General features: G+C 45.2%; 46 protein-coding genes and 1 CRISPR repeat array (2 of these 47 cut by a window edge). Of the genes, 30 read left to right on the forward strand and 16 right to left on the reverse strand.

Features of this window, described 5'->3' with window-relative positions; all coding sequences use genetic code 11:
* Both HF322_RS02705 and HF322_RS02710 read left to right on the forward strand, forming a co-directional pair.
* Nucleotides 1–25: the final stretch of a DUF3144 domain-containing protein gene (locus tag HF322_RS02705; RefSeq protein ID WP_375138518.1), read on the forward strand. Its footprint begins 317 nt before the window's first position; 25 of the gene's 342 nt are visible here — the last part of the coding sequence; the start codon falls outside the window, past its left edge; the stop codon is at nucleotides 23–25.
* Nucleotides 26–188: 163 nt separating this feature from the next.
* Complete coding sequence (locus HF322_RS02710; protein WP_169391829.1) at nucleotides 189–533, forward strand: hypothetical protein; 345 nt, start codon at nucleotides 189–191, stop codon at nucleotides 531–533.
* Between the two features lie 127 nt (nucleotides 534–660).
* On the opposite strand, the gene clpB is transcribed toward HF322_RS02710, so the two are convergent.
* Both clpB and HF322_RS02720 read right to left on the reverse strand, forming a co-directional pair.
* A complete protein-coding gene (clpB, locus tag HF322_RS02715; protein WP_169391830.1) occupies nucleotides 661–3,255 on the reverse strand; it encodes an ATP-dependent chaperone ClpB in 2,595 nt (864 codons plus the stop codon).
* 211 nt (nucleotides 3,256–3,466) lie between these two features.
* Nucleotides 3,467–4,555 carry a DNA topoisomerase IB gene (locus HF322_RS02720; RefSeq protein WP_169391831.1) on the reverse strand — a complete coding sequence of 363 codons (1,089 nt, stop codon included), beginning with the start codon at nucleotides 4,553–4,555 and terminating at the stop codon, nucleotides 3,467–3,469.
* A gap of 210 nt (nucleotides 4,556–4,765) precedes the next feature.
* On the opposite strand from HF322_RS02720, the gene HF322_RS02725 reads away from it, so the two are divergent.
* The 8 genes from HF322_RS02725 to infA all read left to right on the forward strand — a co-directional run bounded on the left by HF322_RS02725 (nucleotide 4,766) and on the right by infA (nucleotide 13,575).
* Nucleotides 4,766–5,245 (forward strand): GNAT family N-acetyltransferase, encoded by a 480-nt coding sequence (locus tag HF322_RS02725; RefSeq protein ID WP_169391832.1) that lies wholly within the window; start codon nucleotides 4,766–4,768, stop codon nucleotides 5,243–5,245.
* A gap of 479 nt (nucleotides 5,246–5,724) precedes the next feature.
* Nucleotides 5,725–6,846 (forward strand): DNA polymerase IV, encoded by a 1,122-nt coding sequence (gene dinB / locus HF322_RS02730; protein ID WP_169391833.1) that lies wholly within the window; start codon nucleotides 5,725–5,727, stop codon nucleotides 6,844–6,846.
* Between the two features lie 127 nt (nucleotides 6,847–6,973).
* Nucleotides 6,974–8,149, forward strand: coding sequence for a tRNA preQ1(34) S-adenosylmethionine ribosyltransferase-isomerase QueA (gene queA, locus HF322_RS02735; protein ID WP_169391834.1), 1,176 nt, complete (start codon nucleotides 6,974–6,976; stop codon nucleotides 8,147–8,149).
* Between the two features lie 176 nt (nucleotides 8,150–8,325).
* Entirely contained in the window at nucleotides 8,326–9,387 is a 1,062-nt protein-coding gene (locus tag HF322_RS02740) for a hypothetical protein (RefSeq protein WP_169391835.1), read from the forward strand.
* A gap of 113 nt (nucleotides 9,388–9,500) precedes the next feature.
* Nucleotides 9,501–11,144 (forward strand): FimV/HubP family polar landmark protein, encoded by a 1,644-nt coding sequence (locus HF322_RS02745; protein ID WP_169391836.1) that lies wholly within the window; start codon nucleotides 9,501–9,503, stop codon nucleotides 11,142–11,144.
* Nucleotides 11,145–11,249: 105 nt separating this feature from the next.
* Nucleotides 11,250–12,332, forward strand: a complete 1,083-nt coding sequence (locus HF322_RS02750; RefSeq protein ID WP_169391837.1) for an asparaginase — start codon at nucleotides 11,250–11,252, stop codon at nucleotides 12,330–12,332.
* 88 nt (nucleotides 12,333–12,420) lie between these two features.
* Complete coding sequence (gene truA / locus HF322_RS02755; protein ID WP_169391977.1) at nucleotides 12,421–13,242, forward strand: tRNA pseudouridine(38-40) synthase TruA; 822 nt, start codon at nucleotides 12,421–12,423, stop codon at nucleotides 13,240–13,242.
* Nucleotides 13,243–13,350: 108 nt separating this feature from the next.
* A complete protein-coding gene (infA, locus tag HF322_RS02760) occupies nucleotides 13,351–13,575 on the forward strand; it encodes a translation initiation factor IF-1 (protein ID WP_169391838.1) in 225 nt (74 codons plus the stop codon).
* Between the two features lie 112 nt (nucleotides 13,576–13,687).
* Here the strand turns inward: infA and HF322_RS02765 are convergent, their stop codons facing one another.
* The 5 genes from HF322_RS02765 to leuC all read right to left on the reverse strand — a co-directional run bounded on the left by HF322_RS02765 (nucleotide 13,688) and on the right by leuC (nucleotide 19,315).
* A complete protein-coding gene (locus tag HF322_RS02765) occupies nucleotides 13,688–14,938 on the reverse strand; it encodes a L,D-transpeptidase family protein (protein WP_169391839.1) in 1,251 nt (416 codons plus the stop codon).
* 288 nt (nucleotides 14,939–15,226) lie between these two features.
* Nucleotides 15,227–16,333, reverse strand: a complete 1,107-nt coding sequence (gene leuB, locus HF322_RS02770; protein ID WP_169391840.1) for a 3-isopropylmalate dehydrogenase — start codon at nucleotides 16,331–16,333, stop codon at nucleotides 15,227–15,229.
* Nucleotides 16,334–16,374: 41 nt separating this feature from the next.
* On the reverse strand, nucleotides 16,375–17,070 hold the full coding sequence (locus HF322_RS02775) for a hypothetical protein (RefSeq protein ID WP_169391841.1): 696 nt from the start codon (nucleotides 17,068–17,070) through the stop codon (nucleotides 16,375–16,377).
* Nucleotides 17,071–17,221: 151 nt separating this feature from the next.
* Nucleotides 17,222–17,872 carry a 3-isopropylmalate dehydratase small subunit gene (gene leuD, locus HF322_RS02780; RefSeq protein ID WP_169391842.1) on the reverse strand — a complete coding sequence of 217 codons (651 nt, stop codon included), beginning with the start codon at nucleotides 17,870–17,872 and terminating at the stop codon, nucleotides 17,222–17,224.
* Between the two features lie 24 nt (nucleotides 17,873–17,896).
* Complete coding sequence (gene leuC / locus HF322_RS02785; RefSeq protein WP_169391843.1) at nucleotides 17,897–19,315, reverse strand: 3-isopropylmalate dehydratase large subunit; 1,419 nt, start codon at nucleotides 19,313–19,315, stop codon at nucleotides 17,897–17,899.
* 311 nt (nucleotides 19,316–19,626) lie between these two features.
* Between leuC and HF322_RS02790 the strand changes: the two genes are divergently transcribed.
* Nucleotides 19,627–20,502 carry a LysR family transcriptional regulator gene (locus HF322_RS02790; RefSeq protein ID WP_169391844.1) on the forward strand — a complete coding sequence of 292 codons (876 nt, stop codon included), beginning with the start codon at nucleotides 19,627–19,629 and terminating at the stop codon, nucleotides 20,500–20,502.
* A gap of 334 nt (nucleotides 20,503–20,836) precedes the next feature.
* Nucleotides 20,837–22,336, forward strand: a complete 1,500-nt coding sequence (gene putP / locus HF322_RS02795; RefSeq protein WP_169391845.1) for a sodium/proline symporter PutP — start codon at nucleotides 20,837–20,839, stop codon at nucleotides 22,334–22,336.
* A 76-nt stretch (nucleotides 22,337–22,412) separates the two neighbouring features.
* On the opposite strand, the gene HF322_RS02800 is transcribed toward putP, so the two are convergent.
* Together HF322_RS02800 and HF322_RS02805 are read right to left on the reverse strand one after the other, a co-directional pair.
* Nucleotides 22,413–23,858, reverse strand: coding sequence for an outer membrane protein transport protein (locus HF322_RS02800; RefSeq protein ID WP_169391846.1), 1,446 nt, complete (start codon nucleotides 23,856–23,858; stop codon nucleotides 22,413–22,415).
* Nucleotides 23,859–24,133: 275 nt separating this feature from the next.
* A complete protein-coding gene (locus tag HF322_RS02805; RefSeq protein WP_169391847.1) occupies nucleotides 24,134–24,415 on the reverse strand; it encodes a SlyX family protein in 282 nt (93 codons plus the stop codon).
* Between the two features lie 157 nt (nucleotides 24,416–24,572).
* Here HF322_RS02805 and HF322_RS02810 point away from each other — a divergent pair, with 157 nt between their 5' ends.
* The 6 genes from HF322_RS02810 (at nucleotide 24,573) to HF322_RS02835 (ending at nucleotide 30,650) form a co-directional block, all read left to right on the forward strand.
* Nucleotides 24,573–26,516, forward strand: coding sequence for an ATP-binding cassette domain-containing protein (locus HF322_RS02810; protein WP_169391848.1), 1,944 nt, complete (start codon nucleotides 24,573–24,575; stop codon nucleotides 26,514–26,516).
* A 393-nt stretch (nucleotides 26,517–26,909) separates the two neighbouring features.
* Nucleotides 26,910–27,494: a ubiquinol-cytochrome c reductase iron-sulfur subunit gene (petA, locus tag HF322_RS02815; RefSeq protein WP_169391849.1), complete on the forward strand. Its 585-nt coding sequence runs from the start codon at nucleotides 26,910–26,912 to the stop codon at nucleotides 27,492–27,494.
* 7 nt (nucleotides 27,495–27,501) lie between these two features.
* On the forward strand, nucleotides 27,502–28,722 hold the full coding sequence (locus tag HF322_RS02820; RefSeq protein WP_258192779.1) for a cytochrome bc complex cytochrome b subunit: 1,221 nt from the start codon (nucleotides 27,502–27,504) through the stop codon (nucleotides 28,720–28,722).
* Nucleotides 28,722–29,435 carry a cytochrome c1 gene (locus HF322_RS02825; RefSeq protein ID WP_169391851.1) on the forward strand — a complete coding sequence of 238 codons (714 nt, stop codon included), beginning with the start codon at nucleotides 28,722–28,724 and terminating at the stop codon, nucleotides 29,433–29,435. The genes HF322_RS02820 and HF322_RS02825 overlap by 1 nt, the downstream gene beginning before the upstream one ends.
* Nucleotides 29,436–29,582: 147 nt before the next feature.
* Nucleotides 29,583–30,197 carry a glutathione S-transferase N-terminal domain-containing protein gene (locus HF322_RS02830; protein WP_169391852.1) on the forward strand — a complete coding sequence of 205 codons (615 nt, stop codon included), beginning with the start codon at nucleotides 29,583–29,585 and terminating at the stop codon, nucleotides 30,195–30,197.
* Nucleotides 30,198–30,227: 30 nt separating this feature from the next.
* Nucleotides 30,228–30,650 carry a ClpXP protease specificity-enhancing factor gene (locus tag HF322_RS02835; protein ID WP_169391853.1) on the forward strand — a complete coding sequence of 141 codons (423 nt, stop codon included), beginning with the start codon at nucleotides 30,228–30,230 and terminating at the stop codon, nucleotides 30,648–30,650.
* A 62-nt stretch (nucleotides 30,651–30,712) separates the two neighbouring features.
* On the opposite strand, the gene dcd is transcribed toward HF322_RS02835, so the two are convergent.
* From dcd to HF322_RS02855, 4 genes are all read right to left on the reverse strand, one after another.
* A complete protein-coding gene (gene dcd / locus HF322_RS02840) occupies nucleotides 30,713–31,288 on the reverse strand; it encodes a dCTP deaminase (RefSeq protein WP_169391854.1) in 576 nt (191 codons plus the stop codon).
* Nucleotides 31,289–31,403: 115 nt separating this feature from the next.
* Complete coding sequence (gene apbC, locus HF322_RS02845) at nucleotides 31,404–32,561, reverse strand: iron-sulfur cluster carrier protein ApbC (protein WP_169391855.1); 1,158 nt, start codon at nucleotides 32,559–32,561, stop codon at nucleotides 31,404–31,406.
* Between the two features lie 124 nt (nucleotides 32,562–32,685).
* Nucleotides 32,686–34,026 carry a magnesium transporter gene (gene mgtE / locus HF322_RS02850; RefSeq protein WP_223193149.1) on the reverse strand — a complete coding sequence of 447 codons (1,341 nt, stop codon included), beginning with the start codon at nucleotides 34,024–34,026 and terminating at the stop codon, nucleotides 32,686–32,688.
* A gap of 210 nt (nucleotides 34,027–34,236) precedes the next feature.
* The gene (locus HF322_RS02855) at nucleotides 34,237–35,034 is read right to left on the reverse strand and encodes a 3-hydroxybutyrate dehydrogenase (RefSeq protein WP_169391857.1); all 798 of its coding nucleotides are present in this window, start codon (nucleotides 35,032–35,034) and stop codon (nucleotides 34,237–34,239) included.
* 635 nt (nucleotides 35,035–35,669) lie between these two features.
* On the opposite strand from HF322_RS02855, the gene metG reads away from it, so the two are divergent.
* The 5 genes from metG to HF322_RS02880 all read left to right on the forward strand — a co-directional run bounded on the left by metG (nucleotide 35,670) and on the right by HF322_RS02880 (nucleotide 42,054).
* Nucleotides 35,670–37,784 (forward strand): methionine--tRNA ligase, encoded by a 2,115-nt coding sequence (gene metG, locus HF322_RS02860; protein WP_169391858.1) that lies wholly within the window; start codon nucleotides 35,670–35,672, stop codon nucleotides 37,782–37,784.
* Between the two features lie 229 nt (nucleotides 37,785–38,013).
* Entirely contained in the window at nucleotides 38,014–39,102 is a 1,089-nt protein-coding gene (locus tag HF322_RS02865; RefSeq protein ID WP_169391859.1) for an ABC transporter substrate-binding protein, read from the forward strand.
* Nucleotides 39,103–39,152: 50 nt separating this feature from the next.
* Nucleotides 39,153–40,187: an ABC transporter substrate-binding protein gene (locus HF322_RS02870; protein ID WP_169391860.1), complete on the forward strand. Its 1,035-nt coding sequence runs from the start codon at nucleotides 39,153–39,155 to the stop codon at nucleotides 40,185–40,187.
* Between the two features lie 142 nt (nucleotides 40,188–40,329).
* Nucleotides 40,330–41,232: an ABC transporter permease gene (locus HF322_RS02875; RefSeq protein WP_169391861.1), complete on the forward strand. Its 903-nt coding sequence runs from the start codon at nucleotides 40,330–40,332 to the stop codon at nucleotides 41,230–41,232.
* 24 nt (nucleotides 41,233–41,256) lie between these two features.
* Complete coding sequence (locus tag HF322_RS02880; protein WP_169391862.1) at nucleotides 41,257–42,054, forward strand: ABC transporter ATP-binding protein; 798 nt, start codon at nucleotides 41,257–41,259, stop codon at nucleotides 42,052–42,054.
* Between the two features lie 28 nt (nucleotides 42,055–42,082).
* Here the strand turns inward: HF322_RS02880 and HF322_RS02885 are convergent, their stop codons facing one another.
* On the reverse strand, nucleotides 42,083–42,721 hold the full coding sequence (locus HF322_RS02885) for a response regulator transcription factor (RefSeq protein ID WP_169391863.1): 639 nt from the start codon (nucleotides 42,719–42,721) through the stop codon (nucleotides 42,083–42,085).
* Nucleotides 42,718–44,610, reverse strand: a complete 1,893-nt coding sequence (locus HF322_RS02890) for a PhnD/SsuA/transferrin family substrate-binding protein (protein WP_169391864.1) — start codon at nucleotides 44,608–44,610, stop codon at nucleotides 42,718–42,720. Before HF322_RS02890 ends, HF322_RS02885 begins: the two co-directional genes overlap by 4 nt.
* Before the next feature lie 249 nt (nucleotides 44,611–44,859).
* Here HF322_RS02890 and HF322_RS02895 point away from each other — a divergent pair, with 249 nt between their 5' ends.
* Nucleotides 44,860–46,254 (forward strand): cytochrome c, encoded by a 1,395-nt coding sequence (locus HF322_RS02895; protein ID WP_169391865.1) that lies wholly within the window; start codon nucleotides 44,860–44,862, stop codon nucleotides 46,252–46,254.
* Nucleotides 46,244–47,182, forward strand: coding sequence for a c-type cytochrome (locus HF322_RS02900; protein ID WP_169391866.1), 939 nt, complete (start codon nucleotides 46,244–46,246; stop codon nucleotides 47,180–47,182). The genes HF322_RS02895 and HF322_RS02900 overlap by 11 nt, the downstream gene beginning before the upstream one ends.
* A gap of 59 nt (nucleotides 47,183–47,241) precedes the next feature.
* Here the strand turns inward: HF322_RS02900 and cas3f are convergent, their stop codons facing one another.
* Entirely contained in the window at nucleotides 47,242–50,574 is a 3,333-nt protein-coding gene (gene cas3f / locus HF322_RS02905) for a type I-F CRISPR-associated helicase Cas3f (RefSeq protein ID WP_169391867.1), read from the reverse strand.
* 357 nt (nucleotides 50,575–50,931) lie between these two features.
* Between cas3f and HF322_RS02910 the strand changes: the two genes are divergently transcribed.
* From HF322_RS02910 to cas1f, 5 genes are all read left to right on the forward strand, one after another.
* A complete protein-coding gene (locus HF322_RS02910; RefSeq protein ID WP_169391868.1) occupies nucleotides 50,932–52,176 on the forward strand; it encodes a hypothetical protein in 1,245 nt (414 codons plus the stop codon).
* Nucleotides 52,176–53,108: a type I-F CRISPR-associated protein Csy2 gene (csy2, locus tag HF322_RS02915; protein WP_169391869.1), complete on the forward strand. Its 933-nt coding sequence runs from the start codon at nucleotides 52,176–52,178 to the stop codon at nucleotides 53,106–53,108. The genes HF322_RS02910 and csy2 overlap by 1 nt, the downstream gene beginning before the upstream one ends.
* Nucleotides 53,109–53,179: 71 nt before the next feature.
* Nucleotides 53,180–54,247: a type I-F CRISPR-associated protein Csy3 gene (gene csy3 / locus HF322_RS02920; protein WP_169391870.1), complete on the forward strand. Its 1,068-nt coding sequence runs from the start codon at nucleotides 53,180–53,182 to the stop codon at nucleotides 54,245–54,247.
* 1 nt (nucleotide 54,248) lies between these two features.
* A complete protein-coding gene (gene cas6f, locus HF322_RS02925) occupies nucleotides 54,249–54,869 on the forward strand; it encodes a type I-F CRISPR-associated endoribonuclease Cas6/Csy4 (RefSeq protein ID WP_169391871.1) in 621 nt (206 codons plus the stop codon).
* 162 nt (nucleotides 54,870–55,031) lie between these two features.
* Complete coding sequence (gene cas1f, locus HF322_RS02930) at nucleotides 55,032–55,997, forward strand: type I-F CRISPR-associated endonuclease Cas1f (RefSeq protein WP_169391872.1); 966 nt, start codon at nucleotides 55,032–55,034, stop codon at nucleotides 55,995–55,997.
* A gap of 97 nt (nucleotides 55,998–56,094) precedes the next feature.
* Nucleotides 56,095–57,671: direct repeats of the CRISPR family, unit length 28 nt; unit sequence GTTTGCCATCGCATAGATGGTTTAGAAA (it continues 2,052 nt past the right edge of the window).

The raw sequence follows: 57,671 nt of genomic DNA on the forward strand, positions 1-57,671 counted from the left end.
AAATCAAAGCGATAATGACAAATAACGCAAAAATCTGCTTAAGTCGTTAAAAAACAGCTCACTTAATCGTGGGCTATTTTTTTGCTTTGTCATCATAACTACTTATTAAAACTTTATAAAAAGGCACTATTTTTAGCGGCTTTTTCCGTTATGATCTTTTGATCATTGACCATCAAGGAGGAATTATCATGAGGTTTTATACAAAAACTTTTCGAGTAAAAAGTAAAGCAGCGCTACTATCCACTGCCCTATCTTTACCATTATTATTAGCAGGCTGTAATAACACGCAACCTGCAAAAACGATTGATAATACAACCATAAATACACCCATGCCTAAAACGTCAACTCCAGAAAATGCGTTTACTACTTGCCCGCCTTTTAATCCGGACAAAAATATTTGCACGATGCAATATGATCCCGTTTGTGTCCAAACCAAATCACAAGGGAAAATCAGCTACAAAACAGCAGGAAATGCCTGCTCCGCTTGTGGGACGCCTGAGGCAATTGGCTTTACAAAAGGCGAATGCTCATAACGTTTCGTGTCATTGCCAAAGTTAAAAAACTGTTAACCAAAAAAAAGCCCCGAAACCAAATGAGCTTCGGGGCTTTTTAAAAAGCTATACTTTAAAATTTAGAAATTCTAAGATTTAAACCAAACGATTAGCTGAGTCTTAATTTATCAAAAGTCAGCTTGCCATTATCACCAACATCGACTTTGATGATATCGCCTGCCACAAAGTCACCGGCAAGCAGTCGTAGCGATAGCGGATTTTCAATTTCCTGCTGAATGGCGCGTTTGAGTGGTCGCGCCCCATAAACCGGATCGTAACCAACCGAAACCAGTTGATTCATTGCCTCATCCGTTAGCGTAATGTCAAGCTCGCGATCTTGCAATCGGCGACGCAAACGCTCGATTTGAATGTCGGCGATTCCTGCCATTTGCGCTTGACCTAACGGATGGAAGACGACGATTTCATCAATCCGGTTTACAAATTCAGGTCGGAAATGCTCGCCAACCGCGTCCATGACTTCGGCTTTGATGTCCTCATAGCTTTTGCCTGCCATCTCTTGGATTTTGTGCGAGCCTAAGTTACTGGTCATGATAATCACGGTATTTTTGAAATCAACCACACGACCTTGCGAGTCGGTCAAGCGACCATCATCAAGCACTTGTAACAAAATGTTAAAGACATCCGGATGCGCTTTTTCAACCTCATCAAACAGCACCACGCTATAAGGTTTTCGGCGAACCGCTTCGGTTAACACGCCACCTTCTTCATATCCCACATACCCAGGAGGCGCGCCCACCAAGCGGCTGACGCTATGTTTTTCCATAAATTCGCTCATATCGATGCGAACCATAGCGTCCTCGCTATCAAATAAAAAGTTAGCAAGCGATTTGGTCAGCTCCGTTTTGCCAACCCCTGTAGGTCCTAAGAATAAAAATGAGCCAGAAGGACGATTGGGATCAGAAAGTCCTGCTCGGCTTCGGCGAACAGCATTGGCAACCGCTTCGACCGCTTCATCTTGACCAATGACGCGCTCATGCAGTTTTTCTTCCATCGCCAGCATTTTATCGCGCTCGCCTTGCATCATTTTAGCAACTGGAATTCCGGTGGCTGCGCTGACGACTTCGGCAATCTCATTATCCGTAACTTTGTTACGCAATAGCTTGATGTTTGGGGCATCTGATTGCTCTTTTTGCTCCGCCAAATCGGTATCACGAATGCGTTTTTCAAGCTCAGGGATGACGCCATATTGCAGCCGTGACATTTCGGCATAGTCGCCATCACGCGTGGCTTTCTCAAGCTGAATCCGTGCTTTGTCCAAGTCTTCTTTATACTGCTGACTGCCTTGCATCAGCGCTTTTTCAGCTTGCCAAACTTCGTTTAAATCCGCGTATTCTTTTTCAAGCTCGTCAATTTGCTCATTTAACGATTTGGTTTCGGCTTGCGCGCCGGCATCTTCTTCGTTTTTAAGCACTTCGCGCTGCATTTTTAGCTGAATCAAGCGGCTATCAAGCTTATCAAGCGCTTCCGGTTTGCTGTCCATTTCCATGCGCAGGCGGCTTGCCGCTTCATCAACTAAGTCAATGGCTTTATCAGGCAACATTCGGTCGGTAATGTAGCGGTGGCTCATTCGCGCGGCGGCAATGATTGCGCTGTCTTGAATGTCCACGCCATGATGCAGCTCATAGCGCTCTTTTAGACCGCGTAAAATCGCAATGGTGTCCTCAACGCTTGGCTCATCGACCAAGACTTTTTGGAAGCGGCGCTCAAGGGCGGCGTCTTTTTCGATGTACTGGCGGTACTCATCAAGTGTCGTTGCGCCAACGCAGTGCAGCTCGCCGCGAGCTAAGGCCGGCTTGAGCATGTTTCCGGCATCCATCGCGCCGTCTGCTTTTCCTGCGCCGACCATGGTATGCAGCTCGTCAATGAATAAAATGACGTTGCCTTCTTGTTTTGCCAAGTCGTTAAGCACCGCTTTTAGACGCTCTTCAAACTCACCGCGAAATTTTGCACCGGCAATCAGCGCGCCCAAATCAAGTGATAACACCTCTTTTCGGCGTAGCCCTTCAGGAACGTCGCCATTAACGATTTTTTGCGCAAGGCCTTCAACAATCGCGGTTTTACCAACACCCGGCTCACCAATGAGAACGGGGTTATTTTTGGTTCGGCGCGAAAGTACTTGAATCGTCCGGCGGATTTCTTCATCGCGACCAATCACAGGGTCAAGCTTACCTTGCTCGGCGCGCTCAGTTAAGTTCACGGTGTATTTGTTCAGCGCATCGCGTTGGTCTTCGGCGTTCTGGTTAGTCACGGTGTCATCCCCACGAAGTTGTTCGATGACGGCTTTTAATTTTGCCGCACTGGTTCCGGCAGCCTCAAAGATTTTTTTGGTATTGCCTTGTTCTGCAAGCGTGAGCAGCACCCATTCGGTGGCAATAAAATCGTCGCCGGCTTTTTGCGCTTGACGGTCGGCAAGGTTTAAAATCTTGACCGAATCGGGGTTTAAATTAACCTCACCGGTTGGATTGGCAATGGTTGCTTGGCTCTCAAGCGCTTTTGCCACGCCATTTTTTAATGCCGGAATCGACGCGCCTGCCTGCTGACAAATGGCAAGGTTGGCTTCATCTTGCAAAAGGACGGCAAGCAAATGTACCGGATCAACTCCTGTATTGTCGCGACCGATGGCAAGACTTTGCGCTTCAGAAATTGCTAATTGCAGCTTTTGGGTAAATTTTTCAAATCTCATGTTTTATCCTTTTAATAAGAGTGCTTTGGCGACATTATTTGCTTTTATTATTGCCAACTTGCACCAAGTTTGATTGACGTTTTGTCCACTTTCTTCTATATAAGGTAGCTTATGTCTTTTTCAAGCATAAATTTTAAAAAGTCAAGATGTTTTTTGGGTGGATTTTCATGCTAAAAGGCGCGGATTTTTTGTTGTTTTTATCACATAAAATTTATTTAGACAAAAACGCAATCAGCGCCTTTTCCTCAATACTTTGATGGGTACGCGTTCGACCGCGGCGGGCATTTTTATACTCCTGAAAAAACGTTCCCGCTAAAAAACGTTCAATAATTTCAGGATGAATATAGGATGCTCGGCAAACGGTTGGCGTATTGCCAAGCTCGGCGGCGACGTTTTTTACCATCTCAGTGACCAATTTTTGCCGCGCTTTGCTATTAGGTACGCTGTCTAAAATAACTCTCTGTTCGCCTGATAATTCATCATAAAGATAACTTGCTGCTAACACACTTGCCATCCACGTTCGAAAGTCTTTAGCGCTAAAGTCGTCGCAATTCCCGCAGTGCTTTCGCAAATAGGCGTTAATCGTGCCGCTATCGACGACTTGTTTAGTACCATTTTCATCCAGATATTTAAAAATTTGGTAGCCCGGAAGCTCCGAACACGCTTGGATAATCGCAATTAAGCGTTCATCTTGAAGTTCAATATGGTGCGATTTGGCACTTTTGCCAACAAAATCAAAGGCTAAGCCGTCGTCAGTTTCGGTCACATGGCGACTTCGAAGCGTAGTTAAACCAAAGCTTTTATTGAGCTTGGCATAGCGGCTATTACCAACGCGAATTAAAGTAGTTTCAAGTAACTTAATCACTGCTGCTAACACGTTTTCACGGGACAATTCAGGGGCAGCTAAATCCTTTTCCACTTGAGCGCGAAGCTTTGGTAGCGCACTTGCAAAGTCAATCATGGCGACAAATTTGGCATGGTCGCGGACGTTGTCCCATTTTGAGTGATACAGATACTGCTTGCGACCTTTGTCATCGCGACCGGTCGCTTGCAAATGCCCCGTGTCGTCGCGGCAAATCCAAACCTCCGACCACATCGGCGGGATAACTAGCGCCTCAAAACGCGCTCGAAGGGTTTTGCAGGTGACTGTTTTGCCCGCGCCGTCTTGATAGGTAAAGCCGCGACCGCGCCGCTTTCGGGTAAATCCTGACTCAATATCGCTGACATAGCGTAAATTGGCAAGTTCCGCTAGACGCTCGTAATCGTGGCGCTCGGAAATAGTGGCGGCGGTTTCGGTCATAAGTTGGCGTGTCTCATAGCTAAAGGCAGTTAACAAAGATAATTTCAAAAAGAATAACTTTAGAATAATTAAGACCACCGTTTTTTACTGTGAGCATTGACAAGATAATGTGTAAGGCTATGTAAATTAGAGCGCTTTAAAAATTAGAAAAGGGTTATTAAATGTTGAGTTTTCGGGCATAATTTATTATTAACTTTTCGTAGAAAAATCATGAATAAATTAAATTTTAATAATTCTATTCGCATTGCTGCCCTTACCGAGCAAGACTTTGACGCTTGGCTTGATTTATGGCAAGGCTATTTGACGTTTTATGAAACCAGTTTGCCCACACAAATCACCAACGCTACTTGGCAAAAGCTCATGAACAGTAACACGCCTGTTTTTGGTTTTGGCGCGTTTCAAGATGATAGCTTAGGTAATAACAGACTAGTCGGAATCGTTCACACGGTTATCCATCCGAACACTTGGAATGCGACCGATTGCTGCTATCTTGAAGATTTATTTGTTAGTGAGTCAGTTCGCGGTCAAGGCGTCGGTCGCGCGCTTATCGAGCATATTTATCAGTTTGCAAGCGAGCAAAACTGCAACCGCGTTTATTGGACGACGCAGGACAGTAATAAAACAGCGCGACGGCTTTATGACACGCTTGCCACTCAAACGGACATGATTCAATACCGTAAATATTTATGAACTATCCGTTTTATAAAATATTTTTCAAAACAAAAAAAACGCTAAGATTGCGCTTAGCGTTTTTTAGGGCGTTTTGAATATTCATAATGTCAGCAAAAGATAAGTACAAGCGAGCGCGACCATATTTTCATAATTCTGCTTGAGCTTATCAAACCCTATAGCAATTGCCCCATGGCTTTAATTCTAAGTGGATCTTCGTTGCTCGACCGGCAACGCGTTTGCCAAAATACTTAGGCAAATTATATCAAGGACAGCTAACGCGCAAGCGGTAAAACACGCCTTAATAACAGTAAACTAAGCAGTAAATTATGTTTATAAGGTTAGCATTAATTGAAATTACCCTTATAAAACTCCTGATTAATGCTGAAGTATTTATAGCTAAGTTGTCATATCACTGTTTGAAAAATTCTTTTTTGTAAAAGATTTTTATCGCAAAATTTCCCTCTAATATCTTGTAAAACTAAGCTAAAATAGCGGTCATGACTGCTTTTATTCCTTTGCAAAATGCCCAAGATAGCATCACGACTGCCCCGCGAAAAATCATTCATTTAGACATGGATGCCTTTTATGCAAGCGTTGAACAGCGCGACTTTCCGGAGCTTCGCGGTAAGCCGTTAGTCGTTGGTGGTGACCCAAACGGTCGCGGTGTGGTCGCGGCAGCAAGCTATGAGATTCGTAAGTTTGGCGTTCGCTCGGCGATGTCATGCTTTGAGGCAAAAAAACGCTGCCCTGAGGCGATTTTCGTGCGACCCCGATTTGAGGTTTATCGCAAAGTCAGCCTTGAAATCCGCGCGATCATGCTCAGTCTTACCCCCATCGTTGAGCCGCTATCGCTTGATGAAGCCTACCTTGATGTGACGGGTCTTGACTGTCATCAAGGTTCGGCAACGCGGATGGCAAATTGGCTACGGGCGCAAATTTTGCAAGAAATGGGACTGACCGCCTCGGCAGGGGTATCATTTAACAAAATGCTTGCCAAAATCGCCTCGGATTTAAATAAGCCCAACGGCACAGCGGTCATTACGCCTGCGCAATCCGAGGCGTTTATCAGTCAGCTTGCCATTGAGCGCTTTCATGGGATTGGTCGGGCAACGGCAAAGCGATTGCATGAGCTTGGCGTCAGTAATGGCGCAGAGTTACGCCGCATTCCGGTGGCAACTTTGATTCAGGAGTTTGGCAAACGTGGTCAGTTTTATCATGACATTGCGAATGGTTACGACCATCGTCCAGTCAAAGCCAAACGGCAGCACAAATCGGTCGGTTCGGAAACGACCTTTAGCGACAACTTAGGAAATAACCCACAAGATAACGCTGCGTTAAAAGCCCATATTTATGAACAAAATGCCGATGCCTTTTATCAGCTTCAACAAAAAAACCTGATCGCCTTTACCATCACGTTAAAGGTTAAATTTGCCGACTTTACCCAATTAACACGTGCTCATACGTTATCATCGCCTTTTGATTCGGCGCAGTCCGCGCATTATTGGCTAGATAAGCTATTTTTGGAGGTTCCGCGCGATAAAGCTATTCGCTTGGTGGGCGTGACTTATTCCTCTTTAGTTCCTGCTGATTATCAGCCACCGCAGTTAGACTTATTTTAGCGTTTAATGTCTATAACACTTAGGCTATTTTTGATTTAAAAAAGCTTTAAATGACCAAAACGTCCGCTTTACTTTGCCAATTTCTGCTAAACTAACGGCAAAATTATTAACGAACGATTTACCTGTTATGACCACCCACCCAAACGAAACCCTTCAATCAAAACCTTTGCCAACAACGCCTGAGCCTTATTTAAGCGTTGACGATTACGATTATGACTTGCCCGAATCGCTGATTGCACGCTATCCGCTTGAGTCGCGCTCAGCATCCAAATTGCTTTACGTTGCCTCAACTGGCGCAAAGGCAGGATTGCCACAAGATTTTAGCTTTCAGCAATTGCCAAGTTTGCTCAATCGCGGCGATTTAATCGTCTTTAATGACACCAAAGTTATGAAAGCACGCTTGTTTGGGCAAAAAAACACCGGCGGCAAAATCGAAGTTTTGGTTGAACGCATTGTTGAGGAGGCAAGCCAACTTGCCAGCGCAAATATCTCAATGTCAAACGAGTTTCCATTTTTAGCGCTTTGCCATGTCAAAGCCAGTAAAGCGCCAAAGCTTGGTCAACAACTTGAGCTTGCCGGTGGCGAAATGCAAGCGGTGATGGTCGGTCGCCAAGACAATTTATTTATTTTGGCGTTTCGAAAGCCAATTTTGCCGGATTTAGAACGCTTTGGCGAGTTGCCGATTCCGCCTTACTTTGAGCGCCACGCCGATGCGGTGGACAATGAGCGCTATCAAACGGTCTTTCACGACCCATCCAAATTGGCAAGTGTTGCTGCGCCCACCGCAAGCCTGCATTTTGATGAAAGCATCTTGCAAGCGCTTAAAGATAAAGGCATTCAGACCGCTTTTGTGACCTTGCATGTGGGCGCAGGAACGTTTGCGCCCGTCAAAACGGACAATTTACTTGAGCACACCATGCACAGTGAGTTTGCGCATCTCCCGCAAGCTACTGCCGATTTGATTAACCAAACTCATGCCAATGGCGGTCGCGTCATTGCCGTTGGCACCACCGTGACCCGCGTTTTAGAATCTGCCTTTCAAAAAACGGCGATTAATGGCGCGCCGCTTAGCGCTTGGTCAGGCGATACCGATATTTTTATTTACCCTGGATTTCGCTTTGGCGTTATTGACAGCTTAATTACCAACTTTCATTTGCCAAAATCAACGCTATTGATGCTCGTTTCAGCATTTTCTGGCAAAAATGTTATGGAAAACGCCTATCAACACGCAATCAACAATCAGTACCGCTTTTTTAGCTATGGCGATGCGATGCTGTTAGAAAGGGCATCTGAGTCCTTGTAAAGAAAAACAATAACTGCGAAATAAACTGGTAAACTTTAGCAGATTTTGCTATAACTGCATAGTAAATATAATTGCGCGATTGGCAATGCGCTTTGCTAATTTGCGCCATTATTATTTAATGGCTTTTATCCTCGGATCAATGGCAACTCATTGAGTTAGTAAATCAAAGGCTTGACATGACTTGGCAATCTTCTTTTTTTCCCATCAATCGCTTGGCTATAAGCGTTTTTTTTGCAGGATTATCGATTTTGCCAATTGTCCCCGCTTCGGCAATGAGCTTTGGGCAAACACTGATTCAGTCACATCAAGATGAGCCACTTTTTGCTAGCATGGCAATCTCTGATATTGACTCGGCAACTTTTAATGTTCAATTGGCAGATGCTCAGCTTTATCAAACTATGGGGCTTAGCCAAAATCGTGCGATGACCGTTAGCTTTTCTGCCACCTCAAAAACGGCAGGAACTGTCTTAATCCAAACCCAAAAGCCAATAAATGCGCAATTTACTGATGTGGTTTTAGCGATTAATAATCAAGGTCAACAAAAAATTATTCCAAAAACACTGCTAATGCCTTTAAAAGACAGTTTGGCATTATCAACTACGCCATTTGCTGCTGATATTGCACCAATGACTGAAACGGTATTGCAATCTCAGCCTTTACTTGTCCGCAATGAAGTACCACCACCATTGTTTCCGCCAAGCTCTCAACCAACGGCTAATTTAACAAACCGTTCTGAAATTATTAACGCAAAATCAGTGACTCCAATCGCAATACCACTGACTGTGTTGCCTGCTAATATGATGCCAGAATTGGAATTGCCGATCGATGCTAGTGTTAAGACAAAGCCGCTTCATGCAACCTCAGCTAATTTAGCAAAAGAGGCTCAGTTAATTGCAAAGTCAGATCAAGATTTATTATCAAAGCAACTTTTGGCACAAGCTAAATCATCAGCGCTCAAAGCTGATCACCATTTAAAAAATCTGAAAAAAAATAGCCAATCTTCAACTCAATTAGACGTCCCCGTTAAAAAACTAGCACCAAATGATGATAAACTGAGCGCTAATACTATGATTTCTAATACCGTGGTTTCTCTTGATCTGAATACGGCTGCAAAAACGCAAGATACCCTTACCATTCATCAAAATTCCTATTATCAACGCGCTGTAAAATATTCAGCAATCACTGATGAGGATACTTTGGTGACGGCGAAAAATGAAATCAGCGCCAAAGTAAATTAGGTGATCAAATCAAAAAAAGTAAACTGTTACGCGGTAATCCCTATTAATAAAGCAAATAACTCGCTTGATCGAATATCAATGCAATAACTTATCATCATAGATTTGGAATTTTCATGAACAATATACTCTATATCATTGTGGGATTGGTGATTGTCGCCGTTATTGCCGTTGTGATTTTGAAAAAAAATAAAGCGCAAGCTCCCACGCTATCAAAGCCGAGTGATGATTTTCGCGCTGCTCACCCCACCTCTCAGTCGGCTCCTGCGGCAAATCAGACCACAGCAACCAAATTTGATGATTTGACTGTTGCTCAGCGATTTATTGACCAGCAGCGTTATGATCGAGCGATTGAGACACTTGAGCGCGGCTTAAAAACTACCCCGAATGACCATCAACTTTGGCTAAAATTGCTTAATGTCTATGCCTTGACCAAACAAACGGTAGAATTTTATAACACCTATCAAACCATCACAAAACAAGCCGATCCGGCAACGATTCATGAAGCTCAGCAACTTAAGGGTTTATTTGATGCTGAGCAAGGATTTAATCATAGCGCTGCCCAAAATACTGAAGCGTCCCAGCCTGAATTTGAAAGTCTCGACTTTGACTTAGAAGCTGAAAAAAGAAAATATGCTACACGCCATGAGCCGTTAACTCAACAATCTATTGGTACTGTTAATGCTGCCACTGAATCCCAAATTGAAACCGTTGCACCTAATATCGACGATACAATTATTGAAGAGCAAAAGCCTTTAGCAAATGACGCTTTTGATTTAACCCTTGAGGATTTAGAAGCTTCAGATCTTGAGTTAGAACCGTTTGCTGCGACCAATAATATTTCTGAGGATGTCGTTGTTGCCGATCAAAACGTTTCTCAAGATCCTTTAGCGCTTAGCTTAGAAAATCAGCAATCCGCTTTAACTGAGCCTGAATTAACCTTCGATGATTTTGATTTTGATCGCGATTCAGCAACACCTGAAAAAGCAATTCAAACTGAACTAAGCCATCAAGAACTGGCTCAAAAAGAAGACGATGCAGACTTTGATTTTGATTTGGCACTTGACTTAGATGAAACAAAGCCTGATCAAGCTGTAGAAAACACCGCTGCTCAATCAAACCTTAGTGACACTTCAGATGATTTTGCTTTAGAGCTCGATGACTTAGATTTAGATGCAGAATTAGATCAGCTTCTTAGTGAAAGCTTTGATGGCTCAGAAAATTTAGACGATTTTCAAAATAGCAACCCTGAGTTGATTGCAAAAGAAGAAACACTTAACGAATCAACGCCTGCTAAAGAGGACTTAACGCTCAGCGACGATGATGATTTTGCAATGTTTGGTCTTGAAGAAGCCAACTTTAATCATGAAGAAGCACCAGCTGCTAATAATTATGAGCAAACTCAGCAAGCTTTGACGTCCCAAACAGAGGCTCCTGAACTCTTATTTGATGATGAGACGCCGCTTGATAACTTCTCATTTAACGTTGATAGCTCAGCTCCTAAAAGCGAAGCCTTTATCGAGCAAGAAGAAAGCCAGACTCAGCCAGTTGTCTCTACTGTCCATTTAAACCCGCAATTTTCGACAGATTTTGCTTTAGTTAATGAGCTTAACCATCAACAAATCACTTTAGAATTGGCAGAGCAGTATTTAGAATTGGGTGAATACGATAGTGCTAAGCGCTTATTGAATGAAGTTCTTAATGAAGGTGACCGTCAACAGCAGCAGCAAGCCCAAGCACTGCTTGATAAAACAGCTTAACGGTTTATTTGACTATTAATGAAAAATTAATCAGCAAGCATTTTAAGGGATTAAAATGCTTGTTTTTATTTAATAACCAGACCTTTTAATGAGGAGCTTTAAGTAATGACTCCGACGCTTTCTCAACCTATCGCACTGATTTACGCAGGTGGCACCTTTGGCAGTTATGGAAAGCCTTTAGCGCCACTTCCTGCAAAGCAATTTTTACCAATTTTACAAGAGTTGCTAAGCCAGAATCCTGAACATAACACTGCAACGATTTCTTGGCTTGATAACCCCTTAATTAAAGACAGCAGTCAGTTGGACGCTCAGGATTTTGTGCATTTTTATCAGCTGATTTTGACGGCTTATGCGTCAGGAACCAAACGCTTTGTGCTGATCTCTGGCACGGATACGCTCAGTTATTTGGGCGCATTTTTAGCCGAAGCCTTTGCAGGATCTGATATTAAAATTGTGGTCACCGGAAGTATGCGACCGCTACTAGATTCAAGCAATATTCAAAGTTATTGTGTTGATGAAACGTCCGATGCTTGGGGAAACTTATCAACGGCACTGCAGCAAGCCTCCTCGTTTGATCCGGGGGTGATGATCAGCTTTGGCGAGGAGACTTGGCCGGCGCAAACCGTTCAAAAAATCCACAGCCATGACTTTATGGCATTTACTGGTCATTTTCGCGCCGCTTATCCTGCCAACAGCTATGTTAAAGCCATCCCTCAAGCGCGACTTCAGCATTGGATTGAGGATCAACAAGCGCAATTAAGCATGATTCAGGATCGCGCAAAAGACGCCGCAATTTTTGCTTTATATTGCGTTCCAAATGACCCTAAAGCGATGATCACTCAGCTTAAAGCAATCAGTAATCATCCCAATTGCGCTATTATTTTATTAGGGTTTGGCGCAGGCAATCTGCCTTTTTCAGCAGAATTAGCCGCCGCCTTAGATGACGCTTATCAGCAAGGTCAATTGGTCATTGCCGCAAGTCAATGTCCTTTTGGCGGCGTGAGTGACAGCTATGCGGCAGGAAGTTGGCAATATGATCATCATGTGATGAGCGGTGGCAGGTTAACCATAGCCGCTATTTATGCTCGGCTGCTTTGGCTGCTGCTGCGCTTTGATTCCCCAGCGCGCCGGCGGCAACGTTGGCAATTTAGCGTCAATCAAAAAACTGCCACTCATAAAAATCGCTGATTTATCATTACAAACCTTGTAAAATAGCTCAACCTATTATCAATTGCGAACCATAATGTCAAGCCAAGTCATTGAAAATAAAGTCAATATGAATACCGATAGCGCCCCTGTTTACAACCTTGCCCTTGCTATTGAGTTTTTAGGGACGCGCTATCGCGGTTGGCAACGGCAAAAAGAGGTGATTAGCATTCAAGAGATGGTTGAAAATGCCATAAGCTCAGTAGCCAATGAGCCGGTTGAGGTGGTTGCTGCGGGGCGAACGGATGCCAGCGTTCATGCGGGAAATATGATTGCGCATTTTACCACCCACGCTTATCGAGCGCCTTATAACTGGCTTCGCGGTATCAATAGCCTATTGCCCGATGACATTGCCGTTCGCTGGATTTGCCCGATGCCAAGCGATTTTCATGCCAGATTTAAGGCCATTTCTCGCCGATATCGCTACATCATTTTAAACCAAACCACACGCCCTGCCCTTCTTAATCATCAAGTCACCCACATTCATGAACCACTTGATTTAGCTGCAATGCAAGAAGCTGCCGCCGCCATTGAAGGCACGCATGATTTCACCAGCTTTCGCGCCGCCGCTTGCCAGTCAAATCAGCCTGTACGAACAGTCAGTCACGCCAAGCTTTTTGCCCACGGTGCCTTTATCGTTTTTGACATTCAAGCGGATGGCTTTTTGCATCATATGGTTCGAAATTTAATGGGAACGCTGATTGCAATTGGTAAGCATGAGCTTGTACCTTCAGACTTTTTATCGATCTTAGCTAAAAAAGATCGAACCATCGCGCCGCCAACAGCATCAGGAGATGGGCTTTATTTTATTAATGCTTATTATCCAAACGAGTTCCAGTCCCTACTGCCGTCATTGCCCTTGACGCCAATTTGGCTGAATTTACCCAATTGACATAACACCATCACGATAAGGCTGTCAAGCAAAAATCAGTTATTTTGTTGCTTTGAGGGTCAATGTTGCGTATAATATTGGCTTATTTTCCATTGATTGATATAAATTATGGCCAAAAAAGACGATATTATTGAATTTGAAGGCGAGGTCATCGACACTTTGCCAAATACCCTATTTAAAGTCCGTTTAGAAAACGGTCACGAGATCATTGCTCACATTTCAGGAAAAATGCGCAAACACTACATCCGCATTTTAACGGGCGATAAAGTAAAGGTTGAGATGACGCCTTATGATTTATCAAAAGGTCGCATCACCTATCGCGGCAAAAACTAAGTCTTATTTGGCTTAACCGCACCGACTGCCTTTAGTATTAATTCATTGGGCAGATGATAAAAAAATACCGCTTTATTAGCGGTATTTTTTTGGTAGGCTTATTAAATCTTTACTATTTAAATTCTACCGTTGCCCCATTTTGAATCACGCCAAGCAGCGCTAACGCATCCCAATTGGTTAAGCGAACGCAGCCTGCCGAAGCTTGACGGCTGATGCGTTCAGGATCGGGCGAACCATGAATCCCATAAGAGGGTTTACTCAAGCCAATCCAAACAAGACCTACCGGATTGTTAGGTCCTGGTGGAATGATAAGTTTGCTGCCATCCTCTTTAGTAAACGTATAATTTGGCTCGTGAACCTTCACGCTCACCGTATGCGTTCCGCTTGGTGATGGCGTTGCAGTACTGCCAACCGTCGTCGGATAGCTGGCGATCAATGTATTTTTATCATCATAAGCATAAAGCGTTTGGGTAGATTTATCAGCAACGACGCGGCTCACGGCTTTATTGATCGGTGAGCCCGGGTTATAAACAGTGATGATATCCCCTGATTTAAAGCTGCTGTTTGGGTTAAGCGCTTTTAAATAGCTTTGGGTCATGTGAAATTTTTCGGATAAGCCTTCAATCACACTTTGGTAATACATACCTTCAAGCTTGGCTTTTTCTTCTGCGGTTTCAGGAATGGTTGCCGTCTTAATAAATACATCATTGTCCGTCAATTTATAATTGACCAAAACGGGCTGAGCAACAAGCTTGCTGTCTTGAGTTAACGCTTTCCACGTTTCTTCGTTTAACTGATCGCTGATCGTCAAGTTATTTGCCTTTTGAAAGGCTTGCATGGCTTTTTGTGTATTTTTGCCCCAGTAGCCATCGACCGCGCCAACGCCATTTTGATGCCAGTTGAGTAGCGCTTGAATCTTGGTTCCGGTTGCTCGATTTAATGTCTTAGTTTTGCCCCAATCAGCCGCGTTGACCTGTTTTGCGACTTGAGATAAATTGTCGGTGGTATAACTGATGGTCGGTAAAAAGCGCGCATTAGCTCCTGATGTTTTGCTGCTTGAGGTTTGATAAGGCGCGGTGGTCACCGGACTGATGTCTGAGGCGTCTGTTTGGTGAGCAGACGGGCTAGTTACCGTTTGAGCAGTTGGCTCTTTTAATGCGCTTAATTCTGACGTTTTGGCAACGTTTTGCGCGTCCTTCACGGTCACATCCATAGCGGCTTTTTTATAAGTATTTTGTGCTGAATCAACGCTTGCCAGCATTTGCTTAATACTGTCCGCAGCTTGACTGCCTTGACTGACAAACAGCAGTGTGGATAATCCAGCAGCGGCAAGGGCGCTGTGAAGGTTAGTTTTTGCAGGCATAACGATCTCCTCAATTATTTTTATGCTTTTTTAGTTGTCATTTTTTATTTAATGAAATTTTATTTGTTATTTTATAATGCCGCTATCATGGCATAGCCTTCGGTGATCTTGTGATCATTTTATGTTAATAAGTGGGCATTCATACAGCAAATGTGTTAATAGACGCGCTCAAATTAAAAAATGCCATAAACTGACGATCAGCTTATGGCACCTTATCAAAATCGGCTAGTTATTAAAAAAACTGTTAAAAAGCCTTATTCACAGTAAATTTAATAATCCCATTTAAAACTATGAGGCAAGTTTAGCAAGAACGGCTTCACCCATTTGCTTACAGCCCACTTGCGTCAAGCCACTTTCATTTTTATCTAAAATATCAAGCGTTCGCAAACCATCATCAAGAACGTCGCTGACAGCTTGTTCAATGGCAAGCGCGGCATCTTCTTGTTTAAAAGTATACCGTAGCATCATAGCAACGGATAAAATGGTGGCAAGCGGATTGGCTTTATCTTGACCGGCAATATCAGGCGCTGAGCCATGACAAGGCTCGTACATGCCCTTGCCGCTTTCATCCAAGCTTGCTGAAGGCAACATGCCAATAGAACCGGTCAACATCGCCGCTTCGTCGGACAAAATATCGCCAAACAAGTTGCCCGTTACCATCACGTCGAACTGCTTTGGCGCTCGAAGCAGCTGCATTGCTGCGTTATCAACATACATATGCGACAGCTCAACATCGCTGTAGTGATCATTTTGCAGCTCAATCATGGTCTGCTTCCAAAGCTCGGTAACCTCTAACACATTGGCTTTGTCCACAGAGCAAACTTTCGCAGGCGTTCCTGACGCTTTAGCGCGAGTTTGGGCAAGCTCAAACGCCACTTTTCCAATACGTTCAATCTCGCTAGTTTTATAAACCATGGTGTTAAAGCCTTGCTGTTCACCATTTTCCAAGGTTCGGATGCCACGCGGTTCACCGAAATAAATACCGCCGGTCAATTCGCGAACGATAAGCAAATCAAGACCTTTAATCACTTCAGCTTTAAGGCTTGAGGCATTGGCAAGCTGCGGGTAAAGTTTGGCAACGCGAAGGTTGGCAAACAAGCCAAGCTCGCTTCTAATTTTAAGCAAACCGCGCTCAGGGCGAAGGCTGCGCTCAATCGCATCCCATTTGGGACCACCAACTGCGCCTAAAAGCACAGCATCAGCCGCTTTTGCTTGAGCCAAGGTGTCGTCTGGCAATGGTGAGCCTTTAGCATCAATTGCAGCGCCGCCAATCAGTCCAGACTCAAGCGTCAATCCTAAATTAAACTTGTCATTGACAGCAGTTAGCACATTGATGGCTTGGGTCATAATTTCAGGGCCAATGCCATCGCCTGCGAGAGTTAATACGGTTGCCATACGTGTCCTTGTTGGTAATTAAATAGTAAATAAATTTGAGCTTAAACTTTTGCTTTGGCAGAAGCTTTTTGAGTTAACTCCGCCTCAACAAATTCACCTTGGTGCTGAGTGTCAAGCTGTTTGCAAAATCGGCGCTTGATTTGATTGTTTTGCAGCAAATCAATACATAAAGGGTCAGGAGAGGCATTATCAAGAAGGCTTCCTGAAGCTTGCGGGCTTTTTTTGCGGTAAGCTTTAAGCTGGTAAGTTCCTGAGTCATTAAACTCATGAATCATGGCAAAGCGCTCAACGTAATCCACGTTATTTTCAGGATAAAAATTCACGTGAACTTCACGCTTCGCTGGCTTCAAGCGAACATAATAGTTCACTAAACCTTTCATGTTAGAGGCAAACAGCGGCACCACTTTTATCGAACTGCTATTTAAAAGCTCAGGAACCATCACGGGTTGACCATTTGCTGACTTGCTCACCGCTGGCGCCACCATATTAAGGTTGGCAGGTCGATGAGAGTCTTTATTAATGATCGGAATGTTATCAATCTGCAAAATCTCGCAATGATACGTTCCCGAACAGGCAATATTCACCTCACCTTTGACCGGATAAATTTTTCCGGAGCCAGTTTCAAGAACCGGTGCATTTTTTGTTGCAACGGGCTCTGATAGTAGCTGACAGCCTGATAACACTAAACTTGCGCCAAATAATAGGCTTGCTGATCGAGCATAACATGTTTTATTCATAATGACGGCTACTGTTTTAGTCAAAGAAAATATCTACGGCTCATTTTAGCCAGTTAGCCGTCATAACTCAATGATTGCCAATATCTCAGCGGTTTTTATTCTCCATAAAAGCGCTTTTTAAGTCCGCTATTGGCAGTTCTTTGAGGATGAACTAGGCGCGAACATCATTAAAAATCCATGGCGTTTTTTGGCGCATTTGGGCTTCATAATCTTTGATGGCATCACTGTGCTGCAAAGTTAAACCAATGTCATCAAGACCGTTTAATAAGCAGTGCTTTCGAAAAGCATCAACGTCAAAGCCAAACTCTTCGCCGTCAGGGGTGATGACCACTTGACGTTCAAGATCAGCAGTTAAGGTATAGCCTTCTATAGCAAGCGCGGCTTTCATAAGTTTGTCAACGATCTCTTCGCTTAATACGATCGGTAACATGCCGTTTTTAAAGCAGTTGTTATAAAAAATATCGGCAAAACTTGGCGCAATCACCGTTCGAAAGCCGTACTCGGACAATGCCCAAGGCGCATGTTCGCGGCTTGAGCCACAGCCAAAGTTTTTGCGGGCAAGTAAAATGGTTGCACCTTGATAGCGCGGCGAATTGAGCACAAAATCTGGGTTGATTGGACGGCTGGAATGGTCTTGACCGGGGAAGCCTTCATCAAGATAGCGCCAATCGTCAAATAAATTCACCCCAAAGCCAGTACGCTTGATTGATTTTAAAAACTGCTTGGGAATGATTTGGTCAGTGTCAACGTTTGAGCGATCAAGCGGACAAACAAGACCAGTTTGGGTAGTATAAGCTTGCATAATTTTTCCTTATTTATCCTTTGATTAAAAGTCGCGGACGTCAACGAAATGACCGGCTAAAGCGGCGGCGGCTGCCATCGCAGGACTGACCAAATGCGTTCGACCGCCGTTACCTTGACGACCTTCAAAGTTACGGTTTGAGGTTGAAGCGCAGTGCTCTTTTGGCTCAAGCTTGTCAGCGTTCATCGCCAAGCACATCGAGCAGCCTGGCTCGCGCCATTCAAAGCCCGCTTCAGTAAATAGCTTGTCTAAGCCTTCAGCTTCGGCTTGCAACTTAACTTGACCCGACCCTGCAACGACAATCGCTTCTTTAATGTTGTCCGCGACTTTGCGACCTTTAATCACCGCCGCCGCATCTCGCAAATCTTCAATCCGTGAGTTGGTACATGAGCCAATAAAAATACGATCAAGCTTAATATCGGTAATTTTTTGACCGGCGGTTAATCCCATATAGGTATAAGCGCGCTCCCAACCTTCTTTTTGGGCAGCGTCCGACGCTTTATCAGGCGTTGGCACAGTTTCGGTAACATCAACAACCATTTCAGGCGATGTTCCCCAAGACACTTGCGGGGCGATTTGGCTGCCATCCAGTTCAATCACGGTATCAAAAACTGCATCTGAGTCTGAATAAAGCGTTCGCCAGTACTCCTCCGCTTGTGCCCACTGCTCGCTCGTTGGTGCGTAAGGGCGACCTTTGACATAATCAATGGTAGTGTCGTCAACGGCAACCATGCCCACACGAGCGCCCGCCTCAATTGCCATGTTACAGACGGTCATCCGACCTTCCATGCTCATGTCTTCAAACACTTTTCCGGCAAATTCAACGGCGTAACCTGTTCCGCCTGCGGTGCCAATTTTAGCAATAATGGCAAGAACGACATCTTTTGGGGTCACGCCTGCACCAAGCTCACCGTTAACACGGATTTGCATATTTTTCATTTTTTTGGCGACCAAGCATTGAGTCGCAAGAACATGCTCAACTTCTGAAGTCCCAATACCATGCGCTAAGCAGCCAAGCGCGCCGTGAGTTGCCGTATGCGAGTCACCACAAACCACGGTCATCCCTGGCAATACCAAACCTTGCTCAGGACCCACCACATGCAAAATCCCTTGGCGTGAGTCATTAATGGTAAATTCAGCAATATCAAATTTAGCGCAGTTGTCATCTAAAGTAACTACTTGCAAGCGCGACACTTCATCTTTAATTCCTGAGACGCCCTCAGCACGCTCACGGGTGACCGTTGGTACATTATGATCTGGGCTTGCAATGTTGGCTGATAATCGCCAAGGCTTACGATCAGCAAGCTCAAGACCTTCAAAAGCTTGCGGGCTTGTGACTTCATGGAGCAGATGACGGTCAATATAAATGAGGCTTGAGCCATCATCACGTTTGCTGACTTCGTGAGCGTTCCAAAGTTTGTCGTATAACGTTTGACCGGTCATAGTGCTGTCCTTATTTGGTAGCGGTTGGCTGATTACAATCATCTTAATAAATGTCATAAAAGGTATATCGGGGCAATAGTATTGATTTTCTAATGCTATCGCAACCTTTCATCATCATGAGCATTACAGCGTTTATCCTCGATAATTTGCTGCAAATTTTTGGATAATTGATGATTGTCACTTGTGATTATAACAGGCTAATTCTATAATAATAATTGATGATTTTTATCTGTTTACAAACTTTTATTTCTAATAATTTGTGACTAGATAGCCTAACTTTTATTTATAGCTTTTAAGCTAAGGACATCGGTTTGAACACCACCAACTTGACGACGTTTGTCACGGTCATGCAAACAGGAAGCATTTCAGGGGCAGCTGAAAAGCTATTTATCACCCAACCTGCGGTCAGTAAGCGCATTAAAAATTTGGAAGATGAGTTTAATATCACTTTGTTTGACACCGTTGGTCGCGGGATTGTGCCCACGCAAGCAGCAACTGAAATGCTCCCTCACGCCAAGCGCTGGCTCGATGATTATGAAAACTTTAAAATCAATTTGCAAAACGCTCAACAAACCGTCTCAGGAAAACTGGTGATTGGCACCAGCCACCATATTGGGCTACACCATTTAGCACCAGTGCTCAAGCATTTTATCCAAAGCTATCCGGCGGTTCAGCTAGAAGTTCATTTTGTCGATTCAGAAGAAGCTCACAAAGCCGTCCTTGATGGCGATTTGTCGCTGGCGTTTTTAACGCTGCCACCTGTTTATGATAAGCGCTTAAGCTATCATACCCTTTGGTCAGACCCGCTATATTTTATGACCGGAACGCTGTCCGCCCTTGCCAAAAAAACCAATGTAACCCTTGAGCAGTTGGCGCGATATCCGGCGATTTTACCCTCAGCAAACACGTTTACCAGTCAAATTACCTTAGCAGAATTTGCCAAACACAACTTAAAGCCGTATGCGACCATGAGCACCAACCCGCTTGAGTCAATTCGGATGCTGGTATCGGTCGGTCTTGGCTGGTCGGTGCTACCGCAAACGCTCATTAGTCAGGATTTGGCGCGGATTGATATGGCGGACAATATCGAGCTTCAACGCTATCTTGGTGTGGTGATCAACCCTAAACTTACCCCATCAAGTAGCGTTGAGGCGCTACTAAATATGCTAACGCCCATTGACAGTTAAGCTTGTTCTTTAAATTGCTATCAAATCAATTGCCGATCATTATTCGCAATTTAGCAAGGGTTACGTTATAATCAAATGCAATCGTTCAATTAACATTGCTTTACTTTCAAAGCCTTGAAGCTCACACAGCGATAAGTTTTAGTAAGGTAAGACGATAGCAAAGTTTTTTGATTCATTCACATGATTCATGCCAAAAGCCATTATGTCTGACTTAATGGCTTTTTTTGTCTTTAAAATCTTAAGTTCTATATTTACAAAAATTAAGTTAATAGGATTTTAAAACAAAGGCATAGGTCATCACGATTGCCAACATCGTTGGTTAAGGACAGCAATTATGAGTGGCGTTTCCGGCGGGATTTTAGTTTCTCTTGGGGCATATTTTTTGGTGATGATTGGCATTGGAATTTATGCCTATTTTAAGCAAAATAACGATGCTGAAGGCTACATGCTTGGCGGTCGCAATTTAGGACCTGCGGTCACAGCGTTATCAGCGGGAGCTTCCGATATGTCAGGATGGCTGCTTTTAGGGCTGCCAGGATATATGTTTGCCGATGGCATCGTTAGTATTTGGATTGCGCTTGGGCTGACCTGCGGCGCGTTTTTAAATTATATTATCGTTGCGCCAAGGCTTCGGGTTTATACCGAAGTTGCGGACAATGCCATTACCCTCCCCGATTATTTTGCCAATCGCTTTGAGGATAAATCGCATCTACTTCGGGTGATTTCAGCCGTTGTTATCATTTTATTTTTTACCGTTTATACCGCTGCAAGCTTGGTCGGCGGCGGCAAATTGTTTGAAAGCTCGCTGAATTTATCCTATAGCACAGGGCTTTGGGTAACCGCTAGCGTGGTCGTTGCTTATACGTTATTTGGTGGCTTTTTAGCGGTATCGATGACTGACTTTGTTCAAGGCGTCATCATGCTGTTTGCTATGGTGATCGTTCCAGTGGTGGCTTTTACCGACCTTGGTGGCGTTAGCGCAACGACCGACACCTTGCGCAATATCGATCCAAACTTACTTAATATCACCAACGGCATGACCGTTATTGGGATTATCTCGCTGCTTGCTTGGGGACTTGGCTACTTCGGTCAGCCTCACATCATCGTGCGCTTTATGGCGATTCGCTCGGTCAAAGACATTCCAACGGCACGAAATATCGGTATGGGCTGGATGATTATCAGCTTGATTGGCGCATTAATGACGGGATTTGCAGGGCGTGCTTATGTTCAAAAAACGGCAATGAGTCTTAACGATCCTGAAACTATCTTTTTGGTTTTTACTGAGTTTTTATTTCATCCGCTCGTTTCTGGATTTTTACTTGCCGCCATTTTAGCGGCAATCATGAGTACGATTTCCTCACAGTTGCTGGTCGTATCAAGCTCGCTAACCAAAGACGTTTATAAGCTATTTTTTGACAAAACGGCTCCTGAAGCGCGGCAAGTATTGGTTGGACGGATTTCGGTCGTTTTGGTTGCAGTGATTGCGATTTTACTAGCCTCTAACCCCGAAAGCTCAGTGCTCAGTCTTGTATCCCACGCTTGGGCAGGATTTGGCGCTGCATTTGCGCCGCTGGTGGTATTTAGCTTACTTTGGCGACGGATGAACCGAAATGGCGCGGTCGCTGGCATGGTTGTTGGCGCACTGACGGTCATCATTTGGGTTTATGGCGGACTGCAATATAATGGCATGGCGCTCAATGATTGGCTTTATGCCATCGTTCCGGGCTTTATTTTAAGCTCAATAGCGATTGTTGCGGTAAGTCTTTTGACAGGCGAACCTAAACCTACGGTCATTGCAAAATTTAATGAGATGGAACAACATCTTCATCGCTAATCCCAAACTTTAAACCGAAACCCTTATCAAAAAAAAGCGACCAATCTGCGGTCGCTTTTTTTGCTCTTAAAAATTTTTATTTTGCTTGATAAGATACTTTCACGCCAAGCGCGTAGCCATCGTTATCTTCAAATTCACCAACGATTTTGTCAGTTGGCAATTTACCTTCGGCATCACCGAACCATAAGTATTTGCCACCTGCTGAAATAGCCCAGTTTTCGGTAAGGTTGTATTTTGCGCCAAGTCCAGCACTATAATAGCCTTTAATTGGACCAAGCGAAGTAACCGGATTTCCTGCACCTCTATCCCAGCCAATATTACCAGAAATTGCTAAAGCATCAGTTAAACGCTTGGCAAGTCCCAATTCAACCATCCATTGGTCTTTATCATAGCTAACTAAAGGTAAGCCATTCTCTTTATATTGAGGATTTAGCTTACTAACTTCATTATAAAGTGGCGGTACGATAGAGAAATCACCCCAAGGCACCCAGCGCACTTTAGCTGTAGCTAGCATAGTTGGGGTAACCCCAGTTTGGAAATCGAGGTTGACTGATTTTGGCGTCGTTATCCTAAATTTCCCACTTCTGTTAGCTGCCGCAGCTGCAACTGTAGATGGCGCACCTTGAATTAAAGCTAACTCCTCAAGTAACGGATAAACCTCAGCGACATTCACATCATGATCGATTTCTGAGCGATACGTTAGCGCCGCTTTTAATGCAATCTCAGGCTTACTATACGAGGCACCAACAAGCCAGCCATAGTCTTGGTCAGGGCTAATATAAGCGCTATAACCTGTTGCAGGACCATAAGCAATACCGCGAAGCTTCACGTCTGCTTGAACGCGCTGAGCAACAGGACCGCCATAAATTTGGAATTCTTTATTAGCGCCGAATTTCGCGCCTAAAATACCAGTGATACTCTCTGTACGCACTTCAACGTTAGTACCTTCACCTGCATTACTGTTCTCTGCTCGGGCTGCGCCTAAAGCAGTAGCCAATTCTGAAGCTTGCTTAGCTGCTGCGGCTCTGTCTGCGGCGGATCGCGTTTCGTCATTAGCAATAGCGGTTTGTGATGCAATAGCGGTGCCAATAGTTGATTGATTAGTGAATGTTCCACCTGTTAATCTATTTACAGCCGCATCAGTACCACTTCTTGAAACAAAATTATTATCACCTTCGTATTTAGCCGCAGCCCCAAATGGCTCATCGTATAAAACACCAACACTAAACGTATCGTTTAAATCCGCTTTTACGCCATAACGGAAGAAGTCATAAGATTCCGCCATATCATCGATTTCACTTCCTCTAACATAGCTATTACTTGTAGGAATGTTATTCTTACTATCATAACCGCCAACATCGGCGTCCAAATACGTGTAGCTGGCTTCAGCATAAAGCCCATCTTGCAAAAATGCGGTGATATCTTGTCCTGAACGGTCAAGACCGGCGGCGCTGGCAACACTTGCTACCGAAAAAGCTGCAATCGCTAACGACAGTGATTTTAATTGAAAAGGGATGCGCATCATTATTCTCCAAACGTCCTCATTGTTTTACCATGTCAAGCCTTAGCTTATTACATAAGCCAACTTGCTTTGACTATCGGCTTCCTCAATCAAATGGTAATGGCTTTTTGACACTAAAACAACAACTAAAATAGGATATTTCTCGAATATGACTTATAAGTTCACCTTTTATAGTTTTGTGTTAATTAAATTAAAATTTAAGTAACAAATCCAGCTAAAAAATAAAAACGAGTTATGAGTACTCGTCTTTTTTCATCCATAACGTTGAATATTAGTTAATAATGAGGCGGTTTGTCATTCATCACATCAAAAGGTGCAATACCTTCATCCTGATTTTCGCTTTCCACTTGTTTATAAAGCAGTTGTAATTGCCGCTGAAGCGTTCGCAAGTGCTTATCTTGTTTGGTAATAACCAGATTTAATTGCTCAACGGTCAATTCTAAATGCGCCACACTCATTTGTAGCTCAATCAATTGCGCTTCTATTTCGCTATTGCTTGGCGCCTTGATCATCGAAGGCAAAGCTGCGGGATGTTTTTGGGATTTTAAAGGTTTCATTTTAGGCTTACTTTTGGTCAAGACGAGTTAACTTTAGACTCATGATCAAATCAAGAGAATAAAGTGCGCTGCCCTAGATACAGTTAAAGGCGGTCATGCTATACTGCCTGTCATTTTAGCGCAATTTCACTTTGATAAGTATAAGTTTACAATTCCTATGGCTTTGATTCACCTTAAAAACATTCATCTTGCCTTTGGCGTCGCTCCGATTTTGGACGGGATTGATTTTAGTCTCGATTCAGGGGAGCGCGTTTGTTTGATCGGTCGCAATGGCGAGGGCAAATCGACCTTATTTAAGCTCATTAATGGCAGCATTGCGCCCGATTCTGGCGAAGTTATCATTAATAGCAGCACGCGGGTGGCGATGCTTGAGCAAGACGTTCCTGAGTCTAGCGGTCGCATTTTAGATATCGTTATGGGCGGCAGCCAGCGAACGGCGCAGCTGCTCAAAGCATATAACGAGCAAGCCGATTTGTGCGCAACGGGCGATATGAACGCTTGCGAGCAAATGGCAACCTTGCAGCATGATATCGATGCCGTTCATGGTTGGGATTTGGAGCGCGAGGCTACGCGCTTGATTGACACGATGGGGCTTGATCCACAAGCCGATTTGGCATCCTTATCAGGAGGTCGTAAGCGCCGCGTGTTGCTTGCGCGAGCGTTGGTCACGCGCCCCGATGTTTTGCTGCTTGATGAGCCAACCAACCATTTGGACGTTGATAGTATTGAATGGCTTGAGCGCTTTTTGCTCGATTGGCAAGGCTTAACTTTGCTGTTTGTCACCCACGATCGCGCTTTTGTTAATAAGCTTGCCACGCGCATTATTGAGCTTGATCGCGGTCAATTAACCAGCTATGACGTCACTCAAGGCGCTAAAGGCTACGCGCGCTATCAAGAGTTAAAAGAGCAGCAACTTGCCGCTGAAGAAAAAAGCAATGCCAACTTTGATAAAAAACTGGCGCAAGAAGAAGTTTGGATCCGCCAAGGCATCAAAGCGCGTCGAACTCGCAATGAAGGTCGCGTTCGAGCGCTCAAAGCCCTTCGTGAGGAGCGCCGCGACCGCCGCGAGCAAGTGGGCAACGTCAATATCAGCATGAACGATGGTGAAAAAAGCGGCAAACTGGTTTGCAAAGTTAAAAACTTACACCTTGAATATGACGGTCACGTTTTGGTGGACAACTTTAGCACCACGGTCATGCGCGGCGACAAAATCGGCATTATCGGTCCAAACGGTGCTGGAAAAACCACGCTGATTAAAGCCCTTCTTGGCATGTCTGACAATGAAATTACCCAATCTGGCAGCGTGACCCTTGGCACCAATTTGCAAATTGCGTTTTTTGATCAGCTTCGCGATCAGCTTGATCTTGAAGCCAGCGTCGCGCAAAATGTTTCTGAAGGCTCAGATTACATCGAAGTTAATGGTCGCAAAACGCACATCATGAGCTACTTGCAAGACTTTTTATTTGCCCCAGAGCGCGCCCGCACCCCAGTTAAAGCCCTATCAGGTGGTGAGCGCAATCGCGTGTTGCTTGCCAAGCAATTGCTCAAGCCTGCCAACATTTTGGTTCTTGATGAACCGACCAACGATTTGGACATGGCAACACTTGAGCTGTTAGAAGAGTCAGTAGCAAGCTTTAATGGTACTATCTTGCTGATCAGCCATGACCGCTCGTTTATGGACAATGTGGTCACCTCCACTTGGGTCTTTGATCAAGATGAAGACGGTCGCGGTATCGTCAATGAATACGTCGGCGGCTACCAAGAATATTTGGTTCAAAAAGAGCGCAGTGATGCCATTATTGCCAAAAATAAAAAAGCTAATGGCAGCAAAAAAGAAGAGACTAAAAAACCAACGCTCAGCAATGCTATCAAAGCTGCTCCTGCTAAAAAACTGAGCTTTAATGAGCAGCGCGAGCTTGATTTATTACCCAAAGAAATTGCTGCTTTAGAAGCTGAGCAAGCAAAGCTTCAAGAAAAGCTTGCCGACGGCTCATGGTTCATCTCGGACATGCAAGCGGCAACGAAGGCAAGCGAGCGCTTAAGTGCCATTGATGATGAGATGATGGCAAAGCTTGAGCGCTGGGAGGCGCTTGATAGCTAACAAAAGCGTAACAAGCCTTGAAACTTCGTGACCTATTTTGCCAATTGCAGTATCATTCACTAAAATTACAATCCCTTATTATTTTTAAGGTGATAGCAAGGATTTTAGCGTACTTTTTTCGCAATTGGCTTATAATAGGAGCCCAAAATCGCTTTGGGGTAATATAAAATGCCCCAAATAATTAGATTTAACCGATGATTTTACTAGTTTAACCTCATCAAAAGCGGGTTTTATTTTTAACACAATAATTTATTTTATGACCAAAATAGCTTAGAATAGCAACAATTAGCAAAATTAGGCACAGCTAACGTGGCTTGTAATTGATATTGCAGAGTTCTAAGTCACAAACCCAGTGTGGGATAATCCCATTTCATTCACCTGGAGGAAGTATTGATGAGCCATGCCGAAGGCGTTAATGTTCAACGCCGTAGAGTTCTTATTGCCTCAACAGCTGCGATTGGGGCAGTTGGGGTCGCTGCGGTGGCAACCCCTTTTGTTCGGTCTTGGTACCCAAGCGCTAAAGCGGAAGCTGCCGGAGCTGCGGTGACCCAAGATATCGGTTCTGTTGAAGCAGGACAGATGATCGTGGTGAAATACCGCGGTAAACCTATCTATGTGGTCAAGCGCACCGAAGATATGCTCAGCACCTTAGATAAAGTAAAACCCCTACTTTCCGACCCTGACTCAGCGGCGTCTGTCCAGCCTGAGTACTGCAAAAATCCTTCGCGCTCACTTGACCCTGCTATTTTGGTGGTTGAAGGCGTTTGTACCCATTTAGGTTGTGCTCCAAACTATCGTCCTGATGTTGGTGCCGCTGATCTTGGTGGTAATGACTGGTTTGGCGGGTTTTTCTGTCCTTGTCATGGGTCGAAGTATGATATCGCAGGTCGCGTCTATAATGGCGTTCCGGCACCGCTTAATCTGCCCATCCCAGAATATAGCATGGATGGTACCATCTTGACGGTTGGGGAGGCTTAATATGAGTATGGGAAAAAGATTCATGCACTGGGTGGATGCGCGCTTTCCGGCGACTGAAACCTATGAATACCACATGTCCAAATACTATGCACCAAAAAACTTTAACTTTTGGTACTTTTTTGGTGTGTTGTCCATGGTGGTCTTGGTCAACCAATTGGTGACCGGCATCTGGCTTACCATGATGTATAACCCAAGCGCTGAAGGTGCATTTGCCTCTGTTGAATACATCATGCGTGATGTGAAAGGCGGCTGGCTCATCCGATATATGCACTCAACGGGTGCGTCTGCGTTCTTCGTTGTGGTTTACTTACACATGTTCCGAGCGCTACTTTACGGCTCCTACCAAAAGCCGCGCGAGCTGGTTTGGCTTATCGGTATGGGTATTTACTTAGCGCTGATGGCTGAAGGCTTCTTTGGTTACTTATTACCTTGGGGCAACATGTCGTTTTGGGGTGCTCAGGTTATTCTTAACTTGCCAGCCGCGCTTCCTGTCATTGGTGATGGCTTAGCAGAGTGGGTTCGTGGGGATTATATCATCTCAGGAATTACTCTTAACCGCTTCTTTGCCCTTCACGTCGTTGCTATTCCATTGGTACTGGTTGGTCTGGTATTCATGCACTTGGTTGCCTTGCATCACGTTGGCTCAAACAACCCTGACGGCATTGATATCAAGAAACTTAAAGACAAAAACGGCATTCCGCTTGATGGCGTGGCGTTCCATCCTTACTATACCGTTCATGACATGGTCGGGATTGTTATCTTCTTTATCTGCTTCTTTGCAGTGATTTTCTTCTTCCCAGAAGGCGGCGGCTTCTTCCTTGAGCCACCAAACTTTGAAGTGGCAAACTCATTGAAAACGCCTGAGCATATTGCACCAGTTTGGTACTACACGCCATTTTATGCCATCTTGCGCGCCGTTCCAAGTAAGCTTGGTGGGGTCATTGCGATGGGCGCGGCGATTGCGGTATTGTTTTTAATTCCTTGGCTTGATAAGTCGCCAGTCCGCTCGATTCGCTATAAAGGCATCATGTCCAAAGCTGCGCTGATTATCTTTGCCATCAGTTTTGTGATCTTGGGCTATCTTGGGGCAACCCCTGCTACGCCAACTGCGACCATCATGGCGCGAATCTGTACCATTTTGTATTTCTTGTTTTTCTTATTGATGCCAATTTACACCTCAATTGAGAAGTGTAAACAGCCACCTGAACGCGTCACTGGAGGTCACTGATGAATACGCTCACAAAATCCTTAACTGGTTTGGGCTTTGGTGCCGTATTGGCGTTATCAGCGACCAGCGCGATGGCATCAGGAAAGGGCTGCGGGACATTTGTCAATGCCAAAGGCGTCACTGAGCATCTGGCTTGTAGCAAAGCCCCGATTGACTTTACCAATAAAGGCTCGCTGCAAAATGGCGCAAAGATGTTTTTAAACTACTGCGCTGGTTGTCACTCGGCGAAGTACGTTCGCTACTCACGCGTTGCTCAAGATTTAGAAATTCCGCCTGAATTGGTTGAAAAGTATTTGATGGTAAATACCGATCAGATTGGCGATCAAATTAGCGCAGATATTGACCCTGAGGTTCAAGCGTCTTGGTTTGGGGCGGCGCCACCAGACTTATCGCTTGAAACTCGCCTTCGCGGTGATGACTGGGTTTATACGTACCTTTTGTCATTTTATGAAGACCCAAGCCGACCTTGGGGCGCAAACAACCTCGTTCTAAAAAACGCGGCGATGCCTCATGTGCTTCATAACTTACAAGAAGAAGTGAGTAAAGAAGAGTTTGAATCTGAAGTGGGTGATTTGGTCAACTTTATGGCGTGGATGGCAGAGCCTGCCCGTCATGACCGCAAAATCTACGGCTTTTTTGTGATCTTGTTCTTACTTGTGCTGTTGATTCCCGTTTACTTATTAAATAAAGAGTTTTGGAAAGACGTTAAGTAAGCGATTTTTACCGCTCATCAATTAAGCACTACTTTGGTAGTGCTTTTTTGCGCTTAGCGATTAACAATTGCGTAATATAGCGCTTAGCAGTTGCTAATCTGTCAAACTTTGATTACGATGACTGTTTTATGGGTTGATTAAGCGTTCATGATAGATTCTGCCAGTGTTCCAAACTCACAGCTGATTTTATATGCCGATGATGGCTATGACAGTCATGTGGTGCGCCTGCTTTTAGAAGAAAAGCAGCTGGAATATTATTTATCGACCTTGAACTTTGAGCGCCCTGAGGACTTGGCGGCATTAAATCCTTATAATACGCTACCGGTATTGCAGCAGCGTGAGGTTGCGCTTTATGAAATCAATGTGATCTTTGAGTATTTAGAGGAGCGCTATCACTCGCATAAATTGCTTCCGGAGTCGCCACAAGCTCGGGCGCAGTTTCGGCAGTTGGCATGGCGAATCCAAAATGATTGGCTGGCATTGGCAAAGGCGCTATTGACCCATCCTGATAGCTTTGATAACTCACAAGCCGCGATTGCAAAAAAACAGCTTTCGGACTCATTGATTACGCTTGCACCCTTATTTGCCCATAAATCTTATTTTATGGCAGATGAGTTTGGCTGGTGCGATGTTCTGCTCGCGCCACTGCTTTGGCGCTTGGAGGATATGAAAATTGTGCTACCAAAAGCGATCAGCCGACCGTTACTAAACTATCAGCAGCGCTTATTTGAGCGACCAAGTTTTCAAGCCAGCATCCAATAAGATCAATTTTTAAATGTTAGGACAATAATTATGAGTGATTCTGAAGCCTTGACCCCGACCCGCCCTTATATGGTTCGGGCGCTGTATCAGTGGATTGAGGACAATGAGCTGACCCCTTATTTGATGGTCGATGCCACTGCAAAAAACGTTCAGGTTCCAAGGCAATACGTTCAAGATGGTCGCATTGTGCTTAATATTGCAAGCCGCGCCACCGGAAACATGGTCATGCAAAATGACTATATTCATTTTAATGCGCGCTTTGGCGGCGTCTCGCAAGAGATTTGGGTGCCGCTAAATGCCGTTCTTGGGATTTATGCCAAAGAAAACTCGCAAGGCATGTTTTTTGACCCAAGCGAGTATGAAAATTATCAACCAGAATCAGAGTCAGAAACGCCTGCCGCGCCGCCAAAACCCAAACGCGACAATAAAGCGGGGCTTAAAGTTTTAAAATAAAATGATTAAACGTAGACATAAAAAAAGCTGAAATTTTCATTCAGCTTTTTTTATGTTTATTTTTAAGTTCGCGGTAAGGTGACGCCGCGCTGACCTTGGTATTTACCGCCGCGATCTTTATAGCTGGTTTCACAAACGTCATCGGCATCACTTTGGAAAAACAGCATTTGCGCCACCCCTTCACCTGCATAAATTCGCGCTGGTAAATTGGTGGTATTACTAAATTCAAGCGTCACGTGACCTTCCCATTCCGGCTCAAGGGGCGTGACATTAACAATAATCCCGCAGCGCGCATAGGTTGATTTACCAAGGCAAATGGTCAATACATCGCGTGGAATTCGAAAATATTCAACCGTTCGCGCCAGTGCAAACGAGTTTGGCGGAATGATGCATTCATCACCAACGATGTCGATAAAACTTTTTTCGTCAAAGTTTTTGGGGTCAACGATGGCGGAGTGAACGTTGGTGAATACTTTAAATTCAGGGGCACAGCGAACATCGTAACCATAGCTTGAGGTGCCATAGCTGACCAACCGTTCGCCCGCTTCATTAAAGCGCACTTGACCGGCTTCAAACGGCTCGATCATGCCATGCTCGGCAGCCATTTTGCGAATCCAGCGATCAGATTTTATTGACATGGTGACCTCATACCCTTTTGCATTTTAAAAATAGGATCGATTATACGCAACTTTGGCGAAAATTTATACCGCTGCAAAGTCTTTAAATAGCTTTTAAAGCCCATTTACTTGCCGATTAAAAAATGCGCTTATCATCAACGGGTTTGGCAAATTTATTAATATTGGCGTCGATATTTTTGGCAATATTCATATAATAGGCGGCAAATTCATCCTCAGCCACCACGCTTGGCTCGCCTTTATCGACTTGCTGGCGAATACCGCTTGCCAGCGGCAATTGACCAAGTAACGGCACGTGATATTGTTCAGCGATTTGCTCGCCGCCGCCTTCTCCAAAAATGGCTTCGGTATGCTGGCAATGGCTACAGGTATGTAGCGCCATGTTTTCGACCACGCCAATGACGGGGATGTGAGTTTTATTAAACATCTCAATGCCTTTTTGAGCATCAAGCAGCGCAATATGTTGCGGGGTGGTGACGATAACTGCGCCAGTTACCGGAATCCTTTGCGCGAGCGTCAACTGAATATCGCCGGTGCCTGGTGGCATATCAATAACGAGATAATCAAGGTTTGGCCAGTTGGTTTGGTTGTAAAGCTGCATCAATGCGCCAGTCGCTTTTGGACCGCGCCAAGCAACGGGCGTATTATCTGAATCAAGAAGGCTGGCAATCGAGAGCATCGCAAGACCCCGCGCTTCAATCGGTACAAACTGCTCATTTTCAAGCTCAGGCTTCACCTTGTTTACGCCAAGCATGGCAGGGATGCTCGGACCATAAATATCAGCGTCTAACACACCAACGCGGTGACCCAGTTTTTGCAGCGCGAGCGCAATATTAACAGTGGTGGTTGATTTGCCAACACCGCCTTTGCCGGACGCCACCACGATAATATGGCGAATTCGCGGGTGCGGAGCAATTTGAGCTTGCGTGGGCGCTGCTTTCGTAATCGGCGGCTCACTATGATCAGCGTTTGACGCCATCGCATCGGTAGTTTTGGGAAGGGTTTTGCTCTCGCCTTTGGTGGCGGCGCTGACGTGGACATTCATGTGGATGGCTTTGACGCCATGAAGATGAAGGACTGAACCAAGCTCTTGTTGGAGGGTTTCAGGGTCAACTTCTGGCGGCAAGCGCAAATCAAGGGTCAGCTCATCTTGGTCAAGCGTCATTTTGGTAAGATAATTTTGGATACTTTTGCCATTGATTTGGTAATTTTCAAGCACCTCATCGATCACTTTACTGTCAGGGGCTTGCCCTCTTTTTTTTATAAAATTAAACATAGCAGCTCTTTTACCGATAAATTATTTAAACCTAGTATAACGCGATTGCCTGTATATTTTTAACAAGCAATTTTAACCAAAGCCTTTTAGTAGCACTTTTTATAGTAGCATTTTTTATTAAAATTTAAGACAAGGGTAAAAAATGAGAAGCGATAAATAAATACATCACAACGCCTGAGGCATCACAAACTGACGTGATTAAAGGCGCACTGGCACTGGCAGGGTCAAGCCCAAATTTGCTTAAAACAAACGGCAAACTCATGCCAATCAAACAGCCTACCATCACCACCGCCACCATACTCAGTGCCAGCACCAAGGATACGGTAGCATCCCCGCGAACATAGCCGATAATCGCTACTGCCACCGCCATCGTTATCCCAAGTAGTAGTGCGACCAAGGCTTCACGACCCAAAAGCGAAAACCAATCGCGAATGACCACGTCCCCCGTGGCAAGCGCGCGAACCATCAGCGTTGCTGATTGTGATCCGGCGTTACCGCCACTATCAACGAGCAGCGGTAAGAAGAACACCAAGACCAAATTAGCCGCGATAATGTCTTCAAAATGAGCGATGCCAAGTCCTGATAATAAATTGCCAAACACCAAAAACACCAGCCAAAACACGCGTTTTTTATAAAGCATGGTGATGCTGACGTCTTTTAATTTGCCAACCATCGTGGTGACGCCGCCCGATTTATGAAAGTCGTCGGTTGCCTCATCGCTTGCCACATCCATCGCATCATCATGAGTGACAATACCAACGAGCCTACCCTCGTCATCGATAATTGGCAGCGCGATCAAGTCATAGCGCGCCACCTTTTTGACAACGCTGTCTTGTGGATCGTTAACATTGCTTGACACAATCGCGCTCACCATAATATCACTGATCGGCTGATCAGGATCTGCCAAAATCAGCGCCCGCAACGTCACCACGCCCAAAAGCTTTCGTACCTCATCGATCACATAAGTATGATAAATGGTCTCGGCGTCAGGCGCTTCTCGGCGCAAATTGATCAGCGCTGTCGCTACACTCATTTGGATATTGAGCGTGGCGTAATCTGAGGTCATCAGCGCCCCCGCCGTGCCTTCTTGGTAAGACGATAGTCGGCGGACGTCCTCACGTTCAGCTTGAGCAAGCGCGGGCAGCAAAATTTGCTTTTGCTCGTGATTGAGGTGTTTAAATAAGTCGGCGCGCTCATCGCTTGGCATCTCACCGATCAGCTGAACCATTTGCTCACGCGGTGGCACTTGGGCAATGGTTACTTGCTCATCAATGTCCAAATAAGAAAAAATCGCTGAGCGATTCGGCAGCTGCTCAAGCAGTTGCCAAGCAAGCTTTGGCGGCATTAAGGCGATCACATCGGCTTTATCAATGGGTCTTAGCGCCTGAATTTGACTGATCGCTTGCGCAAATTGCTTATTTTCAACCACGCTACTTAAGCTGAGCGCCAAAGATTCATTGTCCATCATCACGGTCTCCAAAATCAGCAATTACATCAAGCCATAAGCAAAAAAACGCCCAAAGCGCTAAGAACCCTACAGTGTAGCCCAATTGCCCTCATAAAAAAACCACAAGTCCGGATTGCCCAGCCTTGTGGCTTCATATCAGCTTTTTATAAAACTGATGAATGCTAAGTTTTAAATGGCGCTGATTAAAACTGACAGGCTAACATCTGCTTATCGCATACACCAGCCGTGACTTGCGTTAATAGATTGCCCCGTGAACACATTGGTTGGGAACGCTGCTAAAAACAACGCCATCTGTGACACATCTTCAAGGGTGGTAAATTCTTTATTTAAAGTATTGGCTAGTAAAATGTCATTGACCACCTCATCTTCGGTGATGCCTTTTTCTTTGGCTTGCAGCGGGATTTGGTCATTGACCATTGCCGTTTTCACAAATCCTGGAGAAATCATATGAGTTCGGACGTTGTGCGGCGCGCCTTCTTTAGCAACGGCTCGGCAAAGCCCTAAAAGTCCATGTTTGGCGGTGATATAAGGCGTTTTGAACAATGAGGCATCATGAGCATGGATTGAGCCGATATAAATAATTGTGCCGCCTTTATTGTTTGGATACATATATTCAACTGCCGCTTTGGTGGTCAAAAAGCCGCCGTCTAAATGGGTAGCAAGTAGGCGCTTCCAATTGGCAAAGCTCATTTTATTGATCGGATCAATCAGCTGAATCCCCGCGTTTGATACCAAAATATCAAGACCGCCAAACGTATCGACCAGCTCTTTGGTGCCGCTATTGACTTGGTCTTCCTCGCGGACATCCATATTAATGGCAAGCGCTTCCCCGCCATTGTCTTTAATCATTTGCACCGTTTCGCGAGCGCCGTCAATATTGATGTCCGCCACGCCAATTTTTGCGCCAGCTTTGGCATAAGTGAGGGCGATATCGCGACCAATTCCGGCAGCAGCGCCAGTAATTAAAGCCACTTTTCCGGTTAAATCTTGGCAAATTTGGGTCATAAAATAATCCTTATTCGTGTGATAAAAAGCGTCGCCATCAATTGAATGACGAAAGCGGGGCGCAAGCGCGCAAGAAGACTAAGCGCATGGCTTGATCTTTGATTAATGGTGATTTGAGCAAAAGATAGCAGGGCTATGTTTAGGCATCATTATTGCGACCGCACGCCATCAGTCAAAATGCGCTTAGAGCGTTGCGGTAAAACGGAAAATTATTTTGAGATAAAATAATTGAAAGTTGTCTAATTTTGGCAGTTAGAAAGCGAACTTAGCTGAAAGGTAAGAAAAAAGCGTCAAGAGAAGACGTCAATCAGCCAATAGTGATATAAGACTTATCGTTTTTGTTAATTTTAATTGTTATTAAAATATTATGTTTAAAATTAACGATTTAGCTTCGCCATAACGTATCAATTTTCCTCCGCTGAAAGCTGATACGCCCTTAATATAAACCATTTTATTAAAAATTGCAGAACAATTTTGCAAAAAAATAGCGCAAACAAAGTTAAGGGGTTTGCAAGAAAAAGTTATGAGTGATTTTTAACTTTTTTGTCATATTATCCGCGCTTAATTGCGAACGGATGGCGCAATCGACCCCAATTTACGGTATCATAGGCTATTTTTTATCATAAACTGAGGTAATGATTGTGCGTGAGATTTTAGTGACCAGTGCCCTGCCCTATGCCAATGGCGACATTCATTTGGGGCATCTTGTTGAATATATTCAAACAGATATTTGGGTTCGCGCGATGAAGGCGCAAGGTCATCAGGTGACTTACGTTTGCGCGGATGATGCTCATGGCGCGGCTATCATGCTCAAAGCTGAAGCCAATGGCGTGACTCCTGAGCAGCAAATCGCCACCGTCAAAGCCGCTCATGAGGCGGATTTTGCCAAGTTTATGATTGATTTTGACAACTATTACTCCACTCATTCTGAAGAAAACAAGTCATTTTCAGAACTGATTTATCGCCGTTTAAATCAAGCCGGTCATATCTCAACGCGCGATGTTGAGCAGTTATTTGACCCTGAAAAAGGGCTATTTTTAGCCGATCGTTTTGTCAAAGGCGAATGTCCTGAATGCGGCGCGGCGGATCAATACGGCGATAACTGTGAGGTTTGTAGCACCACTTACCACGCCACTGAACTTAAAAATCCGCGATCAACCATTTCAGGGGCAACACCAGTTTTAAGAACCTCAAAGCATTACTTTTTTGATTTGCCTGAATTTGAAGCGTTTTTAAAAGACTGGACGCAAGCGGAATCGCGGTTGCAGTCCTCGGTCACCAACAAATTGCAAGAATGGTTTGATACCGGTCTTGCCAGCTGGGATATCTCGCGCGATGCGCCCTATTTTGGCTTTAAAATTCCTGATCGCCCTGAAGGCGAGCCGGACAAGTACTTTTACGTTTGGCTTGATGCGCCGGTCGGCTACATGGCAAGCTTTAAAAACTTGTGTGAAAAGCGCGCGGGAATTGACAATGCGCTTGATTTTGACCGTTATTGGGCGCAGGAAAACGAAAATAAAACCGAGGTTTATCACTTTATTGGTAAAGACATCGTTTATTTTCATGCGCTATTTTGGCCGGCGATGCTTGCCGGAAGTGAATTTAGAACGCCAACCGGAATCTTTGTCCACGGCTTTTTGACCGTGAATGGCGAGAAAATGAGCAAATCGCGCGGCACGTTTATCAATGCAGCCACTTATGCCAAGCACTTGCATCCTGAATATTTGCGCTATTATTTTGCCAGCAAATTGACCAGCAAAGTTGAGGATATTAACCTTGATTTAGAAGACTTTATGCAAAAGGTCAACTCTGACTTGGTCGGTAAAGTAGTCAATATCGCCAGCCGAAGCGCCGGATTTTTGGTGAAAAAATACGACGGTATGCTTACTGAGATTTGCGCTGAACCTGAATTGTTAGAGGACATCACCAAAACGGGCGATGAAATTGCAGCCGCTTACGAGAATCGCGAATTTGCCCGAGCTATGCGCCTTATCATGCATTGCGCTGACAAAGCGAATGAGTACATCGACCACAAAAAACCGTGGTCACTTGCCAAAATCGAGGGCAAAGAGCAAGAAGTTCAAGATGTTTGCTCAGTGGCGATCAACATTTTCCGTCAGTTGATGGTTTACTTAGCGCCCGTATTGCCTGAGTTGACCGCCAACGCTAAAGAATTTTTAAATATTGAGGATTTGAGTTTTGAAAGCCGAAATCAGTGGTTGCTAGCTCATAAAATCAATAAGTTTAAACCGCTCATGCAGCGAATCGAAGAAAAAGACCTTTCGGCAATGATTGACGCCTCTAAAGAGTCACTTGAAAAAATTGCGGACGCCGGTCAAACTGCCAAAAAGCAAAGCGATGCTCAAACTAAAAAAGACGACGCTAAAAAAGCAGCGTTAACTAACGACAGCCAAGAGAATCCCTATATTAGTATTGACGACTTTGCTAAAGTTGAAATGAAAGTAGCAAAGGTGCTTGATTGCAATTTGGTAGAAGGCGCGGATAAGTTACTGCAATTTACCCTTGATGTTGGCGAAGATGCGCCGCGAAATGTGTTTAGCGGTATTCGCAAGTTTTATGAGCCAAGTCAGCTTTTGGGTAAAAAAGTGATTTGCGTGACCAATCTTGCCCCGCGCAAAATGAAGTTTGGGGTATCCTCTGGCATGATTTTGTCAGCAGGTGACCCAAAAACTAAGCTTACCGTAATTACATTGCCTGATGAGGCGATCGTTGGCGATGCTTTAGCTTAAGTTTTTGATAAGTTTTCATCAAAAAGATGCTCAATCGGGCATCTTTTTTTCATAACATTTTAAAAAAATAGGGCTAACTGCAAAATTGGCGGTCAAGTCACTTTACCTGTGTAATTTTTTATTGCGATAAGTGACATTGCTGTCATAATATAGCCGATATTATTATATTTGGTCGCCTAATTATTCAAATTATTGATCAATTGCTGCTAATTAAGAGGGTTGCAAAACCATGATGATTGCCTCCTTATTTCGATCAAGCGCTACTCTAGCCGCTGTTGCGATTAGTGCTTTGGCACTGGTCGGCTGCTCAAAGCCGGTCAATGAGACAGGTTCGGCTGCTGATTCTGACACTCAAGCCAAAAGCGCGGTCAAGCCTGCAAAAACGCTTGCTATCACCCAAATCGTTGAGCACCCCTCCTTAGATGACATGCGCCGAGGCATCATCGATGAGCTGGCTGACAATGGCTACGTTGAGGGGCAAAATCTTACGGTCAACTTTCAAAGTGCTCAGGGCAATACGGCAACGGCAGGTCAAATTGCCAAGCAGTTTGCTGGTGACAATCCAGATGCGATTGTGGCGATTTCGACCCCATCGGCACAGTCGATGGTCACCGCAACCAAAACCGTTCCGATTGTTTATACCGCCGTGTCTGACCCTGTTGGAGCCAAGCTCTTGACCCCAGCTGGCAAGCCGTTTCAAGACAATTTAACCGGTCTTTCAAGCCAATTGCCACTGCCGCCGCAGCTTGATTTATTACAAAAAATTGCCCCCAATCTAAAGACGGTTGGCTATGTTTATAGCCCAGGGGAAGCCAATTCGGTATCGCTTCGTGACCGCCTAAAAGCTGAGCTTCCGGCTCGCGGTTTAAAACTGCTTGATATTCCGGCAAACCGCCCCACTGATATCGGCATGGCAACACGAAGCTTGCAAGGTCGCGCGCAAGTGATTTACACCTCAATGGACAACAACGTGGCGTCCGCCTTTGAAGCCATGACGCAAGCGGCAAATGAGCTAAAACTGCCGATTGTTGCCTCGGATGAATTTAGCGTCACTCGCGGGGCAACTGCCGCGCTTGGGGTGAATGATTATGCGTTTGGTCGAACCACAGGCAAAATGGTTTACCGGATTTTAAGCGGCGAGCCGGTCAATCAAGTGACGCCTGAAGTCATGAATGAGCTGACCTTATTTGTCAGCCCTACTCATGCCAAAGCCCAAGGGGTGACGCTGAGCGATGATTTACTCAAAGGCGCAGTCAACGTGGACAATAAATCTGCGAGTGCCAATAACCAAGCTTCAACTGCCGAAACTGCAAAATAAGCGCAATTTTTCTTCTTTAAATGATACGGACTCAATTAGGAGTGACTGTGATGTTTTACCAAAACCGATTTGCCAAAGCATTATTGTGGGGCGGACTTTGTAGCGTGATGATCGCAGGTTGTAGCAAACCTGCCGAAAATGCAGCAGGAAGTACTGACAGCGGCGATACCAAAACCCAATCGTCAAACAGCGCCACCAAAACGGTTGCCATTACCGCCATCGTTGAGCATCCCGCGCTTGATGACGTCCGCCGCGGTGTGATTGAAGAGCTTGCTGAAGCTGGCTTTAAAGAAGGTGAAAACTTAAAAGTTAACTTTCAAAGCGCTCAAGGCAATACCGCAACGGCAGGTCAAATCGCCAAGCAGTTCGTTGCGGACAATCCCGACGTGATCGTTGCTATTGCAACCCCATCAGCGCAATCGGTAGCTGCGGCAACCAGCAGCATTCCTTTGGTATTTTCAGCGGTTACTGACCCCGTTGAGGCTAAATTGGTGCCAAAACTTGATGGCTCAGGAACCAACGTAACAGGTGCTTCCGATGCGCTTCCCTACGAGCCGCAAATTGAGCTGATGCGCCAAATCATTCCGAATCTTAAAAACGTCGGCTACGTTTATAGCCCCGGTGAAGTCAACTCAACCATTATCTTAAAAAATCTAAAGCAAAAACTGACTCCGCTTGGTATTAACGTCCATGAAGCACCCGCTCAGCGCAGCAATGACATTGCCATGGCAGCGCGAAGCCTTGAAGGCAAAGTCGATATGATTTATACCTCAACGGACAATAACGTGGTGTCCGCTTACGAGTCACTGTTCCAAATCGCTAAAGAAAGTAAAATCCCGCTTGTGGCGTCCGATACCAGCTCGGTTGAGCGTGGCGCAGTAGCAGCACTTGGCGTCAATTACTACGACTTGGGTCGCGAAACCGGCAAAATTGTCACCAAAATTTTAAATGGTGAAAAAGCCGGCGCCATCCCTGTTTATACGCCGCAAAAGCTTGATCTGTACGTCAGTCCAAAAAATGCGCAAGCTGAGGGCATCACGTTATCACAATCAATTATCGATAACGCCAAAGAAGTGGTAAAATAACGCAATTTTAACCGTCAAGGTTGCTGTTAAGTGAGGCACCATGTTTTGGTTTACCCTAACTGCAGATTGTTTAATCTGTTAAATTTACCCCCCAAGCGCTGATTGTCTAGTCAGCGGCTTGGTTTTGGCTTATTGATTTCTTATGTCTTTGATTGCTTTTTTTGGGGCGCTTGAAAGCGGGCTGATTTACGGCTTGGTGGCTTTGGGCGTTCTTATCTCGTTTCGAACCCTTGATTTTCCCGACTTGACCGCAGATGGTAGCTTTCCGCTTGGTGGCGCGGTTGCCGGCATTTCGATTATTGCTGGCGTTAATCCTTGGCTGGCTTGCCTTTTTGGGATGCTTGCCGGCTCTGTTGCCGGAATTGTGACCGCTTGGCTTCATGTAAAGCTGGGAATTTTGCAGCTTTTAGCCAGTATTTTGGTCATGGTGGCGCTATATTCAGTCAACTTGCGGATTATGGGCGCGCCAAACTTACCGCTACTGGGTGAGCAAACGGTATTTACTAGCTTTGTGACCGACAGCAACGGCTATTGGATGCGCTGCTTGGTGATTGGTGTGGTGGTGATTTTAGCCAAATTGTTTTTGGATTGGTTTTATAATACTGAAACTGGGCTGTCGATGCGCGCGACTGGTTCAAATTTGAGGATGGCGCAAGCTCAGGGGATCAACACCTCAAAGATGACCATCATTGGCATGGCAATTTCCAACGGGTTGATTGCCTTAGCCGGAGCGCTGTTTGTGCAAACTCAAGGCGGCGCGGATATTTCGATTGGTATCGGAACGATTGTTATTGGTCTTGCAGCGGTCATTATTGGTGAAACCATTATTCCGGCTAAGCGCATTTGGCTTATTACCCTTGCCGTCATTATCGGAGCGATGCTTTATAAGCTGTTTATTCAAGTTGCCTTATCTAGCAGCGCCCTTCGCAGCATCGGCTTTGGTCCGCAAGATTTAAACTTAATCACCGCTTTGCTGGTCGTGTTGGCATTAGTTTTACCTAAAGCCAAAAGTAAAGTGTTAAGCCGCAAAGTGCGAGCATCATAACCATTAATAAAAGGAATCATCATTATGATGCAGGCAAACGATTTGCGCTTAACCTTTAATCCCGGAACACCGATCGAAAATCCGGCACTTCGCGGAATTAATCTCAACATTGCCGATGGCGAATTTGTCACTGTCATTGGCACCAACGGCGCAGGAAAATCGACCTTTTTAAATGCGGTCAGTGGCACAACCCAAGTTGATAGCGGCTCCATCTTGCTGAACGGCATTGATGTCACCAAAAAGTCAGCTCATCAGCGCGCGCACTGGGTCGCCCGCGTGTTTCAAGACCCGATGGCAGGAACTTGCGAGGCGCTAACCATTGAAGAAAACATGGCGCTTGCCTTTAAGCGCGGCGGCAAACGCGGTCTTAATTTTGCCTTAAACCAAAACAACCGCGAGCTGTTTCGTGAAAAGCTGTCGGTATTAAAGCTTGGTCTTGAAAACCGCTTGAGCGATCGAATGGGTTTATTGTCCGGCGGTCAGCGCCAAGCGGTCAGCTTACTGATGGCATCACTTCAGCCGTCCAAAATCTTACTGCTTGATGAGCATACCGCTGCTCTTGACCCAAAAACCGCTGCGTTTGTGCTTGAGCTGACCGACAAAATCGTCAATGACAACAAATTAACCACCATGATGGTCACTCACTCCATGCAGCAAGCGCTTGCTCATGGCTCGCGAACCGTGATGTTGCATCAAGGTCAGGTCGTCCTTGACGTGTCAGGGGAAAAACGGCGCGGAATGACTGTTCATGACCTGCTTAATATGTTTGAACAAACGCGCGGCGAAAAAGTCGAAGATGACAGCCTCATTTTAAGCCAGTAGGTTTAAATAAATCGTTCTAATTTAATCACTAAACAAGCTTGCTTTGCGACTCAAGCATAGCAAGCTTTTGAATCAACTCACTCACGTGCTGCGATTGCATTTTTTTCATCACTTGAGCGCGATGAACCTCAATAGTTCGGATTGAGACGTCCAAATGATCGGCAATGATTTTATTTAAATTGCCTTGCAATAGCTCGTTGGCAACCTGCTTTTCTTTATCGGTGAGTTGATCATACAATTTTTGAATGTAATAAATTTTGGTGCGCTCCTGGGTTAACGCTTGGGCGCGATCAATGGCAGCACTTAGCTTTTGGTGGCTGACGGGCTTTTGCAAATAATCTGCTGCCCCTTTTTTAAGCATAGCAACCGCATCGTCAATCTCGCCATTTCCCGTTAAGGCAATCAGCGCAATCGGACTGCCTTTTTCATTTAAATGCACTTGCAGCTCTTGACCGCTCATGATTGGCAGCATCAAGTCACTTAGCACCACCGCTGGCATAAAAATATCCACTTTTGCCAAAAATTCAACCGCACTTTCCCACGATACCGCGCAAAACCCCAAGCTTTCGATTAAAAACTTGCAAGAAGCGCGAACGCTTGGCTCATCATCAATGATATGAATCACCAGATCAGCTTGGAAATTTGGCGGCAGCTCAATACAAGTCATGGTTGATCCTTTTTTGACAAGAAAGTTGGCGCTGTATTATCGATAATGGTGGGCGGAAAATACATCGCAATTTGTGCACCAAGATTACATTTTGGCAGGGTGTTTTCTTCTAATAGCGGCAAGTGGCGACGCGGCGCTTTGATCGAAGCGTTAGCCGTTATTTGATAATACTTTGGCGCACTCAATATTAGCTCATCATCAATCGCAATGTTGCCAAGTACCAATTTGCCCTCAAGCGCTTGGCAAAGCCTGTGGCAAATCATTAAACCAAGTCCTAAGCCTTTGGTTTTAGTTGAAGTCACTTTGCTAATCCCAGAGGTTGTTTTTTTAAGCTGCTCCGGTAAAAACCCGCCGGCATCATCGCTAACAAAGATGCCAAGCTTTTTTATGCCGTTATCATCCACCATTTGACAGCGCAGCAATATCAAACTTGCGCCCTGCTCTGCCGCATTGAGCAGCGTATTTAACAGCAGTTGGTCAAGAACCAAATTGGGCAGCCGCAATGCGTCAATATCATTTGCCAAATAAAAGCGAATCCCAACGGCTTTGTTGCCAAGCAGTAAGATGCAGCGCTGATAAACCTCAGCAAGATCAACAACAACCTCACTTTGGGAAGCTTGGCTACTGCCTTTTACCCAGCCTTTAATATTTTGAATGATGGTTGAGGCGCGCTCGGTCTCGTTGATAATTTCATCAAGAGCGGAACTTAGCAGCTGAGCATCTTTGTCAAGTGGCTGATTTGCCATGGCTTTTTTCTGACGGATCAGTAGCCCTTGCGCGTAATTTTGGATGGTTGCTAGCGGCTGATTGATTTCGTGAGCAATCGCGCCGCTCATTTCCCCCATAACGGCAAAATGGCTTGATTTATTTAGCGCCTCATCGTAATTGCGAATGAGCTGATTTTGCGCAATAAGCAGCCTTCGGCGGCGCAATGCAAGCCAGCTCATCCAGCCGTAATTAATCAAACTGATCAACACGATCAATGTCATCACCCCAACCCAAAGCCGATGACCCTTGATCCAGTCGTAAAGCTGCTGGATCATTGGCTGCTGCCTTGGGTGCTGATTTAAGTCGTATAACAGCTGCTCAGCGGCGCGGTTGGACTCAGGCGGCAGCCAATTGGGAAGAGGTTCACGATCAAAATTAGGATTGAATAAGCTTTGATTGATTTGCGTTAATAACGTACTTGGCAATTTATTGGTTGCTGCAAGCGTCCAGTTGGGATAAATGTCGGTCGATGATTGACAGCTCGATGCCGTTGCCACCGGATGAAGCAGACGAAAATCACGCGGCTTAATTCTTCCTTGAAGTCCCATCTCCTCCATCAAACAAATTGGCGCAATCGCCGCCTCAACTTGACCCTCCGCCAATGCCAATAGCGTGTTTTCAATGGGAAATCCAAAAAACTGAGTCTGGTAATCTGCCGTATGAATACCATGTTGATAAAGCAAATGGGCAATCAGTAAATACCCCCCAAAGGCGTCTTGATTTACCGCGGCGATATGTTTGCCTTTGATGTCCGCTAGCATTTGAATAGGGCTGTCTTTTGCCACCCAAAGCGCGCTTGCCACTTGCTCCATTGGGCTTGGCGCTTTGGCTGATTTTCGGCTCTCAAGCGTGGCAAGCCAGCGCCAACCTTTGGTTTCCATTTTAATAAATTGAACTTGAGGCCCTAACACCAAAGCAAATTTGTCCGCTTCGATCTGCTCTTGCCAATTTTCAAGGGCAAGCGGCACCATGACAATGGTATCGCCATTGAGCTCTTGGTTGATGCGATCAAGCCATGGCTGCCACCGCTTTTGCGCGGCGACTTCCCCTTGTGGCGCAAGAACGCCTAAATAATACGTTTGCGCGGCAGCTGACACGCTAATCAGCCAAGTAATGAGCACGCTTTTTATCAAAAATCGACAGATTGAGCACTTTTCTTGATTAAAATCAGCCGATTTTTTTAGCTTGCTTGATATCAGCACCCGTTTTGCCTTACTTCCCATCAAAAACCTTATAAGCAATGTGGTTTTCCACAATATTATTTTTCGTCAATTGTCTTACACTATAACGATAATCTTATTATTTTTCTTTGGCAATCTGTTGATCATTATCGTTGATAAGGCTACCAAAGCTTATTGGAGGGCAATCTTATGAAAAAGTGGTCGCTCATTATTTTAGCTGCTGCCCTTATTGGGCTGATTGCAGCGCTAATCATTGGGCTATTATTGCCCAACTTGCGAACCGAAAGCCACCAAACTCGCGTGGAGGTTAACAATCCTGAGCTGATTAAAAAAGGCGAGTATATCGCAAGAACAGCGGACTGTGTGGCGTGTCATACCACGCTTGGCGGTAAAGATTACGCCGGCGGTCTTGCGATGCTGACCCCGCTTGGGGCGATTTACTCCACTAATATCACGCCGGACAAAGATACTGGCATTGGCAATTATAGCTTTGATGACTTTGCCAATGCGGTAAAGCACGGCGTTCGTCCGGACAAGCGCGCTTTATATCCGGCGATGCCTTATCCGTCGTATCAAATCATGCCCGATGAGGATTTGGCAGCGCTTTATGCTTACTTTATGAGCGGCGTTGAGCCGGTTAGCGAGCCGAATAAAAAAAGCGAGCTGCCACCCGTTCTCAATTGGCGCTGGCCGTTGGCGTACTGGCAGGCACTATTTGCGCCCAAGCGCGAGTTTGTCCCCGAATCTGATGATAAAGTCCTTGCTCGCGGTCAATATCTCATCGAAGGCCCCGGTCACTGCGGCTCATGCCACACCGAGCGCGGAATTGGCTTTCAAGAAGTTGCCCTCACCAATACCGACTCTAAAGACTACCTAAGCGGCGCGGTCATTGACGGTTGGCGCGCCAAAAGCATCCGCGGCGAGCATCGCGGTCTTGCCACCTGGTCGATTGATGAGCTAAATCTATTTTTTAAAACCGGTCGCACCGATACCACCGCCGCCTTTGGGGCAATGGCGGAAGTCGTTGAAAACAGCACCCAATATATGACGGACGATGACATTCATGCGATGTCCTCTTATTTAAAAACGCTAAGCCCTGCACCAAATAAAGAAGTCAAATTGCCTGAGAAAAAAGACACCACCACCGAAAAACTGCTTGCCGGAAAATACGACTCTCGCGGCGCGCTACTTTATGTTGAATACTGCACCGTTTGTCACCGCGCTGATGGCAAAGGCGTTCCGCGGATTTTCCCTGCTCTTGATGGCAACAGCGCCGTTTATGCCCGAAATGCCGACTCCGTGCTACAAATCACCTTGAGTGGCGGTCGCATGCCCGAAACGCCACACGACAGAATGACCTTTACCATGCCTGCCTTTAACACGCTTGCCGATGAAGATATCGCCGAGGTCGTTAACTACGTTCGCAACAGTTGGACAAACCAAGCACCAAATATTGACGTCAACGATGTTATTAAAATGCGCGCGTTTTTAAATAAAAAGCCCAAAACGGCAACCGACATTGCGCCGGATTTGACCGTTAGCGACCACGCAAAAAACGCAAAAGGAGCAAATCATGAAAAATAATTTGAATTTGTTGCCCAAAGCTGCCCTTGTCATCGCCATTTTAGCCTCAGGGATTGTCGGTTGTAGCAGCCCTGAACCTGCCGCTCGCAGTGGTGCAGAATATAAACTTGTCAATGCTGACGGCAATGATTTGGTTAACGCAGAGGATGCCAATAAAGATATTGGCACTTATATCATCCCGCAAGACACTGCGATTTTGGATGAGCCTAATGCTGATGAGATCATCTATGGCAAACGCCTATTGAATGAGACGCGCCGATTATTGCCCCAAAACGTTGGCGCAAGCATGAACTGCAACAGCTGTCATATCGCCGAGGGCAAAATCCCCTTAGGCGACCCATACATCAACAGCTACAATTTTTATCCGCGTGTGATGCCGCGAGCTGGTCGCGAGATTGACTTGACCGACCGCATTAACGGCTGCTTTCAGCGCTCCATGAACGGCAAACCGCTGGATCGTGAATCGCCTGAAATGAAAGCAATGCTGGCGTATATGAAATGGCTGTCGCAAAACACACCCAAAGCGCAAAAAGTCGATATCGAAAACGCAGGCAAGATTGATGAATCCCTGATCCCCGACCCCGTTCGCGGTGAGCAAATCTATCATGCCCAGTGCGCCACCTGTCACGGCGACAATGGTGAGGGTATGAAAGACAGTCGCGGCGATATTATCTTCCCGCCGCTTTGGGGCGATGAGTCGTTTAACATTGGCGCAGGGCTTGCGCGAACCTATAAAGCCGCCGCCTTTGTCAAATATAACATGCCGATGGGCATCCAAACCAAAGGGCTTTGGGGTCATGGCAACGTGCTCAGCGACCAAGACGCCGTTGATGTGGGGCACTTTTTTACTCATCAACCAAGACCTGATTTTGCTAAAAAGGTGAATGACTGGCCAAACGGCAAAAAGCCCAAAGACGCCCGCTATTGATAAGGTTATCGTTTAGTAATAAAAACCCGTCATAAATAGTGATGGGTTTTTTAACCCTTTCACTTTCGCATCACGCCAAAGCCTTCGTCATAATCCCAATGCAACTCTGAATCCTTGCTGTATAGCTCCAAAGTAATTTCGCAAAGGGCATCAATCCGGTCTTGCTGGTCGCTCAAACTCTCCGCAAGTATCAGCATCTGATCAGGTGATAAATGCAACCAAGCATTCGATGTTGCTGCCGTTGTTTCAAAGTCGCTGCTGTAGTTTTGCCAAGCTTTATTTTTACCTCTTTTCGCGCCATCCACTGCCACTTGCTTTTCAAAAATCGTCTCATTATCCTCTAATTTAAAGCGGTAAATGGCTTGATACTGCCCCTCGCGTAGCGCTGTGAACTTTTGATAAAGCTGATCGGTCATCAAGCAGCTGTCCACTTGCGAGCTTGAAAACACCTCATCGATATCACTATCGCCATCACTATTGGGATAAAAATAGCATTGGCAAAACGTTTTAATTTGCGACTCATCAAATTGGGCAAGCTGACAATGCTCAGTATCAAAGCGCAATCGCGAATCAATGCTTAATTGCAAAACCCCATCAGACACATCAACTGACTGCCAAGGCAATAATTCTGCCAAATCATGCGATTGGTAAGCCGATACTTGCTCATCTGTGTTTTTAATAGGGCTATAACCCTCATATCCGGGAAAGATAAAGGCAAGATTTTGACGGCGTTTTTGCTCAACATTTTGGCAATGGCGAAAATTATATTGCGGAATCATAATGTTGGGCTGGCAAATTTGGTCTAGGCGATGGCGATTGACCCGACCTGCTGTCTGGACAATCGATTGAGCACTGGAGACATCAATGATTGCCCAATCAAAATCATGGTCGCGACCAACTTCTTCAACGGGCGTAGCAACAACAATAAAAGGTACAGAGTCCGAAAGACTGCGCTTCATTAACTGCTGAATTTCAGCATCATCAAAAATATGCTCATTTCCAGTTTTGCGCTTTTTGCCGTCTTTATGTCGGCGCAGCAAATGATCTAGTCGCTGCTCTTTATGAAAGCGAGAAATTCGCCAATCGTTGCCGTGATAGCAAGCAATATAAGCTTGCGGCAACTGCGCTGCCAAATACCGAGCCAATCCGATGGCGTGAGAGATGTTCGCCACGCGAATTAAGCCAAACGATAAGCGCTTATGCTTTGATGACCAGTCCCAAGCGTGATTCTTATGAAGTGTTTGTGCGCCGTTTAATACTGCTTGTCGCCAATTGGCAACACTTGGCTCAGCAATAGGAAGTAGCGCTGCCAATCGAAAAGTGGGCTTATCGCTTAATGCCTGTTGCAACTCTTTAAGATGGTTTTGGTATTCAGTTGTAAAGCTTTCCGCAATTGCTTTTGGTGATTTAGTTTTTTTATTATTACTTAGGCTATTTTGTATATTATTAAGCGGAGTATCTAGTGAGGATTGCCAAATTTTCGGCGCAACTTCATTGTCAATGATGCCAATAGTAAAGGTAATTGCGGTTGTCGCTGGGTTATGAGTGTTGAGTAACGCGCGGCGCATGGCAATTCCCGATTCAAAGGCGCCCTGAACACTGACGGCTAAGGTTTGCGATAGCGTGGCTGAAGAGCAAATCACATGGCGACCATACATCGCCGCTAGCTGAACCAACCGAAGCACCGCCATGAGCGCTTTTGGCTCATAGCTGTCGATTTCATCCAAAACCAAATCGCTACTAATCAGCCGTAGTAATGCTTTAACATGGTGACCTTGACGCTGCGGCTCGCCTGCGGCAATCAAAAAATCAATCGTTGACACCAATAAAGGCGACGTTAAAATCGTGCGCTCGCGGTGATGGCTTTTGCCATAAAGCGGACTTAACCACTCAGGCAAACCATAATCTTCACCTTTGGCATCAAAAATCGGCTCAAGCGGGTTTTCATCCTCATCAATCATTGGCGCTTGGGCTTGGTTAAATAAATCTTGAGTGAGGTTATCGCCGATAATAACCGCAAGCTCATCATCGGATAAATTCATGGACTGCTCAAGAGCAAATCCAGTCTGCAACGTGAGCGAGCGCAGGTTTAACGCAATACTAATCCGCGGATCATCAGGTCGCAACAGGCAAGCCGCGCGTAGGTTCATCCGCGTTTTACCGCTTCCCGTTCCTGCAATATTAAAAATCAGCGCTGGACTGTCAATATAACGCTGGCGATGTTTTTGCAGGCTATTTGCCGCAATATTTTGCCATTTAAATTGGCGGTTTTGGGTCGCTTGGGTGATAAGCTCGACCGTTTGCTCACAAAGCCCAGCAAGATTTAAATTGGTCATCATCTGACACGAAATATAGCTTGCTCTATCACCAACCTGCCGCAAATGCCACTCAAGCGGCTGATTTTGGCGTTTTTTAAACTGCGCCACCGTGGTGTTGGCAAATAGCGTAACCGCGTCTTGATTTTGATTGGGATAAACTTGCGCTGAAATGGTGTGGTCAGCATGGATTAATGCCGCGCGAGCATGAAGGCTTAACGCTTTCCAATAAAGCAGCGTCTCGTTATCATCACAAAAATTTGGTAAGAGTTTTGCTAAGCGGTTTAAGCGCTTTTGATGGCTGTCAAAAATAGCTTTAGGCAAGTCGCCTGCGCAAGTCAGCTGTTTGGGAGCTGCGGTTTTTTCTTGAACATGTTTTGAACTGTCAGGCAAACTTAAATAACTATCGCCATCATCTGCCCCTAACAGTCCATGATGGGTCACGATTAAAAAATCCACCGCTTCAAGGCTATTTTTAACACCATCAACGCCGTCTTCATCACTGAAATTGCGGTCGCCCAAGGTTAAATCTTTTAATTGGTATGAGTTTTTCTGCTGCCAGTCCCAAGCGGCTTGCCAATCCCAACCATTGCCGCGAAGCTGTTGTAGCAATTTGATTGAAAGCCATTCGTGGCGAACATCATCTCTGATAATTTTATCGGCTTGGGGTGGTGACAGCTTTTGCTGAAAATGCACCGACGCTTTACCGATATCGTGCATGTCTCCTGCCGCTCCCGCAAGCAAGCTGCTTGCCCGAACCCAAGGCTCAACCTGACGGCGCTGATAGGGGCGCTTGGTGGACGCGACCGGATAAGCGCCCTCACTATTAAAGCGGTGCTTTGCGCCAACGACCCAAGCTAATTTCATCCGCCGCATACCAAAATTAACATAAGCCGCAACCGCCGTTTGCCGCGTGATGCCTTTTTGCTTAAGCGCTTTTCGGACTTCGTTTAAGCCATCCATCGTCATTGGCGCTTGCCACGAGCTTTGCCCCGTGCGAATGGCATAGCTGTCAAGAACCGAACGCGTTTTTTTCAGGGCTTTTTTTTCGCAAGCTGAAATGAAAATGACGTGCATAAATTTAATGTCTCAAAAATAATTGAATCTTAGTAGCTTAATTTGCTGTTGAGCTACTATAGTATAATTTTGAGAAGGAAATAAGTCCCAACATTTTTAAGGCGACAGGTGGTGTCGTAACAATGAATTTATCCATAAATATCAAGCACAATTCTGACGAACTCCTGCCCCAATTACAAGTCAGAGTTACCGCCAAAGGCTTTCATCATTTCTCTAAGCTTGTCCTAGTTTCAGGCTAATCTTAAATTTTTGTTGAAATACACGACAGCAGATGTCGTGTATTGCTCTCGCTTGCTTTTAAACGCTTAAGCATTGTGATAAAAATAAACATAAGTAAATAATTAATAAGGAGGAGCTATGGCTGCCCCAACATCTGATATTCCCATTGAGGACTATGAGCAGTCACTTGCCGAGTCGGTTCATTTTAGTGTTAAGACGATTAATACCAACATCGACAAAGGCGGGATTCGCTTAAGTCAAGACCAAGCGCTTGATTTGCCATTTATCAGCGCCAGAACGTTGCTTGCCGATGGCGTTCGCATTCCAACCGACTATACAGCCAACGCTGGCAAAACTGCCACCCATTTTAAAGTTATCAAGGCGGCAATGACGGATGACGCCGTGGTCGATGCCAAAGGCAACCCTGACCCTGAGTTGCAGCTCATGGCAGATGCCCTTGCCCCGAGCATCGATCAGTTATTTGACGCGCCCTACCAATCAGGGCTGGAGCATATTAACCTGCGAATGCGGCAGTTATTGATTCCTAAAGATGACAGCTATATTAGCTTAAGTCCAATAACGGCGGCTGGGGTCAACTACTGGTTAAATGATGAGATTGATGCGATTAAAGCGCAACGAAAAAACAATGAGGATGCTAAGCGCTTTAGAAATCCTATTGCTGCGGTATTTGGCATTGGCGGCGCCAACGCGCAAAACGCTGGCAGTCTAATTCGTGCCATGCAGCGCCCTATGTACTTGACTGCGCCAACAGCAAACGAAGAAGTCAGCCAAGCGTTTCGCTTATTTTATCGAGGGTTTGACTATTATATCCCGCATAAAATCACGATTGATAAAGATTTAACGCCTGCCTTGATTAAATGGGTTCATTTAATCAAAAAGGATTTAAAAACAACAGCGCAAGACTCACGCCAGCCTTGGCAAGAAGAGGGAATTTTTGCGGGCAAAACTGATTTGAGCCGCCGCAATGCTGAGCTTGCTTTTTTAAGACAAATCGTCCGCAACGTGTTAGCTCAAGGCAAAAAAGCCAAACAAACGCTTGAACAAGTCAAAGACAAATTACCGCAAATCACTGACCTATTAGCTGACGAGGATAACGTCAATTTAGACAAGCCGCTTAAACCACTCACGCCGCTTCTGCATCCCAGTGTTGACTTGGCAATTCAAGGCTTAATCGACCCAACGCTTCGCGATGATGGCTGGCTGCAAGAGTTTAGCGAGCATTTGGCGCGTCAAATCGTCCGGCAAGACTATCAGGTTGAAGGTCAAAGCGAGCCGGTCAGCTTTCCTATTGACGACAGCGCTCAAGGATTTTTGGCACGGCGCATCCGCGAGCTGCTCTACAGTTATGGGGAGCTTATCTGATGAGTAAAATTATTGTGATTCCGCACATTAAAGTGCAAGCCGCAAATCTGCAAACCAGCGGGCTACTATTGGGCGGTGCGCCTTTGATGGCAGCGGCAATGTTTGCTCACAATTTGGCGCGGCAAACGGGAATGGCGGATAAGGGCATCGTTTTTATTCATCACGACCGCCAAGATTTGGGCGGCTTTGCTTATGGCAACTTTACCCCTGCTCAGCGGCGCGGCTCTGTGTTTATCAATAAAATCGACTACTCCTCAAAAAACAAACACGCCCTGTCCTTGCAGCCGACCGCAAGCTGTCATTTGCATTTTAGCTTGCTAGTAAAGGTTGATGCCAAGCGTGTTTTTATTAATAAAATCAAGGACTTTTTAATAAATGCGCGATTTGCAGGGGGCAAAATCCTTGAGTTTGGTGACGTTAAAGCGCTTGATGGCATTGCTGGAGCATTAAATAAGATTAAAATCGGCTATGCGCTTATCGACCGTCAAGACGTATTGCAACACTACGCCTGCGCTCAAAATGTTAAGCGCTTGCAAGCATTTACGGAGCTGTTGTCCTTAAGTCCTGAGGGATTGCAGCAAGTCTTTGGGACTGATCATCGGTTAAGTTGGCTGTCCGCGACCAATCTTGGCTATGCTTTGCTTGAAGCTAAAAACGTCAACAGAACGGGCGTTCGGCAAGCTTATGATAAAAATAATCAACCACGAGACACCCCTCACGCTTACGCCGAACCGTTAATCGGCTTGGTTCAGTACGTGTCGTTAAATCAGCTGCTGCATCCCCCTAAACCTGACGACAACGAAACCACGGCTGACCCAAACCCCATCGCTAAGCCGTTGCAAGAGTTAAGCGAGGATTTAAACGGGCTTTGGTGGCATTACCATTGGCAATCAAAATTGGGCGGGGATATTTTTTTATTATCCCAAGCATAACGTTCAATAATTTTTTAATCACTTACCTATTTACCCTTAATTTTTTAGCAAAAGTAATCAGGAGAAGTATCATGGCAACATTTAAAAAACTTCCGGCAAGCCTTGCCCTGCAACGCGGAACGGTCATCAGCGATGGCGCATTTTTTAACTATATTGACGACAATACCGACCGCTCGCCACTAGAAGTCATGCTCCACGGCATTCGCGGCACGCAAAACGTCGCAGGAAACAAACAAAAAGGCTCAGCATCAGGGCAATCAATGGCGCGTGAGGTCAGCAACATCCAACAAACGGAATCGGCAAAACTTGCGCCTAATGCCAAATTATTGGTCGTTTGGGATTTTCGCTTGATTAATTTGTCCGATATTTTATTTGCTAGCGCCTCAAAAGCAGGAACTGATAAAAGCGAGGAACAAGACTTTCGCCAAGCATTTCAAGGCTTTATTGATCGCGCTAAAGTCAGCGAGGGCTTAAAAATCGTCATTGGGCGCTATGTTCGCAATATCGTCAACGGTCGCTGGCTGTGGCGCAATCGCTTGGTGGCAGAGTCCATCGTGATCAAAATTAACCCCACGCAAAATAAAGACCACGTTTATAGCTTTGATGCGCTAAGCTTTAATTTAAAAGATTTTGATAACGTCAGCACTGATGAGCAAGCACTTATCGATATTTTACTGGCAGGAGCAAAAGGTGACTCGGCGCAAGCGGGGCTGCATATTGAAGCCGTGGTTGATTTTGGCATGGGCGGCGTTGAAGTTTTTCCTTCGCAAAACTATCTTGAAAATAAACCCAAAGGCTTTTCGCGCTCTCTTTATCAGCTCAATCCAGTAAAGCCAAAATTTCAAGCCGACGACAATCAGTTTTTGGGGCAAGCGGCGCTTCGCGATCAAAAAATTGGCAATGCCATCCGAACCATTGATACGTGGTATTCCGACTTTAATAACAACGACCAAAAGGCGATTGCCATTGAGCCAAACGGGGCAAATCTTGAGCGGCAGATGTTTTATCGCGTGGGCAAAGATAAAGTGTCGGCGTTTGACATTTTAAAAGAAGTTGCTGATCTTGACCCCAACAGTGACAAGGGCATGTTTTTGATTGGCTGTATCATCCGCGGCGGCGTTTATTCTGAAGGGGATTAAGATGGCGTTTGACTATTATGTCGATATCCGCGTGATCCCGTCCGCAGAATCGGTTGATTTATCCTTACCCAGTGTCCGAAATCAAGTTTATAAAGTGCTGCATGGCGCGTTTCGAACGCTTGCGGCGGACAGCTTGCCTTTTGCGCTAGCAGTTGTGACCTCCCCTAAACTTTTGGCAAAGCAAGAAGCTTTGGCAAAAAAATATGACCAAGCGCCGCGCTTTGACTTTGATATTTTTCGGGTGTTTTCGGTGACAGATGAGGCGCTGCAACGCTTGGTGGATAGCATCAATAATCATTGGACGATTCGCGATTATGCTGTGGTTGGTGCGGTTGCCCTCGTTCCAACCGCAAAAATCAGCGGCTGGCAAAGCTACCGACGCTTTCGCATTCCTACCGCGAAAATGGAACGCAGTAAGCTATCTCATGATTTACCGCCTTTGCATGAGCGCCGATTGCAACAAGCCAAAGCGATGCCTTTTTTAAAAATCCAAAGCAAAAGTACGGGGCAAAGCTTCACTTTGGTCATTAACAAAGTCGAGGCAACCGATGCCGGTCACGGCTTGCCTGACAGCTACGGTCTTGCGCGAGCCAGTCAACCGTTTGCCTTGCCTGTTTTTTAAACTATTTGTTTTTAAACTCTGTGTTTTTAAAAGTCATTGCTAAAGGTTAACTTATCGTTGTCATTATAAAAGCAGTAACGCGATTGCCTTACTGCTTTTTTCAATACCACTTTATTCAATGCTGCTTTTTTTAATGCTGCTTTTTTAATGTTAGGGAAAACCATGAGCCAAAATAACAGCCATTTACGCAAGCTTCGAAGCCGACCGCTGATGCTCTCAAAGCGCGCCTGCGTGTTTTATCTTGAGCGGGTTCGCGTGATTGTCAAAGACGATCGTATTGTCTATTTGACCGAAAGCTTACAGCCGATTGAGCATTTTTATAATATTCCTGAAAAAAATACCGCCTTTTTATTGTTAGGAAAAGGCAGCTCCATCACCGATGCCGCCGCCAGACGCTTAGCAGAATCTAACGTGATGGTCGGATTTTGCGGTTCGGGCGGCTCGCCTTTGTTTAGCGCTTTGGATTTGACTTTTCTTGCCCCGCAAAGTGAATATCGCCCAACGGAATATATGCAAATGTGGATGAAAGCTTGGCTTGATGACGCGGCGCGACTGCTCATGGCAAAAATATTGCTGCAAGAGCGGATCACGATCGTCAAAAAATACTGGCAAAAAAACCCGATGCTGCTGCAATTTGGCATCCATATTGATGAGTCAGCGCTTACAAGCTTTCAAAGCGCCATTGATAGCGCCGAAAATCAAGAGCAATTATTAACCGCTGAGGGGCGCTGGGCAAAGGCGCTTTATAAACGCTTGGCGGACGGCTTTGGGATGAAGTTTGTTCGCGAGGAAGGTAAAAACGCCAATGATGATTTGGGCGATATCGCCAACAGCTATCTTGATCACGGCAATTATATCGCTTACGGTTACGCCGCGGTGGCTTTGCATGGCTTAGGGATTAGCTTTGCGCTGGCGATGCTTCACGGTAAAACGCGCCGCGGCGGCTTGGTGTTTGATGTTGCCGATTTGGTAAAAGATGCTTTGGTCATGCCGCAAGCTTTTGTCTCGGCAAAGCTTGGTCACAATCAAAAAGAATTTCGGATGCAATTGATTGAAACTTGCCAAGATCAAGACGTTTTGGATTATATGTTTGGCTTCATTGTTGACACCTGTCAAAAAATACAATAATTTCAATGGTTTAAACTTGTGCCCTGAAAACGATATATTTTTGCTGCTTTAAACGTTATATAATTGATACTTAGAGGTTTTTGTTATAAAACTTCTAGTTTGCCATCGCATAGATGGTTTAGAAAAATGGGCAAAGGCTTAAAAAAGAGCGCTGAAGGTTTGCCATCGCATAGATGGTTTAGAAAAAGATATGGCGCAGGCCATGACGCTCGCAAAAGTTTGCCATCGCATAGATGGTTTAGAAAAACAGTATTTTGAAGGCGACACACGCGAAGTCGTTTGCCATCGCATAGATGGTTTAGAAACTGCGCGCTGATCCTGATGATGCGCCCGATGTGTTTGCCATCGCATAGATGGTTTAGAAAAACGCTTTGGGGTCTGCCAGTAGTCACCACTCGTTTGCCATCGCATAGATGGTTTAGAAAATGACCGTTCGCCGCAGCAAGATGGGCGATATGTTTGCCATCGCATAGATGGTTTAGAAAAAGAAACAAACTCATTTTGCTTCATTCCAACCGTTTGCCATCGCATAGATGGTTTAGAAAAAATCCAAGTCATTAGCGGTCAAATTACTCGTGTTTGCCATCGCATAGATGGTTTAGAAAAATTAGACGCCCTGCGATATAGATCAGTGTTGGTTTGCCATCGCATAGATGGTTTAGAAAATCTGCGAGTATCTATCAGAGCCGCTAAAGATGTTTGCCATCGCATAGATGGTTTAGAAAATCTGCGAGTATCTATCAGAGCCGCTAAAGATGTTTGCCATCGCATAGATGGTTTAGAAAATACTGTCTGACGTTTCACCTGCCGCAATATCGTTTGCCATCGCATAGATGGTTTAGAAATGCCGCCGATTTTGACCAGCTCTCACTGTCAAGTTTGCCATCGCATAGATGGTTTAGAAATTGCCGGAATAACTCAATGTTGTCGTTGTAGTGTTTGCCATCGCATAGATGGTTTAGAAAAAAGAGATTCACTTGTTACTAACCAGCCTATTGTTTGCCATCGCATAGATGGTTTAGAAAAACGTCGGATTTTATGTAGGAGTGTAGCTATGGTTTGCCATCGCATAGATGGTTTAGAAATCAACGCGGTCTTTGCCATACTTGTTAATTGCGTTTGCCATCGCATAGATGGTTTAGAAAAAAAGACGCTGTGATGCCAAGCCGTGTGTTTAGTTTGCCATCGCATAGATGGTTTAGAAATGATTTGTGCGTGATGATTCGGTGAGTTGGTAGTTTGCCATCGCATAGATGGTTTAGAAAAAAAACAGCGTCTCAGATGGCGTACAAACTGCGTTTGCCATCGCATAGATGGTTTAGAAAACTATCCAGCCTGGCGACAGCTACTCAGCAACGTTTGCCATCGCATAGATGGTTTAGAAAAACCATGTCTGCCAATTCTTGCTGACTCAATTGTTTGCCATCGCATAGATGGTTTAGAAACCCGTGACGGGCTTATTTTTTTAGAGGCGATAGTTTGCCATCGCATAGATGGTTTAGAAATACTACCTATGCAAACTATGCACCTGTGTTATGTTTGCCATCGCATAGATGGTTTAGAAAATCACGTCATTAGCACCAAGGGCGCTTACGGCGTTTGCCATCGCATAGATGGTTTAGAAATTGCCGTCTATCAGCTTACTTATGAGTCCAGCGTTTGCCATCGCATAGA

Source organism: Psychrobacter sp. MF31 (assembly GCF_012847335.1).
In the GTDB taxonomy this organism is placed as follows: Bacteria; Pseudomonadota; Gammaproteobacteria; order Pseudomonadales; family Moraxellaceae; genus Psychrobacter.

Excerpts from the sequence above, each read along its gene's own strand:
- leuC (WP_169391843.1), bottom strand. The coding sequence starts at position 19,315 with ATGACCGGTCAAACGTTATACGACAAACTTTGGAACGCTCACGAAGTC.
- HF322_RS02805 (WP_169391847.1), bottom strand. The coding sequence starts at position 24,415 with ATGAAACCTTTAAAATCCCAAAAACATCCCGCAGCTTTGCCTTCGATG.
- dinB (WP_169391833.1), top strand. The coding sequence starts at position 5,725 with ATGACTGCTTTTATTCCTTTGCAAAATGCCCAAGATAGCATCACGACT.
- HF322_RS02800 (WP_169391846.1), bottom strand. The coding sequence starts at position 23,858 with ATGCGCATCCCTTTTCAATTAAAATCACTGTCGTTAGCGATTGCAGCT.
- clpB (WP_169391830.1), bottom strand. The coding sequence starts at position 3,255 with ATGAGATTTGAAAAATTTACCCAAAAGCTGCAATTAGCAATTTCTGAA.
- HF322_RS02765 (WP_169391839.1), bottom strand. The coding sequence starts at position 14,938 with ATGCCTGCAAAAACTAACCTTCACAGCGCCCTTGCCGCTGCTGGATTA.
- HF322_RS02865 (WP_169391859.1), top strand. The coding sequence starts at position 38,014 with ATGATGATTGCCTCCTTATTTCGATCAAGCGCTACTCTAGCCGCTGTT.
- cas3f (WP_169391867.1), bottom strand. The coding sequence starts at position 50,574 with ATGCACGTCATTTTCATTTCAGCTTGCGAAAAAAAAGCCCTGAAAAAA.
- HF322_RS02745 (WP_169391836.1), top strand. The coding sequence starts at position 9,501 with ATGAACAATATACTCTATATCATTGTGGGATTGGTGATTGTCGCCGTT.
- HF322_RS02835 (WP_169391853.1), top strand. The coding sequence starts at position 30,228 with ATGAGTGATTCTGAAGCCTTGACCCCGACCCGCCCTTATATGGTTCGG.
- HF322_RS02750 (WP_169391837.1), top strand. The coding sequence starts at position 11,250 with ATGACTCCGACGCTTTCTCAACCTATCGCACTGATTTACGCAGGTGGC.
- petA (WP_169391849.1), top strand. The coding sequence starts at position 26,910 with ATGAGCCATGCCGAAGGCGTTAATGTTCAACGCCGTAGAGTTCTTATT.
- HF322_RS02895 (WP_169391865.1), top strand. The coding sequence starts at position 44,860 with ATGAAAAAGTGGTCGCTCATTATTTTAGCTGCTGCCCTTATTGGGCTG.
- HF322_RS02870 (WP_169391860.1), top strand. The coding sequence starts at position 39,153 with ATGTTTTACCAAAACCGATTTGCCAAAGCATTATTGTGGGGCGGACTT.
- HF322_RS02830 (WP_169391852.1), top strand. The coding sequence starts at position 29,583 with ATGATAGATTCTGCCAGTGTTCCAAACTCACAGCTGATTTTATATGCC.
- infA (WP_169391838.1), top strand. The coding sequence starts at position 13,351 with ATGGCCAAAAAAGACGATATTATTGAATTTGAAGGCGAGGTCATCGAC.
- HF322_RS02775 (WP_169391841.1), bottom strand. The coding sequence starts at position 17,070 with ATGAATAAAACATGTTATGCTCGATCAGCAAGCCTATTATTTGGCGCA.
- HF322_RS02720 (WP_169391831.1), bottom strand. The coding sequence starts at position 4,555 with ATGACCGAAACCGCCGCCACTATTTCCGAGCGCCACGATTACGAGCGT.
- HF322_RS02855 (WP_169391857.1), bottom strand. The coding sequence starts at position 35,034 with ATGACCCAAATTTGCCAAGATTTAACCGGAAAAGTGGCTTTAATTACT.
- HF322_RS02880 (WP_169391862.1), top strand. The coding sequence starts at position 41,257 with ATGATGCAGGCAAACGATTTGCGCTTAACCTTTAATCCCGGAACACCG.
- cas6f (WP_169391871.1), top strand. The coding sequence starts at position 54,249 with ATGGCGTTTGACTATTATGTCGATATCCGCGTGATCCCGTCCGCAGAA.
- HF322_RS02820 (WP_258192779.1), top strand. The coding sequence starts at position 27,502 with ATGGGAAAAAGATTCATGCACTGGGTGGATGCGCGCTTTCCGGCGACT.
- csy2 (WP_169391869.1), top strand. The coding sequence starts at position 52,176 with ATGAGTAAAATTATTGTGATTCCGCACATTAAAGTGCAAGCCGCAAAT.
- HF322_RS02885 (WP_169391863.1), bottom strand. The coding sequence starts at position 42,721 with ATGACTTGTATTGAGCTGCCGCCAAATTTCCAAGCTGATCTGGTGATT.
- HF322_RS02710 (WP_169391829.1), top strand. The coding sequence starts at position 189 with ATGAGGTTTTATACAAAAACTTTTCGAGTAAAAAGTAAAGCAGCGCTA.
- HF322_RS02725 (WP_169391832.1), top strand. The coding sequence starts at position 4,766 with ATGAATAAATTAAATTTTAATAATTCTATTCGCATTGCTGCCCTTACC.
- HF322_RS02810 (WP_169391848.1), top strand. The coding sequence starts at position 24,573 with ATGGCTTTGATTCACCTTAAAAACATTCATCTTGCCTTTGGCGTCGCT.
- HF322_RS02910 (WP_169391868.1), top strand. The coding sequence starts at position 50,932 with ATGGCTGCCCCAACATCTGATATTCCCATTGAGGACTATGAGCAGTCA.
- cas1f (WP_169391872.1), top strand. The coding sequence starts at position 55,032 with ATGAGCCAAAATAACAGCCATTTACGCAAGCTTCGAAGCCGACCGCTG.
- HF322_RS02900 (WP_169391866.1), top strand. The coding sequence starts at position 46,244 with ATGAAAAATAATTTGAATTTGTTGCCCAAAGCTGCCCTTGTCATCGCC.
- HF322_RS02825 (WP_169391851.1), top strand. The coding sequence starts at position 28,722 with ATGAATACGCTCACAAAATCCTTAACTGGTTTGGGCTTTGGTGCCGTA.
- queA (WP_169391834.1), top strand. The coding sequence starts at position 6,974 with ATGACCACCCACCCAAACGAAACCCTTCAATCAAAACCTTTGCCAACA.
- metG (WP_169391858.1), top strand. The coding sequence starts at position 35,670 with ATGATTGTGCGTGAGATTTTAGTGACCAGTGCCCTGCCCTATGCCAAT.
- apbC (WP_169391855.1), bottom strand. The coding sequence starts at position 32,561 with ATGTTTAATTTTATAAAAAAAAGAGGGCAAGCCCCTGACAGTAAAGTG.
- HF322_RS02740 (WP_169391835.1), top strand. The coding sequence starts at position 8,326 with ATGACTTGGCAATCTTCTTTTTTTCCCATCAATCGCTTGGCTATAAGC.
- csy3 (WP_169391870.1), top strand. The coding sequence starts at position 53,180 with ATGGCAACATTTAAAAAACTTCCGGCAAGCCTTGCCCTGCAACGCGGA.
- truA (WP_169391977.1), top strand. The coding sequence starts at position 12,421 with ATGAATACCGATAGCGCCCCTGTTTACAACCTTGCCCTTGCTATTGAG.
- mgtE (WP_223193149.1), bottom strand. The coding sequence starts at position 34,026 with ATGGACAATGAATCTTTGGCGCTCAGCTTAAGTAGCGTGGTTGAAAAT.
- HF322_RS02875 (WP_169391861.1), top strand. The coding sequence starts at position 40,330 with ATGTCTTTGATTGCTTTTTTTGGGGCGCTTGAAAGCGGGCTGATTTAC.
- leuD (WP_169391842.1), bottom strand. The coding sequence starts at position 17,872 with ATGCAAGCTTATACTACCCAAACTGGTCTTGTTTGTCCGCTTGATCGC.
- dcd (WP_169391854.1), bottom strand. The coding sequence starts at position 31,288 with ATGTCAATAAAATCTGATCGCTGGATTCGCAAAATGGCTGCCGAGCAT.
- putP (WP_169391845.1), top strand. The coding sequence starts at position 20,837 with ATGAGTGGCGTTTCCGGCGGGATTTTAGTTTCTCTTGGGGCATATTTT.
- leuB (WP_169391840.1), bottom strand. The coding sequence starts at position 16,333 with ATGGCAACCGTATTAACTCTCGCAGGCGATGGCATTGGCCCTGAAATT.